The organism is Pseudomonas sp. MF6394 (assembly GCF_002018845.1).
Classification (GTDB): domain Bacteria; phylum Pseudomonadota; class Gammaproteobacteria; order Pseudomonadales; family Pseudomonadaceae; genus Aquipseudomonas; species Aquipseudomonas lactis.
This window is the reverse complement of the sequence record NZ_MVOJ01000027.1, coordinates 1-55,086: the sequence shown is the minus strand read 5'-3', so window position 1 is coordinate 55,086 and position 55,086 is coordinate 1. Positions and strand designations below refer to the sequence as shown.

Annotated in this window: 55 protein-coding genes and 3 pseudogenes (1 of these 58 only partly in view); 32 read left to right on the top strand and 26 right to left on the bottom strand. The window is 59.6% G+C overall.

Features of this window, described 5'->3' with window-relative positions; genetic code table 11:
• Window positions 1–284, top strand: partial view of an alpha/beta hydrolase family protein gene (locus MF6394_RS23700; protein WP_003194616.1) — the final stretch only. 472 nt of this gene lie to the left of the window's left edge; 284 of the gene's 756 nt are visible here — the last part of the coding sequence; its start codon lies off the left edge, out of view; it ends in the stop codon at window positions 282–284.
• A gap of 118 nt (window positions 285–402) precedes the next feature.
• Here the strand turns inward: MF6394_RS23700 and MF6394_RS23695 are convergent, their stop codons facing one another.
• Genes MF6394_RS23695 through MF6394_RS23680 form a run of 4 tightly spaced genes read right to left on the bottom strand, consistent with a single transcriptional unit; the run spans window position 403 to window position 4,316 of the window.
• A complete protein-coding gene (locus tag MF6394_RS23695; protein WP_078467696.1) occupies window positions 403–1,368 on the bottom strand; it encodes a lysylphosphatidylglycerol synthase domain-containing protein in 966 nt (321 codons plus the stop codon).
• Window positions 1,358–2,620 carry a cardiolipin synthase ClsB gene (clsB, locus tag MF6394_RS23690; protein WP_047711886.1) on the bottom strand — a complete coding sequence of 421 codons (1,263 nt, stop codon included), beginning with the start codon at window positions 2,618–2,620 and terminating at the stop codon, window positions 1,358–1,360. Before clsB ends, MF6394_RS23695 begins: the two co-directional genes overlap by 11 nt.
• Complete coding sequence (locus MF6394_RS23685; RefSeq protein WP_044269375.1) at window positions 2,617–3,393, bottom strand: endonuclease/exonuclease/phosphatase family protein; 777 nt, start codon at window positions 3,391–3,393, stop codon at window positions 2,617–2,619. Before MF6394_RS23685 ends, clsB begins: the two co-directional genes overlap by 4 nt.
• Window positions 3,390–4,316: a DUF72 domain-containing protein gene (locus tag MF6394_RS23680; protein WP_078467695.1), complete on the bottom strand. Its 927-nt coding sequence runs from the start codon at window positions 4,314–4,316 to the stop codon at window positions 3,390–3,392. Before MF6394_RS23680 ends, MF6394_RS23685 begins: the two co-directional genes overlap by 4 nt.
• 188 nt (window positions 4,317–4,504) lie before the next feature.
• On the opposite strand from MF6394_RS23680, the gene MF6394_RS23675 reads away from it, so the two are divergent.
• Both MF6394_RS23675 and MF6394_RS23670 read left to right on the top strand, forming a co-directional pair.
• Complete coding sequence (locus MF6394_RS23675) at window positions 4,505–6,589, top strand: mechanosensitive ion channel family protein (RefSeq protein WP_047711884.1); 2,085 nt, start codon at window positions 4,505–4,507, stop codon at window positions 6,587–6,589.
• Window positions 6,590–6,701: 112 nt separating this feature from the next.
• Complete coding sequence (locus tag MF6394_RS23670; protein WP_032897752.1) at window positions 6,702–7,586, top strand: sugar nucleotide-binding protein; 885 nt, start codon at window positions 6,702–6,704, stop codon at window positions 7,584–7,586.
• Between the two features lie 164 nt (window positions 7,587–7,750).
• Here MF6394_RS23670 and MF6394_RS23665 read toward each other — a convergent pair whose 3' ends face one another.
• The 5 genes from MF6394_RS23665 to MF6394_RS23645 form a co-directional block, all read right to left on the bottom strand.
• Window positions 7,751–8,449, bottom strand: a complete 699-nt coding sequence (locus MF6394_RS23665; RefSeq protein WP_078467694.1) for an OmpW/AlkL family protein — start codon at window positions 8,447–8,449, stop codon at window positions 7,751–7,753.
• A gap of 147 nt (window positions 8,450–8,596) precedes the next feature.
• On the bottom strand, window positions 8,597–9,118 hold the full coding sequence (locus MF6394_RS23660) for a DUF3299 domain-containing protein (protein WP_032895087.1): 522 nt from the start codon (window positions 9,116–9,118) through the stop codon (window positions 8,597–8,599).
• 11 nt (window positions 9,119–9,129) lie between these two features.
• On the bottom strand, window positions 9,130–10,395 hold the full coding sequence (locus tag MF6394_RS23655) for an ABC transporter permease (protein WP_078467693.1): 1,266 nt from the start codon (window positions 10,393–10,395) through the stop codon (window positions 9,130–9,132).
• A 1-nt stretch (window position 10,396) separates the two neighbouring features.
• Window positions 10,397–11,107, bottom strand: coding sequence for an ABC transporter ATP-binding protein (locus tag MF6394_RS23650; RefSeq protein ID WP_044269070.1), 711 nt, complete (start codon window positions 11,105–11,107; stop codon window positions 10,397–10,399).
• Window positions 11,108–11,253: 146 nt separating this feature from the next.
• Entirely contained in the window at window positions 11,254–11,853 is a 600-nt protein-coding gene (locus tag MF6394_RS23645) for a DUF2796 domain-containing protein (protein ID WP_078467692.1), read from the bottom strand.
• Between the two features lie 129 nt (window positions 11,854–11,982).
• Between MF6394_RS23645 and MF6394_RS23640 the strand changes: the two genes are divergently transcribed.
• Window positions 11,983–12,327: a hypothetical protein gene (locus MF6394_RS23640; protein ID WP_044269065.1), complete on the top strand. Its 345-nt coding sequence runs from the start codon at window positions 11,983–11,985 to the stop codon at window positions 12,325–12,327.
• A gap of 89 nt (window positions 12,328–12,416) precedes the next feature.
• Here the strand turns inward: MF6394_RS23640 and trxA are convergent, their stop codons facing one another.
• From trxA to MF6394_RS23610, 3 genes are all read right to left on the bottom strand, one after another.
• A complete protein-coding gene (gene trxA, locus MF6394_RS23635; RefSeq protein WP_047711881.1) occupies window positions 12,417–13,289 on the bottom strand; it encodes a thioredoxin in 873 nt (290 codons plus the stop codon).
• A gap of 705 nt (window positions 13,290–13,994) precedes the next feature.
• Window positions 13,995–14,651 (bottom strand): class I SAM-dependent methyltransferase, encoded by a 657-nt coding sequence (locus MF6394_RS23615; RefSeq protein ID WP_044269058.1) that lies wholly within the window; start codon window positions 14,649–14,651, stop codon window positions 13,995–13,997.
• Complete coding sequence (locus MF6394_RS23610; protein WP_003194586.1) at window positions 14,648–15,103, bottom strand: YbaY family lipoprotein; 456 nt, start codon at window positions 15,101–15,103, stop codon at window positions 14,648–14,650. The genes MF6394_RS23615 and MF6394_RS23610 overlap by 4 nt, the downstream gene beginning before the upstream one ends.
• Before the next feature lie 139 nt (window positions 15,104–15,242).
• On the opposite strand from MF6394_RS23610, the gene nrdR reads away from it, so the two are divergent.
• The 11 genes from nrdR to MF6394_RS23555 all read left to right on the top strand — a co-directional run bounded on the left by nrdR (window position 15,243) and on the right by MF6394_RS23555 (window position 23,505).
• Window positions 15,243–15,707, top strand: coding sequence for a transcriptional regulator NrdR (gene nrdR / locus MF6394_RS23605; protein WP_019818855.1), 465 nt, complete (start codon window positions 15,243–15,245; stop codon window positions 15,705–15,707).
• Complete coding sequence (gene ribD, locus MF6394_RS23600; RefSeq protein WP_044269056.1) at window positions 15,704–16,831, top strand: bifunctional diaminohydroxyphosphoribosylaminopyrimidine deaminase/5-amino-6-(5-phosphoribosylamino)uracil reductase RibD; 1,128 nt, start codon at window positions 15,704–15,706, stop codon at window positions 16,829–16,831. Before nrdR ends, ribD begins: the two co-directional genes overlap by 4 nt.
• 48 nt (window positions 16,832–16,879) lie before the next feature.
• Window positions 16,880–17,542 (top strand): riboflavin synthase, encoded by a 663-nt coding sequence (locus tag MF6394_RS23595; protein WP_044269053.1) that lies wholly within the window; start codon window positions 16,880–16,882, stop codon window positions 17,540–17,542.
• 15 nt (window positions 17,543–17,557) lie between these two features.
• The gene (gene ribBA / locus MF6394_RS23590; RefSeq protein ID WP_003194579.1) at window positions 17,558–18,649 is read left to right on the top strand and encodes a bifunctional 3,4-dihydroxy-2-butanone-4-phosphate synthase/GTP cyclohydrolase II; all 1,092 of its coding nucleotides are present in this window, start codon (window positions 17,558–17,560) and stop codon (window positions 18,647–18,649) included.
• An 88-nt stretch (window positions 18,650–18,737) separates the two neighbouring features.
• The gene (gene ribH, locus MF6394_RS23585) at window positions 18,738–19,214 is read left to right on the top strand and encodes a 6,7-dimethyl-8-ribityllumazine synthase (RefSeq protein WP_003194576.1); all 477 of its coding nucleotides are present in this window, start codon (window positions 18,738–18,740) and stop codon (window positions 19,212–19,214) included.
• Window positions 19,211–19,711 (top strand): transcription antitermination factor NusB, encoded by a 501-nt coding sequence (nusB, locus tag MF6394_RS23580; RefSeq protein WP_044269051.1) that lies wholly within the window; start codon window positions 19,211–19,213, stop codon window positions 19,709–19,711. Before ribH ends, nusB begins: the two co-directional genes overlap by 4 nt.
• Window positions 19,712–19,729: 18 nt before the next feature.
• Window positions 19,730–20,695 (top strand): thiamine-phosphate kinase, encoded by a 966-nt coding sequence (thiL, locus tag MF6394_RS23575; RefSeq protein WP_044269050.1) that lies wholly within the window; start codon window positions 19,730–19,732, stop codon window positions 20,693–20,695.
• A 54-nt stretch (window positions 20,696–20,749) separates the two neighbouring features.
• Window positions 20,750–21,472, top strand: coding sequence for a substrate-binding periplasmic protein (locus MF6394_RS23570; protein WP_047711878.1), 723 nt, complete (start codon window positions 20,750–20,752; stop codon window positions 21,470–21,472).
• Window positions 21,473–21,689: 217 nt separating this feature from the next.
• Complete coding sequence (gene ribA, locus MF6394_RS23565) at window positions 21,690–22,307, top strand: GTP cyclohydrolase II (RefSeq protein WP_003194569.1); 618 nt, start codon at window positions 21,690–21,692, stop codon at window positions 22,305–22,307.
• A complete protein-coding gene (locus tag MF6394_RS23560) occupies window positions 22,304–22,723 on the top strand; it encodes a hypothetical protein (RefSeq protein ID WP_044269046.1) in 420 nt (139 codons plus the stop codon). Before ribA ends, MF6394_RS23560 begins: the two co-directional genes overlap by 4 nt.
• A complete protein-coding gene (locus MF6394_RS23555) occupies window positions 22,720–23,505 on the top strand; it encodes a cobalamin-binding protein (RefSeq protein WP_047711877.1) in 786 nt (261 codons plus the stop codon). The genes MF6394_RS23560 and MF6394_RS23555 overlap by 4 nt, the downstream gene beginning before the upstream one ends.
• Window positions 23,506–23,595: 90 nt before the next feature.
• Here MF6394_RS23555 and MF6394_RS23550 read toward each other — a convergent pair whose 3' ends face one another.
• The 6 genes from MF6394_RS23550 to MF6394_RS23525 all read right to left on the bottom strand — a co-directional run bounded on the left by MF6394_RS23550 (window position 23,596) and on the right by MF6394_RS23525 (window position 29,860).
• Window positions 23,596–25,470 carry a TonB-dependent receptor domain-containing protein gene (locus MF6394_RS23550; protein WP_078467690.1) on the bottom strand — a complete coding sequence of 625 codons (1,875 nt, stop codon included), beginning with the start codon at window positions 25,468–25,470 and terminating at the stop codon, window positions 23,596–23,598.
• A gap of 137 nt (window positions 25,471–25,607) precedes the next feature.
• The gene (dxs, locus tag MF6394_RS23545) at window positions 25,608–27,506 is read right to left on the bottom strand and encodes a 1-deoxy-D-xylulose-5-phosphate synthase (RefSeq protein WP_003194559.1); all 1,899 of its coding nucleotides are present in this window, start codon (window positions 27,504–27,506) and stop codon (window positions 25,608–25,610) included.
• A 110-nt stretch (window positions 27,507–27,616) separates the two neighbouring features.
• Window positions 27,617–28,504: a (2E,6E)-farnesyl diphosphate synthase gene (ispA, locus tag MF6394_RS23540; protein ID WP_057711947.1), complete on the bottom strand. Its 888-nt coding sequence runs from the start codon at window positions 28,502–28,504 to the stop codon at window positions 27,617–27,619.
• Window positions 28,501–28,743, bottom strand: a complete 243-nt coding sequence (locus tag MF6394_RS23535; RefSeq protein WP_003194556.1) for an exodeoxyribonuclease VII small subunit — start codon at window positions 28,741–28,743, stop codon at window positions 28,501–28,503. Before MF6394_RS23535 ends, ispA begins: the two co-directional genes overlap by 4 nt.
• Before the next feature lie 156 nt (window positions 28,744–28,899).
• Window positions 28,900–29,277, bottom strand: a complete 378-nt coding sequence (locus tag MF6394_RS23530; protein ID WP_078467689.1) for a MerR family transcriptional regulator — start codon at window positions 29,275–29,277, stop codon at window positions 28,900–28,902.
• Window positions 29,216–29,860, bottom strand: a complete 645-nt coding sequence (locus MF6394_RS23525) for an NAD(P)H-dependent oxidoreductase (protein ID WP_078467688.1) — start codon at window positions 29,858–29,860, stop codon at window positions 29,216–29,218. The genes MF6394_RS23530 and MF6394_RS23525 overlap by 62 nt, the downstream gene beginning before the upstream one ends.
• 172 nt (window positions 29,861–30,032) lie before the next feature.
• Here MF6394_RS23525 and MF6394_RS23520 point away from each other — a divergent pair, with 172 nt between their 5' ends.
• From MF6394_RS23520 to MF6394_RS23480, 9 genes are all read left to right on the top strand, one after another.
• Window positions 30,033–31,064, top strand: a complete 1,032-nt coding sequence (locus tag MF6394_RS23520; RefSeq protein ID WP_078467687.1) for a PDDEXK nuclease domain-containing protein — start codon at window positions 30,033–30,035, stop codon at window positions 31,062–31,064.
• A 228-nt stretch (window positions 31,065–31,292) separates the two neighbouring features.
• A complete protein-coding gene (locus MF6394_RS23515; protein ID WP_032895109.1) occupies window positions 31,293–31,874 on the top strand; it encodes a YjfI family protein in 582 nt (193 codons plus the stop codon).
• 17 nt (window positions 31,875–31,891) lie between these two features.
• Window positions 31,892–32,590: a PspA/IM30 family protein gene (locus tag MF6394_RS23510; protein WP_047711872.1), complete on the top strand. Its 699-nt coding sequence runs from the start codon at window positions 31,892–31,894 to the stop codon at window positions 32,588–32,590.
• Between the two features lie 184 nt (window positions 32,591–32,774).
• Window positions 32,775–33,335 carry a rhomboid family intramembrane serine protease gene (locus MF6394_RS23505; protein ID WP_044269027.1) on the top strand — a complete coding sequence of 187 codons (561 nt, stop codon included), beginning with the start codon at window positions 32,775–32,777 and terminating at the stop codon, window positions 33,333–33,335.
• A 72-nt stretch (window positions 33,336–33,407) separates the two neighbouring features.
• Window positions 33,408–34,442 (top strand): ion channel, encoded by a 1,035-nt coding sequence (locus MF6394_RS23500; protein WP_056785215.1) that lies wholly within the window; start codon window positions 33,408–33,410, stop codon window positions 34,440–34,442.
• A complete protein-coding gene (locus MF6394_RS23495; RefSeq protein WP_060764033.1) occupies window positions 34,429–35,103 on the top strand; it encodes a DUF2491 family protein in 675 nt (224 codons plus the stop codon). Before MF6394_RS23500 ends, MF6394_RS23495 begins: the two co-directional genes overlap by 14 nt.
• A 15-nt stretch (window positions 35,104–35,118) precedes the next feature.
• Window positions 35,119–35,547 carry a DUF350 domain-containing protein gene (locus MF6394_RS23490; protein ID WP_003194539.1) on the top strand — a complete coding sequence of 143 codons (429 nt, stop codon included), beginning with the start codon at window positions 35,119–35,121 and terminating at the stop codon, window positions 35,545–35,547.
• A gap of 18 nt (window positions 35,548–35,565) precedes the next feature.
• Window positions 35,566–36,276: a DUF1190 domain-containing protein gene (locus tag MF6394_RS23485; protein WP_034126869.1), complete on the top strand. Its 711-nt coding sequence runs from the start codon at window positions 35,566–35,568 to the stop codon at window positions 36,274–36,276.
• 11 nt (window positions 36,277–36,287) lie between these two features.
• Window positions 36,288–37,445 carry a glutathionylspermidine synthase family protein gene (locus MF6394_RS23480; RefSeq protein ID WP_078467686.1) on the top strand — a complete coding sequence of 386 codons (1,158 nt, stop codon included), beginning with the start codon at window positions 36,288–36,290 and terminating at the stop codon, window positions 37,443–37,445.
• Between the two features lie 95 nt (window positions 37,446–37,540).
• Here MF6394_RS23480 and ycaC read toward each other — a convergent pair whose 3' ends face one another.
• Complete coding sequence (gene ycaC / locus MF6394_RS23475; protein WP_003194533.1) at window positions 37,541–38,173, bottom strand: isochorismate family cysteine hydrolase YcaC; 633 nt, start codon at window positions 38,171–38,173, stop codon at window positions 37,541–37,543.
• 510 nt (window positions 38,174–38,683) lie between these two features.
• Here ycaC and MF6394_RS23470 point away from each other — a divergent pair.
• Window positions 38,684–38,920: a hypothetical protein gene (locus tag MF6394_RS23470; RefSeq protein ID WP_057711958.1), complete on the top strand. Its 237-nt coding sequence runs from the start codon at window positions 38,684–38,686 to the stop codon at window positions 38,918–38,920.
• A gap of 319 nt (window positions 38,921–39,239) precedes the next feature.
• Here the strand turns inward: MF6394_RS23470 and MF6394_RS23465 are convergent, their stop codons facing one another.
• Genes MF6394_RS23465 through MF6394_RS23455 form a run of 3 tightly spaced genes read right to left on the bottom strand, consistent with a single transcriptional unit; the run spans window position 39,240 to window position 42,906 of the window.
• Window positions 39,240–41,201, bottom strand: coding sequence for a DUF3732 domain-containing protein (locus MF6394_RS23465; protein ID WP_078467685.1), 1,962 nt, complete (start codon window positions 41,199–41,201; stop codon window positions 39,240–39,242).
• A complete protein-coding gene (locus MF6394_RS23460) occupies window positions 41,198–41,686 on the bottom strand; it encodes a three component ABC system middle component (RefSeq protein ID WP_078467684.1) in 489 nt (162 codons plus the stop codon). The genes MF6394_RS23465 and MF6394_RS23460 overlap by 4 nt, the downstream gene beginning before the upstream one ends.
• A complete protein-coding gene (locus tag MF6394_RS23455) occupies window positions 41,683–42,906 on the bottom strand; it encodes an ABC-three component system protein (RefSeq protein WP_078467683.1) in 1,224 nt (407 codons plus the stop codon). Before MF6394_RS23455 ends, MF6394_RS23460 begins: the two co-directional genes overlap by 4 nt.
• Window positions 42,907–43,321: 415 nt before the next feature.
• Between MF6394_RS23455 and MF6394_RS23450 the strand changes: the two genes are divergently transcribed.
• From MF6394_RS23450 to MF6394_RS23440, 3 genes are all read left to right on the top strand, one after another.
• Window positions 43,322–44,614: an SIR2 family anti-phage-associated protein gene (locus tag MF6394_RS23450; protein ID WP_078467682.1), complete on the top strand. Its 1,293-nt coding sequence runs from the start codon at window positions 43,322–43,324 to the stop codon at window positions 44,612–44,614.
• On the top strand, window positions 44,611–46,506 hold the full coding sequence (herA, locus tag MF6394_RS23445) for an anti-phage-associated helicase HerA (RefSeq protein WP_078467681.1): 1,896 nt from the start codon (window positions 44,611–44,613) through the stop codon (window positions 46,504–46,506). The genes MF6394_RS23450 and herA overlap by 4 nt, the downstream gene beginning before the upstream one ends.
• A gap of 547 nt (window positions 46,507–47,053) precedes the next feature.
• On the top strand, window positions 47,054–47,752 hold the full coding sequence (locus MF6394_RS23440) for an inovirus Gp2 family protein (protein ID WP_078467680.1): 699 nt from the start codon (window positions 47,054–47,056) through the stop codon (window positions 47,750–47,752).
• A 659-nt stretch (window positions 47,753–48,411) separates the two neighbouring features.
• On the opposite strand, the pseudogene MF6394_RS23430 reads toward MF6394_RS23440, so the two are convergent.
• Both MF6394_RS23430 and MF6394_RS34710 read right to left on the bottom strand, forming a co-directional pair.
• Window positions 48,412–49,380, bottom strand: a pseudogene (locus MF6394_RS23430) (DUF4113 domain-containing protein); the annotation flags it as partial.
• A gap of 154 nt (window positions 49,381–49,534) precedes the next feature.
• Window positions 49,535–49,669: pseudogene (locus tag MF6394_RS34710) on the bottom strand (DUF4113 domain-containing protein); the annotation flags it as partial.
• 429 nt (window positions 49,670–50,098) lie between these two features.
• On the opposite strand from MF6394_RS34710, the pseudogene MF6394_RS35235 reads away from it, so the two are divergent.
• From MF6394_RS35235 to MF6394_RS23405, 4 genes and pseudogenes are all read left to right on the top strand, one after another.
• A pseudogene (locus MF6394_RS35235) lies at window positions 50,099–50,395 on the top strand (transposase); the annotation flags it as partial.
• The gene (gene tnpB / locus MF6394_RS23415) at window positions 50,392–50,736 is read left to right on the top strand and encodes an IS66 family insertion sequence element accessory protein TnpB (RefSeq protein WP_003425037.1); all 345 of its coding nucleotides are present in this window, start codon (window positions 50,392–50,394) and stop codon (window positions 50,734–50,736) included. The pseudogene MF6394_RS35235 and the gene tnpB, both read left to right, overlap by 4 nt.
• Before the next feature lie 37 nt (window positions 50,737–50,773).
• On the top strand, window positions 50,774–52,279 hold the full coding sequence (tnpC, locus tag MF6394_RS23410) for an IS66 family transposase (RefSeq protein WP_078467675.1): 1,506 nt from the start codon (window positions 50,774–50,776) through the stop codon (window positions 52,277–52,279).
• Window positions 52,280–52,282: 3 nt separating this feature from the next.
• Entirely contained in the window at window positions 52,283–52,582 is a 300-nt protein-coding gene (locus MF6394_RS23405; RefSeq protein WP_003425039.1) for a plasmid pRiA4b ORF-3 family protein, read from the top strand.
• Between the two features lie 92 nt (window positions 52,583–52,674).
• Here the strand turns inward: MF6394_RS23405 and merB are convergent, their stop codons facing one another.
• Window positions 52,675–53,313, bottom strand: coding sequence for an organomercurial lyase MerB (merB, locus tag MF6394_RS23400; protein ID WP_003425042.1), 639 nt, complete (start codon window positions 53,311–53,313; stop codon window positions 52,675–52,677).
• A gap of 12 nt (window positions 53,314–53,325) precedes the next feature.
• The gene (gene merA, locus MF6394_RS23395; protein ID WP_003425044.1) at window positions 53,326–55,008 is read right to left on the bottom strand and encodes a mercury(II) reductase; all 1,683 of its coding nucleotides are present in this window, start codon (window positions 55,006–55,008) and stop codon (window positions 53,326–53,328) included.
• Window positions 55,009–55,086: the final 78 nt, after the last annotated feature.

Below are 55,086 nucleotides of genomic sequence, written 5' to 3'. Positions count from 1 at the left end.
CCCTGGTGCACGCCGAAACCAATCGGGCCCTGCATGCCTGTGCGCAATTTACCGGCGATGTGCTGATTGTCGAGTCGGAAACCGACGACCATGTGCCCCACGCGACCATCATGAGTTATCGTGCGGCGTGCCAGCAGACCCACTCCCTGACCCACCGCATCATCGACGGTGCCGACCATTCCCTGAGCGACCCGGTGTCGCAACAGGCGTACACCTCGATACTGGTGGACTGGATTACCGAGATGGTGGTGGGGGAGCGGTTGAGCATCATTCAGGCCCGTTGATTCATCTGTGTCTGGGCTGGCGCCTTCGCGAGCAAGCCCGCTCCCACATTTGGAACGCTATCCAACCTGTGGGCGCGGGCTTGCTCGCGAAGGCGATGTAACTATCACCTCAGTTCTCTCAGGCTGTTTTCTTCACCCGCAACGCCTTGGCCTTGGCCTCCACCCCCAAATACATCACCAGTGCAATCAACAACGGGCAAATAAAATAAATGGCCCGGTACGCGATCAGCCCCGCCAGCAAACTCCCCCGCGACGCCTCATGTTGCAATAGCGCAATGAACACCGCCTCCAACACCCCCAACCCGGCCGGGATATGGGTGACCACTCCGGCAATCGCACTGATCAACAGCACCCCCAGCACCAACGGGTAATCCAGTTTGGCCGGCAGCAAGGTGAATATCACTGCGGCCATCAACGACCAGTTCAACGCACCCAGAGCCAGCTGCAAACAGGCCATGCGCAGCGACGGCAAGTTGATCTCGATACCGCGAATCGACCACGCGCGCTTTTTAGAAAACCGGCACGCCGCCAGGTAGCCCAGGCTCGCGAGCACCAATAACACCCCGACCCCTTGCAAGGCGCCGCTGCTGAGCTTCCAGCCCGGCGGCAGGTTCACCAACCCGCTGCTGAACACCACCCCGGCCAACGCCATATAGCCGAACCAATTGGTGGCCAGGCTCAGGCCGAGGATCTTGGCGATATTGCTGGTGCTCACGCCCAGGCGCGAATACAGCCGGTACCGCATGGCAATGCCGCCGACCCAAGCGCTGAGGTTGAGGTTGAACGCGTAGCTGATGATGCCCACCGGCAATATCTGCTTCCAGCGCAGCGGCTGGCGAATGTAGGTGCGGCCGATCAGGTCAAAACAGGCGTAGACAATGAAACTGCACAGCGTCAGCGCGCCGGCGATGAACAATGTGCGCAGCTTGAACTCGCTCAGGGTCTGGAACACTTCGCTCCAGTCGATGCGCCGGGCGAGCAGGGTAAACAACACGATCAGCAACACGAAGAACGCAATCGTCAGCGGTTTCTTCCAGCGCTTGAACCCAGAGGCTTGCGCTTGGGGGCGGGCTTCAGACGTCATGGGGCGTGGCCTCAAAAGGTTTCAAGCGCGGTTTGTGGGCCGGCAACCAACTGGCCAGTACCGGGAAATGGCGCATCACATGAAACACCAGGAAACCCACGGTCAGGCGCCAGAGCCACAGGCGTGGCTTGCGCTTTTCCGGCATGGTCTGGCAATGATTGTGGGCGAGTGCTTCCAGGCGTTCGTAGAGCTGTTGATTGAAAGCCCGGTCGCGAATCAGCACGTTGGCTTCCAGGTTCAATGCCAGGCTCAGGGGGTCCAGGTTGCTGGAGCCGACGGTGCTCCATTCGTCATCCACCAACGCCACCTTGCCGTGCAGCGGGCGTTGGCAGTATTCGTGAATCACCACGCCATCTTTGAGCAAGTAGTCATAGAGCATGCGCGCGGCCAGTTTCGCCAACAGCACGTCCGGCTGGCCCTGCATGATCAACTGCACGTGCACGCCACGGCGCGCCGCGTTACGGATCTCGCGAAGCAGGCGGTAGCCGGGGAAGAAGTACGCGTTGGCGATCACCACCCGCTGCCGGGCCTGGCTCAAGGCGTGGATATACGCGTCTTCGATGTCATCACGATGCTGGATGTTGTCGCGATAGATCAGGCGCACCAGGCCGTCGCCTGGCTCGTTTGTCCAGGGCGAAGGCCGTTGTTGGCGCCGTCGCCAACCGCGACGGCTGCGCACCTGGCGGCCACTTTGGGCGAGGGCGAAATGGTGCAGGTCTGCCACAGCCGGGCCGATCACCTGTACTGAGTAATCCTGCTTGGCTTCGGGGCCGAAATCCGCCAGGTGGTCGGCGGAAAAATTGATCCCGCCGATAAACGCCACGCGGGCGTCCACCACGACGATCTTGCGGTGCAGGCGGCGAAACCAGTTAGTGCGTATGCCGAGCGTCTTGGGCGCCGGGTCGAACATCTGCACCATCACCCCGGCCTCGGCCAACTCCCGCAGGAAGCCCGGGCTCAGTTCGCCGCAGCCAAAACCGTCGAGGCTGACCACCACCTTCACCCCGCGCTTGGCCGCCTCGATGAGGATGCTGTGCAGCTCAAAGCCGACCTTGTCTTCAAAGAGGATAAAGGTCTCCAGCAGGATCTCGCGCTCGGCGCCGCGCAACGCCTCGAATACGGCAGGAAAGTATGCCTCGCCGTTCTCCAGCAACTCCACGCGGTTGCCGCTTTGCCAGCCGTAATCCAGATCCCGCGCCTTGCTGTCGTCTGGCGGTTGGTCTGTGGCGATATGGTCTACCGCAACGTTCATAGCTCAACCTCCACCGACAGCGGCACATGGTCTGAAAGATGGGACCAGGGGCGAGTGGTGAGCACGCGCGGGTTGTGCACCTTCAAATTGCGCACATAAATGCGGTCCAGCGGCAGTAGTGGCAGGCGCGCCGGGAAGGTGCGCGCCGGCTTGCCGAGGGTGTGCATGAACACTTCCTGCAAACCGCTTTGACTCAGGTCGGCTTTTTGCCGCCAGTCGTTGAAGTCGCCGGCGACCACCAACGGCGCATCGGCCGGAATCTCGCGGATACGTTGTTCCAGCAACCGCAATTGTTGTTGGCGATGCACCTCGCGCAAGCCCAGGTGGATGCAGATCGCGTGCACCTGCTGACCGCTGCCCGGCAGGCGCAGCACGCAATGCAGCAGGCCGCGGTTTTCATGGCCGCTTTGCGATATGTCGAGGTTGTCGTAGCGGATGATCTGGAATTTGGACAGCAGTGCATTGCCATGGTCGCCATGGGGGTACACCGCATTGCGCCCATAGGCAAACTGCGGCCAGATGCTGTCGGCGAGGAACTCATACTGCGGCATTTTTGGCCAGTCGCTGTAACGCTGCGGGTGGCGTTCGTGGGTGCCATGGATCTCCTGCAAGAACACCATGTCTGCGCCCACGCTGCGCACCGCTTCACGCAGCTCGGGCAAGATGAAGCGGCGATTCAGTGCGGTGAAACCCTTGTGGATATTGACCGTCAGCACTGTAAAGCGAGTGATGGCGGTGGTCGGCGGGGTGGGGATCAGCTCTGGATGTGTCATGGCAATACTCCTGGTTCCGGCAGCCGGCCAGGTTCGGTGAGCAGGTGTTGGTCCAGCCCGAAACGTTGCAGCAATTGGCGTGCATCGAAGGGCGCGCGAACTTTGATGTCGTTGTCGAAAAAGCAGAACACATCGCGCTGTTTACGCCTGCGGGGCGTGTGGTGCGGGTCGACCAGGTGTGCATCGGCAGGCTGCTTGCCGTGGGCCCAGCGCTCGATGCGGTCACCCCAGCGCTGGAGCGCTTCGGCGCTATAACCGCTGGCGTATAACTGCTTGTCGCCGTGCAAGCGCAGGTACATGAAGTTGGAGGTCACGTCTTCCATGTACGGCCACTTGCCTGCGGTGTCCGCGACCACCAGGGCCACCCCGTGCTTATCCAGCATCTGGATGAACTCCGGCACGGCAAAACTCGTATTGCGAATCTCCACGGCATGGCGCAACGGCTTCTTGGCATAGGCCTTCATGCTCGCCTTGCCGTTAAGACGCGGCTCATGCTGGCGCGCGAGGGCGGCGGCCTGTTGGGTGTCGGTGGGTAATTCAGCCAAAAAGGTTTCAAACAGCGTGGCGTCGAATTTGAAGCTGGGCGGAAACTGCCAGAGGATTGGGCCGAGTTTTTCTTTGAGTTCCAGCACCCCGGAAGCGAAGAAATTCGCCATCGGCTTGTGTACATCGCGCAGGCGCAGGATATGCGTGATGAAACGGGGCGCCTTGACACTGAACATGAAACCTTCAGGCGTATCGGCATACCACTCGGCATAGCGCTTAGGGGTTTGCAGCGCGTAGAACGAGCCGTTGATTTCGATGCTGTTGACGGCGCGTGACGCAAACTGCAACTCGCGTTTCTGGGTCAGCCCTTCGGGGTAGAAATCCCCGCGCCAGGGCGTGTAGCGCCAGCCGGAAATGCCGATGTGAATCGCCGCCATGTGTGCTCCCGTGGTTGGTGGGTGAGGTGACCTCCGTTATGGGATGACTGCGCTATTTGGCTGAAAGTTTCCACATTCCTACAGGCGGTACAGGGTAGGAAAAGATGGGAGGGCATCGCCCATGCGGGGAACGATCAAGGCCTAAACCCGTCAGTTCCTTACAGACCCTGCTGAAGGAGCTCGCTGTTTTGCTGAATCTAAAGACTGCATTACTGCTCGGTGCGTTGCTGCTTTGCGGTAACGGCGCACTGCAAGCCGCAGCGACGGCACCCGCTGCCGAGACGCCGGCCAAGCCGGAATTGCTGGTGCAAGGCGGGCTACTCGGGGCCATCAGTTCCAGCATTGATGACGTGCAAGACAAGCTCGACCTCAACCAGAACCTCATTGATGCCTGGCGCCTGCGGGCCGACCGCGCCGCAGACGAAGTAGGGCGCCTGGTGGACCAGACCACCGCACGCTCGCCGTGGAGCGTGGCCGGCGATTTCCTGCTGTTGTCTGGCGTGTGGGCCGGTGCCTTTGCTGTGCTGACGATGCTGGGGCGCCTGGTTGTGAAACGCGCGAGCCGTCGCCCATTCCTTGCGCGGCGTCAACGGCTGCAAGGCTTGCTGGGCTATGTGGTGCCCTACACGATTCCAGCGCTGATCTGCTTGCCGTTGACCCTTTATGTCAGTCACTTTTTAGCCGCGTCTGTCGGCCGAGCCCTGGCGCTGTGTTTTGCCTACGCCACCAGCAGTGGCATCTTTTCCACCTCGCTGTTGCTGTGCGTCATTGTGATGTTCAACGTCGGGCACAAGCGGCCTGCGGTGCGGATCATTCGTGACTATTGCCCCAAGCCTCTATTCCTGATCGGCTTTCTCGCGGCCCTCAGCGATGCGCTGACCAGCCCGCAAATCGCTCGGCAACTGGGCGGCAATATCACCAGCAGCATCGCTGTGTTTACCGGCCTGTTTGCCGCGGTCATCTTTGGCGTGCTGGTGGTACGCCTGCGTCGCCCGGTGGCCCATTTGATCCGCAACCGGCCGTTGGCCCAGCGCCTCAAGCATCCAGCATTGCAACAGTCGCTGCGGGTGTTTTCCGGGCTCTGGTACTGGCCGATTCTGTTGATGGTGCTGGTCTCGGCGGTCAACCTGATTGGCGCCGGTGACGACAACCAAGAGGCCCTGCGCTGCGCGCTGCTCACCACCTTGTTACTGATCGGTACGGTGTTTCTCAGCACTGTGCTGCAACACCTGTTCAAGTCCCGCAGTCAGGTATCGATCCAACGCAGCAGCGCCTACAAGGAACGCTTCCTGAGTTTGCTGCACGCGATTTTGCGTATCGTCATGGCCATCGCGTTTATCGAGATACTCGGGCGTATCTGGGGTGTCTCGTTGTTCGAATTCGCCCAGCGCAACTCCGTGGGCCGGGCCATCAGTGACTCCCTCAGCAGCATCGGCCTGATCCTGTTGGTGACCTGGCTGTTCTGGGTGGTGCTCGACACCGCGATCCAGGAAGCCCTCAAACCACCGGTGAATAAACGCTCCAGCCGCCAGCCCAGTACCCGGGTCAAAACCATCCTGCCGCTGCTGCGCAATGCGGTGAAGATCATCCTGGTGGTGATCTGCGCGATCACCACCATGGCCAACCTGGGCATCAATGTCGCGCCGTTGCTGGCGGGCGCTGGGGTGGTGGGCTTGGCCATCGGTTTCGGTTCCCAGCAACTGGTGCAGGACGTGATCACCGGCCTGTTCATCATTATCGAAGACACCCTGTCCATCGGCGATTGGGTGGTGCTCGACTCCGGCCACGCCGGCACCGTCGAAGGCCTGACCATCCGCACCCTGCGCCTGCGCGACGGCAAGGGCTTTGTGCATTCTGTGCCGTTCGGGCAGATCAAGGCGGTCACCAACCAGTCCCGTCAGTTCGCCTATGCGTTCTTCTCGGTGCAGTTCACCTACGACACCGACGTGGACAAGGCCGTGGAGCTGATCCGCGAGGCCGGCCAGTCGATCCGCGACGATGTGTTCCTCAAGTACAACCTGCAAGGGCCGTTGGAGGTGTTCGGGGTAGACAAGATGGACCTCAATGGCGTGGTGCTCACCGCGCAGTTCCGCACGGTTTCGGGTGGCCAGTACGCGGTCAGCCGTGCGTTTAACCAGCGTCTGAAAAAGCTTGTGGATAACTGTGAGGCGGTGCACTTTGCCCAGACTTATCCACAGCAGCTCTTGCTCGCACCGCGTACGGCGCTGAAACAGGAGGCCGCCGAACCCGACGTCAAGACACTTAATCCGTGACGGTTGCGCTACAAGCCCGCAAAATGCAACGATTCTGGCAATGACCTACGACAGCGCACACACGCCTGTCGATAATAACCATCGTTCCAAACAGACCGGGCCTGCTCAATCTATGCGAATGCGCCTTATGTTACTGGGCGGCGGGAATGCCCTCGGGCAGGCGCTGATTCGCCTCGGTGCGGAGGAAGACATCGGTTTCCTCGCCCCCAAACCGCCCCAAGACGGCTGGGATGCCGCAAGTCTCACCCAATTGCTCGACGACACCCGTCCCGATGCCTTGATCAACCTCGCCTACTATTTCGACTGGTTCCAGGCCGAAGCCGTGAGCGAGTCCCGCTTGGCCGCCCAGGAATTCGCCATCGAACGCCTGGCCGAGCTGTGCCAGCACCACAGCATCACCCTGCTGCAACCGTCCAGCTACCGCGTGTTCGATGGCTCCCGCGCCACCGCCTACAGCGAGAAAGACGAGCCGGTGCCCCTGGGCCTGCGCGGCCAGGCGTTGTGGCGCATCGAACAAAGCGTGCGCGCCACGTGCCCGCAGCATGTGCTGCTGCGGTTTGGCTGGCTACTGGATGACAGCGTCGACGGCACGCTCGGGCGCTTCCTGGCCCGGGCTGAAAAACCGGATGAGCTGTTGATGGCCGACGACCGTCGTGGCAACCCGACGCCGGTTGACGACGCCGCACGGGTAATTATCTCGGTGCTCAAGCAACTCGATTGCGCCGCGCCACTGTGGGGCACTTACCACTACGCCGGCCACGAGGCGACCACGCCGTTGGCGCTGGGCCAGGCGATTCTCACTGAAGCGCGCAACTTCCATCCGTTGGCCATCGAGTCCCCCACCGCCCAGGCTCACGCAGCGCGGCCGGATGCGGCGGATGAACCGCAGCATGCGGTGCTGGCCTGCAAGAAAATCCTGCATACCTTCGGCATCAAGCCACGGGCATGGCGGGCAGGCTTGCCGGCGCTACTGGATCGCTTCTACCGCCATAGCTGACACCCCCAAAACCAAAAGTGGGAGGGGACTTATGTGGGAGCTGGCTTGCCTGCGATAGCATCACCTGGGTATCACTGATACACCGAGGTGTCTGCATCGCGGGCAAGCCCGGCTCCCACATAAGCCCCCTCCCACATGGGTTATGCGGTGTGGCTTAACCGGACTTAGAACTTGTAGCCGATACCCACCATGTAAACCATCGGGTCTACATCCACATTGACCTTGGCCCGAGTGCCCTGGCCCAGCGCGTTGTTATCCACAGTCGCTTTGGTGCTGATGTCGATGTAGCGCGCCTGGGCGTTGATCATCCACTTGTCGTTGATCATGTAGTCGGCGCCGATCTGCGCGGCCCAGCCCCAGGAGTTTTCGGCCTTGAAGTTGCTGAAACCGGCCTGTTCGGCACGGCTGCCCACGTGTTCGTCGTAGATCCAGGTGTAGTTGATACCGGCGCCCACATACGGCTGGAACGCAGACTTATGATCCAGCGGGTAGTACACGACGCTCAAGGTCGGCGGCAGGTGTTTCAGGGTGCCGAGCTTGCCGTTGGCGGCGCCCAGGGCGGTGTTCTTGATCTTCACGTCATGCTCGAACGGCGTGGCCGCGAGCAGTTCGATGCCGACGTGGTCGGTGATCATGTAGGCGAAGTTCAAGCCCAATTGGGTGTCGCTGCTCATGGTCGCCTTGCCGCCCAGGTTGGTGCCGGCCAGCGGACCCTGGTCAACCTTGACTTTGCCGCTGTCGGCCTTCGGGTTCACGGTGATTGCACCGGCACGCACCAGAATATCGCCCGCCTGGTGAGCGTGTGCGACCGGGGCGACGAGGGCGAGCGCGAAGAGGGACGCGCCGAGCAGAGACTTGTTCATGGGAGCTCCAAAGGACGTTTAAAAGTTGTACGTCCAATGGTAAAGATCGTTCCGTTCGGTCTTTTGACTCAGCTCAATGAAAGGGTGATCAGTCACTTTCGGCACTGATCAAAACCTGTGGGAGCTTCAGTGTGTTGCTGGTGGGGGTTATTCCTCCAGCTCGTACATATAAATCTTCTGGGCATCCATCTGGTAACCGGCATCGGCCAATTCGCTGGACGATGGCTTGACCTGCATCGCGCCTTCGATCCAGTACGGTTGATACAGCTCATCGAGCTTCACCCCCACCTCGCTTTTCACATGCACAATCTGGTTCGACGGCGGTGGCGGCACATGGATGCAGGCGCCGAAATATGGCACCAGCAGAAACTCCGTGGTGCGGCCTTCTTCGCTGACTTCCAACGGCACGATATACCCCGGCAGGCGAATGTGCTGGCCATCCAGGCTCTGTACCACCGGCGCGTTGGGCATGTCCTGCTTGGCCGCCGGCGCGGCTTCGGCGGACAAGGCATCCGCCATGTTCGACAGGTCGTGCAGCGGCTTCATATTGGGCACTTCTGGTGGCGCATCCGGCGGGATCATCTCCTGCCAGGACAAATCCTTGGGCTGCTCCTGCGCCCAGGCAGGCACGGCCATCAACAACAACAGGGCAAACAGGGCACGACGCATCGAAGCCTTCCTCATAAACGGATGGACAGGCCATCGGCCAAAGATTGGCGGTAGGCGCGCCACGCGGGCACGCTGCCCATCAACAGGGCGGCTGCCAGGATACCGGCGAGCAACGTCCATTCATATTCGCTCGGCCACGACATCGGCAGGTCCAGGCCGTAATTGGCCTGCAAATAACCCCGCGAGGCGGCAATGCACAGGTACAGCAACCCCAGGCCCGCCACCACGCCGGACAAGGCCAGGGCGAAGGCTTCGAAGATCAGCAGCGTTGCGATGTGCCAAGGCCGCGCACCCACCGAGCGCAGGATCGCCATCTCGCGGCGGCGCTCGTTAAGGCTGGTGAGGATCGCCGTGAGCATGCCGATCAAACCGGTCAGCACCACGAACAGCGAGATCACAAACAAGGCTTTTTCGGCAGTGCCCATCATGCTCCACAACTCTTGCAGCGCGACGCCGGGCAGGATCGCCAGCATGGGCTCGCCACGGAATTCATTGATCTGCCGTTGCAAGGCGAAGGTGGAAATCTTGTTGTTCAGGCCGAGCATGAACGCGGTAATGGCTTGCGGCGTGAGGTCCATATTGCGCGCCTGGTCGGCACTGATGCGGCCTTTGCCCTGGGCCGGCACGCCGTTGTGCCAGTCGATATGAATCGCTTCCATGCCGCCGAGGCTGATATGCAGCGTGCGGTCCACTGGCGTGCCGGTGCGCTTGAGAATGCCGACCACCGTGAACGGTTTGTCGTCATGCTTGACCAGGCTGACCACCGCCACGCCATGGGCCAGCACCAGCTTGTCGCCGAGTTTGTAATGCAGGGCCTCGGCCACTTCAGCGCCGAGCACTACCTCGAACGGGTCGGTGGCGAAGGCACGGCCGCTGGCCAGCTCGAGATTTTGCTTGCGCCCGTACTGGTAGTGCTCGAAGTAGGATTCGTTGGTGCCCATCACCCGGTAGCCGCGATGGGAATCGCCAAGGGAAATCGGGATCGCCCATTTCACTTGAGGGCTCGCGGCGAAGTGCTCGTAGCTGTCCCAACGGATGTTGTTGGTGGCGTTGCCGATGCGGAACACCGAGTACAGCAGCAGGTTGACCGAGCCGGAACGGGCGCCGACGATCAGGTCGGTGCCGCTGAGGGTGCTGGCGAAACTGTTGCGCGCCTCGACGCGCACACGCTCCACCGCGAGCAGCAAGCAGACGGAAAGCGCGATGGCAAACGCGGTGAGGATCGCGGTAAAGCGGCGGTTAGCCAGGCTGGCCATGGCTAGACGGAACAGATACATCTCAAACCTCTGCGGGCATGGCGGCGCGATTGAGTTCGGCCAGCGACAGGTTGCGGTCGAACAGCGACGCCAGGCTCTGGTCATGGCTGACAAACAACAGGCTGGCGCCCGCTTCGCGGCATTCGGCGAACAGCAACTGCAGGAAGGCTTCGCGGGCGTCGTAGTCCAGGGCCGAGGTGGGCTCGTCGGCGATCACCAGCTCCGGCTGGCCGATCAGCGCTCGGGCAGCGGCCACCCGTTGTTGTTGGCCGATGGACAGCGAATCGGCACGGCGTTCCAGCAGGCTCGGGTCCTTCAAACCCAGGTGTGCGAGCAAGGTCGCAGCGGCCTGGTCGACGCTGCCGTGACGCTGCTTGGCCCGTTGCGCGCGCAGCTTGGAAAAGTGGCAGGGCAACTCGACGTTCTCGCGTACCGACAGAAACGGCAGCAGGTTGAACTGCTGGAAGATATAGCCGGTGTGGTCCACACGGAAACGGTCACGGGCGCCGGCCGAGAGTTCGGTCAACTCTTGGCCGAGCAGGCGAATGCTGCCCTGGCTGGGCTTCTGCACGCCGCCCAGCAGCCCCAGCAAAGTGGTCTTGCCACTGCCGCTCGGGCCCTTGAGGAACAAGGTTTCCCCGGGTTCCAGGCGGAACGCGGGAATGTCCAGCAACTGCGGGTGACCGGGCCAGTTGAAGCCCAGGTCGGACAGTTCGATTAACGCTTGAGTCATGGGAAGTCAGTGTCGCCTGGTAGTCGAAAATGGCGCCGATCCACTGTGGGAGCTGGCTTGCCTGCGATGGCATCCGGCAGTGTGCCTGCTGCACCGCCTCGCCTGTATCGCAGGCAAGCCAGCTCTCACATGGACCTTGTTTCAAATCAGAACTTCAGCGTGGCTGCGGTTGCCGTTGCGTCAACACCTTGCTGACCGCTCGGGCCGATCAGTTGTACCTGAATTTTCTGGGTGGCGGGGAAGGTCTTGAACACCTGGCTCAAGTCCAGGTTGCCCAGGGCTGTCGGTGTGGCGCAGGTGAACTGGTAATGGGCGTGGATTTCACTGTGGTCGTGATCATGCTTGTGGGCGGCGGCGCCTTTGCCGTCGGAGGCGTGGTCATCGTCGTCATGCTCGGCTTCCGGTTTGTCACCGAACAACGGGCTGTTGAGTTCCTGGCTGCTGACCACACAACCTGCGGCCTTGGGCAGGTTGAACAGGGCCGATGGATTTTCCAGCTGTTTGCGCACGGCGGCGACCTTGGCTTTGTCGGCGGCGCTGGTGGCTACATGCTCGAAACCCACCAGGTTCATGGCCGGGCTGTCCAGTTCCAGCTCCAGGGCCTGGCCGTCCAGCACGGCATTCAGGCGCCCGACGCCATGTTCATGGGCGCCGAGGCTGCCGTGCTCGTGGTCATGGTCTTCGTGAGCATGAGCGACAGCCAGTGGCAGCAGGGCAAACGGCAAAGCGAGCAGCAAACGGCGCATGAGAGAGCTCCAGGATGAAAGTTTTGTTATGTGATCTTATAACAATTGAGCCGAGAGTTTGACCGCCCGCTTGGTGTTGCGCAAGCTGCGTGGGAGCATGCCCGTCAGAAAAATGCAGGAGTAAGGACGATGTTGCGAATTCGTGGAACTATCGGCGACCTGCCGGTGGACTTGACCTTGGAGCTGGACGACGGCGATTGGGCGCGATTGGGCGCCCAACTGCAGGCCGCGCCAACGCCCAGCGCGCCTACTGCGGCACCGGTCAAACAGAACGAAGACCTGTGGCAGAACGCCCAGGATTTACTGCGCAAGGCCGGGCAACTCAATGGCCTGGAATTGCTCGACCAACTCGAAGGCCTGGCCGGCGATGCCGGGGCGGGCAAGCGCCTGCTGGTGCGCCTGCGCCACAGCGCCAACGTGAAGGTGGCCAGCGGCGGCGACACCCCGCTCTACACCTGGGTCGGCGCTTTGTAGGAGCGAGCTCGCTCGCGAAAAACGTCAACGGTAACGCGGTCACCCTGAATGAACGCGGCGCCTATGGGTTTTTCGCGAGCAAGGTTGGGTTAGTACAGCGCGGCAAACAACTTGCGGCGGTACACCGTGACCAGCGGGTGATCATTGCCCAGCAATTCGAACACCTGCAGCAAGGTTTTGTGGGGTAGGCCTTCGCTGTAGCCGCGGTTGCGGATAAACAACTTGAGCAGCCCTTCCAGCGCCGCGTCGTATTGCTGGCGCGCCAGTTGCTGGATCGCCAACTGATAGGCCGCTTCGTCATCCTGCGGGTTTTGCGCCAGGCGGCTTTTCAGCTCGGCGGCGTCCGGCAAGTCCGCAGCCTGGCGCAGGAAGGTGATTTGCGCCTTGGCCCCGGCCAGGGCGGCCTTGTGGTCGTCGCTCTTGACCGCGTCGAGCACGGCCTGGGCTTCACCCAATTCACCGCGCTCAGCCAGGCAACGTGCATACAGGATCAGCGCGGCGGCGTTGGTGTTGTCTTCGCCCAACAACTGCACCAGCAGCGCTTCGGCCTCGCTGATGCGCCCTTCGCTGAACAGCGCCTGAGCCTGCTCCAGCGGGTCCGCCGCAGCCGGTGGCGGCATCTGCACATGGGGCTCCAGCATCGCCCGCACTGCCGACTCTGGCTGTGCACCGGCAAAACCGTCCACCGGTTGGCCATCCTTGAACAGCACCACCGTCGGCAGGCTTTGAATGCCAAAACGCGCCACGATGTCCTGTTCGGCTTCGCAGTCGACTTTTGCCAGCAGCAACTCGCCCTGATAACTCTCGGCAATCTTCGCCAGCATCGGCATCAGCGCTTTGCAGGGAGCGCACCACTCGGCCCAGAAATCGACCAGTACGGGCTTTTCGAAGGAGTTCTGAATAACGGCCTGGTCGAAGTTGGCGGTGGTGACGTCGAAGATGTACGGCGTGGGCTCACTCATGGGGCATCTCGAATAAAGCGGGAATGGGGGCAACTATAAGGGCTGGCGAGGTTGGCTGAAAGCATCCTGGTAGCTCCCACCTTCAAATGCATTCCCCTGTGCGGGCTTGCCCGCGATGGCCATAGGTATCTACACAACTTCGGTACGACGCTAAGCCTGTGGTGAGGGAGCTTGCTCCCGTGACGACCAGACAGCCGGCGCATATCCATCTGACGCCCCGCGATCCAAATGTGGGAGCTGGCTTGCCTGCGATGACGGCCTGACAGCCGGCCCCTGTCTATCTGACGCCCCGCGATCAAATTGTGGGAGCGGGCTTGCTCGCGAAGGCGGCCTGGCAGTCAACGCAGTTGGATTGTATATATCCATTGCTGCGGTAACGGCCACCTAGGGTTCCGCTCTGACAGCGGCTCACTTTTGAAAAGCGCAAAAGTAAGCAAAACGCTCTTGCCCCACCACTCGGCACCTCGCTCACGCTCGGTGTGCCCGAACACAGGCTTGAATCCGTGGGCCGCCGCCACGCGCCATCCATGGCGCGGGGCGGCTAACCCGGCGTCCTGCCGGGTTACCCACGAATTCAAGCCTGCGTTCGGCCAGCGTGGTTTAACGGGGCGCCTAAGATCAAAAGCAGATCAAGAGCAGCTCGCTTCGCATCGTGGTTGCCGTCGACTGCTACAGAGTTGTGTAGATACCTATGCCGCGATGGCCTCAAGCGCGCCGCGAATGGTACAGGCTCACCTTACGAAACTCCCAAGGCTCGGCCAGGTCTGGCAGGGTCAAGGCCTCGAGGATCTCCAGCCGCCGGTAATCCGGATGCTGGAAATCCCGTACCCGCGAATCCGCCACCAGCGCTTCGCGGCCACGAGTGAGGAACTGATCCAGCAACGGCAAGTTGGCGCGGTCGTAGAGCACGTCGGCCACCAGGATCAGGTCGAAGCGGTCGGCTTCGGCAAAAAAGTCTGCCGAATAACTCAGCGCCACCTGGTTGAGTTCGGCATTCGCACGGCAAGCGGCCAAGGCCAGTGGGTCCAGGTCGCAGGCCACCACCTCCAGGGCGCCAGCCTTGACGGCGGCGATCCCGGCCACGCCCGAACCTGCGCCGAAATCCAGCACGCGTTTGCCGGCGACCCACTCGGGATGCGCCGCCAGGTAACGCGCCAATGCCAGGCCGCTGGCCCAGCAAAAGCTCCAGTAGGGCGGCTCATGCAGGATGCGCCGGGTTTCTTCCTGGCTGAAGGCGCGGTCCATGTTGTCGGCGTCCAGCAGCCACAACGACAACGCGGTGCCCGGCAATGGGCAGGGCACCAATTGCGCATCGCCAATCAACGCGCTCAAGGCGTGTTGCAGGCCCAGCGGTGGCGTCATGGCGCCTTGACGAGTTGCAGGGGGCCGGTGCTCTGGGTGATCGCCTGGGTGACGCGCACGGCAGGCAGATGCAGGATCAACTGGCCGGACTGGCTGGCGCGGCCGCGCAATTCCACGCGCGCACCGGCCGGGAAGGCTTCAGGGTTAAAGCGCAGGCGGAAGGCCAGGGGCTTGCCGTTGCCGCTCAGTACGCTGCTGGCGAGCAGTTGCTGCGGGCGCGAACGGTCGTCGATCACCAGGAGCGCCATCTCGACTTCGGCACCGGCAGGCACGTTGGTCAGGCTGCCGCTGATTTCGCGCTGATAGGCGGGCAGGGGGCCGAGGTCTTCAATGCCTGGGACTTTTTTCTCTTGCGCCGGGGTGGGTTGAGGCGCGGCCGGCTTGGGGGCTTCGCTGCTGCAGGCGACCAGAAAACTGAACAGGCTGAGTAGAACGAGTGGTCGTAACTGCATGTACGGCTCCAGAAAGGACAAAATCCGTGGCTTAAAAATATGAAACATATAAGCCTGCCTATATACCGTAAAGGCTATGGCTTGTCTTGCCACAGGGATGCGCTACCATGGCCCTCCCATTTTTTGTTGCCTGCCAACCATGCACTGTCCCTTCTGCGGTGCCAACGACACCAAGGTCATCGACTCGCGTCTGGTCGCCGAGGGCGACCAAGTGCGTCGCCGGCGCGAATGCCTGGCCTGTGGTGAACGTTTCACCACCTTCGAAACCGCCGAACTGGTGTTGCCGCGTCTGATCAAGTCCGACGGCAGCCGCCAGCCTTTCGACGAAGAAAAACTGCGCGCCGGTATGCAGCGCGCCCTGGAAAAACGCCCGGTGAGTGTCGAGCGCCTGGAAGCGGCGCTGGTGCATATCAAGCACAAGCTGCGGGCGACCGGCGAGCGCGAGGTCAAGAGCCTGGTGGTCGGTGAGCTGGTGATGGGCGAGCTGCAAAAGCTCGACGAAGTCGCCTATATCCGTTTTGCCTCGGTGTATCGACGCTTCCAGGACCTCAATGAGTTCCGCGAAGAGATCGACCGCCTGGCCCGTGAGCCCTCCAAACAATGACCTCTGAACAGGCTGTGCTCGACGCCCACTACATGGCCCGCGCCCTCGAATTGGCGCGCAAGGGCCTGTACACCACCCACCCCAACCCCCGTGTTGGCTGCGTGATCGTGCGTGACGGGCAGATTGTCGGCGAAGGCTGGCATGAGCGCACCGGCGAACCCCATGCCGAGCCCAATGCCCTGCGCGCCGCTGGCGACAAGGCCCGTGGCGCGACGGTGTACGTGACCCTTGAACCGTGCAGCCATCATGGCCGTACGCCGCCCTGCGCCGATGCGCTGGTGACCGCCGGCGTAGCGCGGGTAGTGGCCGGCATGCAGGACCCGAACCCGGAAGTGGCCGGGCGAGGCATGCAGCGCCTGGCCCAGGCGGGTATCGAGGTGCGCAGTGGTGTGTTGGAAACCCAAGCGCGGGCGCTTAACCCCGGCTTCCTCAAACGCATGGAGCAGGGCCTGCCGTTTGTGCGGGTCAAGCTGGCGATGAGCCTGGACGGCCGCACGGCGATGGCCAGCGGCGAAAGCCAGTGGATCACCGGCCCCGCCGCCCGTGCTGCGGTGCAACGCCTGCGCGCCGAAGCCAGTGTGGTGCTGACCGGTGCCGACACGGTACTGGCCGACGGTGCCCGCTTGACCGTACGCGCCGCCGAACTGGGCCTGGATGAAGCAACCACCGCCCTGGCCATGTCGCGCCCGCCGTTGCGCGTGCTGATCGATGGCCGCCTGCGGGTGCCGCTCAACGCGCCGTTCTTCAAGGCCGGCCCGGCATTGGTCATCACCTGCGTCACCCCAGAGAACCAGTTTCCCCGTGGCCCTGAGTGCCTGGTGGTGCCTGGCGTGGAAGGCCAGGTGGACCTGCGCTCGGCATTGGTCGCCCTGGCTGCCCGTGGCGTCAACGACGTGTTGGTGGAAGCTGGGCCAAGCCTGGCCGGTGCGTTTGCCCAACAAGGCCTGGTGGATGAGTACGTGATATTCATCGCCGGCAAGTTCTTAGGCTCTGCTGCCCGCCCGTTGCTGGACTGGCCGCTTGAGAAGTTGGCCGATGCCCCCCAACTCAAGATCACCGACATGCGCGCTGTGGGCGACGACTGGCGAGTCACTGCCATCCCCGTCCCAGCAGTGAGCGTATAATTCCCGGCCTGCGCTTAAGCGTCAGCCCCTCGTTTTAAGGAGAACGAAATGTTCACCGGCATTATCGAATCCATCGGCAGCATCCGTGCAATGACCCCCAAAGGCGGGGATGTCCGCCTGCTGGTTGAAACCGGCAAGCTGGACCTGGGCGACGTCAAGCTGGGCGACAGCATCGCCGTCAGCGGCGTGTGCCTGACCGTCATCGAGCTGCCGGGCAACGGCTTTGCTGCCGATGTCAGCCGGGAAACCCTGGACTGCACCGCGATGAACGACCTCAAGGCCGGCAGCCCGGTCAACCTGGAAAAAGCCCTGACGCCCACCACGCGCCTGGGCGGTCACCTGGTCAGCGGCCATGTCGACGGTGTCGGCGAAGTGGTCGCGCGCAGCGAAAACGCCCGCGCCGTGGAATTCCGTATCCGCGCGCCCAAAGAGCTGGCCAAGTACATCGCTCACAAAGGCTCGATCACCGTCGATGGCACCAGCCTGACCGTGAACGCCGTGAATGGCGCCGAATTTGAACTGACCATCATTCCCCACACCCTCAGCGAAACCATCATGGCCTCGTACCAGCCGGGCCGCCGGGTGAACCTGGAAGTGGACTTGCTTGCCCGTTACCTGGAGCGCCTGTTGCTGGGCGAAAAGGCCGCAGAGCCTGCAGCCGGTAACATCACCGAAAGTTTTCTGGCCGCTAACGGCTACCTGAAATCCTGACCAAGGGGGTGCCGCGTGGCGCTCAATAGCATCGAAGAACTGGTTGAAGACATCCGCCAAGGCAAGATGGTCATCCTCATGGATGACGAAGATCGCGAGAACGAAGGCGATATCATCATGGCCGCCGAGGCGTGCAAGCCCGAGCACATCAACTTCATGGCCAAGCACGCCCGTGGGCTGATCTGCATGCCCATGAGCCGCGAACGCTGCGAATTGCTCAAGCTGCCCCTGATGGCGCCGCGCAATGGCTCGGGTTTTGGCACCAAGTTCACCGTATCCATTGAAGCCACCACGGGCGTCACCACCGGCATTTCCGCCGCTGACCGCGCCCGCACCGTGCAAGCCGCCGCTGCGAAAGACGCCAAGGCCGAAGATATCGTCAGCCCGGGTCACATCTTCCCGCTGATGGCCCAGCCGGGCGGTACCCTGGCCCGTGCCGGCCACACCGAAGCCGCCTGCGATTTGGCGCGCATGGCCGGTTTCGAGCCAAGCGGGGTGATCTGCGAAGTGATGAACGATGATGGCACCATGGCCCGTCGGACTGAACTCGAAGCCTTTGCCGCCGAACACAACCTCAAGATCGGTACCATCGCCGACCTGATTCACTACCGCATGATCCACGAACGTACCGTTCAGCGGATTGCCGAGCAGCCACTGGACAGCGAACTGGGCCAATTCAATTTGGTGACCTACCGTGATTCAGTGGAAGGCGACGTGCACATGGCCCTGACCCTGGGCAACATTTGCGCCGAAGAACCGACCCTGGTACGCGTGCACAACATGGACCCCCTGCGTGACCTGTTGATGGTCAAGCAGCCGGGCCGCTGGAGCCTGCGCGCCGCCATGGCTGCGGTTTCCGAGGCGGGCAGCGGTGTAGTGCTGTTGCTCGGTCACCCGCTGGACGGCGATGTATTGCTGGCACATATCCGCGAAACTGCTGATGCCGTGCCGGTAAAAAAGCCGACCACCTACAGCATCGTCGGTGCCGGTTCGCAGATCCTGCGCGACCTGGGTGTGCGCAAAATGCGCCTGATGAGCGCACCGATGAAATTTAATGCGATATCCGGATTCGACCTGGAAGTTGTAGAATACGTGCCCTCCGAATAAAGGCCGGCGATTCTTGCCCCTTGTTCGCGGTTAAATCATCACTGAGGGACGCACTTTTCGCGTCCCGGCTCTTTAAGAGATTTGTCGAATGACCCTGAAGACCATCGAAGGTACCTTCATCGCCCCCAAAGGCCGCTATGCCCTGGTGGTTGGCCGCTTCAACAGCTTCGTGGTTGAAAGCCTGGTAAGCGGTGCGGTTGACGCCCTGGTTCGCCACGGTGTGAGCGAGAGCGATATCACCCTTATCCGCGCGCCTGGCGCCTTCGAAATTCCACTGGTTGCGCAAAAAGTTGCTCAGCAGGGTGAATACGCGGCGATCATCGCCCTGGGCGCGGTGATTCGTGGCGGTACCCCGCACTTCGAATACGTGGCCGGCGAATGCACCAAGGGCCTGGCCCAGGTGTCCATGGAGTTCGGCGTGCCAGTCGCTTTCGGCGTACTGACCGTGGATTCCATCGAGCAAGCCATCGAGCGTTCCGGCACCAAGGCCGGTAACAAAGGCGCCGAAGCTGCCTTGTCCGCCCTGGAAATGGTCAGCCTGCTGTCGCAGTTGGAGGCCAAGTGATTTCCGACGAAAGCGATCAGTTCAACCCTCAGGAGCCGCGTCCTGCCGATGCTGGCAAGCCGTCCAAGAGCGAGAAGCGTCGCAAGGCGCGTCAACTTGCGACCCAGGCGCTGTACCAGCGACACCTGGCGGGCGCTTCGCTGAACGAAATCGAGGCACAGTTTCGCGTCGATAACGATTTCACCTTCGCCGACCAGAGCTACTTCCACGACATCCTTCATGGTGTGCACGCCAACCTGACCGAGATCGACACAGCCCTGGCGCCTTGCCTGGACCTGACCATCGAAGAACTCGACCCGGTTGAACTGTGCGTGATGCGTCTGTCCACCTGGGAGCTGCTCAAGCGCGTCGACGTGCCGTACCGCGTCGTGATCAACGAAGGCATCGAACTGGCGAAAGTCTACGGTTCGACCGACGGCCACAAATTCGTCAACGGCGTGCTCGACAAGCTGGCCCCGCGCCTGCGTGAAGCCGAAGTGAAGGAACACAAGCGCTAATCTGCGCTTGAATCTTCAATGGGTGAGTTTGAGCTGATCCGCACCTACTTCGCCGCTGCGCCTTGTGCGCAAGGCGGCGAAGGCATTGCCCTGGGGATCGGCGACGACTGCGCCTTGCTGGCGCTTCCCGCTGGGGAGCAACTGGCAGTCTCTACCGATACGCTGGTAGCAGGGGTGCATTTTGCCGACCCCTGTGACCCGTTCCTGCTCGGCCAGCGCTCGCTGGCCGTGGCGGTGAGCGACCTGGCCGCCATGGGCGCCCACCCCCTCGCCTTTACCCTTGCCCTGACCACGCCGAGCGTCGAAGCCGATTGGCTGCAACGCTATGCCCAAGGCTTGAACGCCATGGCGCAAAGCTGCGGCGTAGGCTTGGTGGGCGGCGATACCACCCGTGGGCCGCTGAGCCTCACCCTGACCGTGTTCGGCCGTGTGCCGGCTGGCCAGGCCTTGACGCGCAGCGGTGCTCAGCCGGGTGATTTGCTGTGTGTCGGCGGCGAGCTGGGCAATGCCGCGGGCGCCTTGCCGCTGGTAGTGGGGCAGCGCACGGCTGACGCAGCAATCGCCGAGCCGCTGCTGGCTCATTACTGGTCGCCGCAACCGCAGTTGGCCCTGGGGCTGGCGTTGCGGGGCAAGGCGACTGCGGCCATGGATATCTCCGATGGGCTGCTGGCCGATTGTGGGCATATCGCCAAGGCGTCAGCGGTGCGCCTGGTGATTGAGCGCCAGCGGTTGCCGTTGTCTGCGGCCTTGCAGGCGTTTGTCGGTGAAGACCAGGCTCACGTGGCGGCGTTGAGCGGGGGCGACGACTATGTACTGGCGTTCACCTTGCCACCGTCCCAGTTGGCACCGTTGCAGGCCGATGGCTGGCCAGTGCATGTGATCGGCCGAGTCGAAGCGGGGCAGGGCGTGACGCTGCTCGACGGCAACGGCCAGGACATCACCCCGGCCGTGCGCGGCTACCAGCATTTTCGCCAGACGCCCTGAGCCGGCGCTCTGCGCTACCCTTTAGACGATTATCCCGAGTAAGAGGCCGTGACCATGGCTGCATGCCGCTGGCTGCTGATCGTGCTGTGTACCTTCGCTTCCCTGGCCCAGGCGAGCACTCCCGTGCCCGGCAAAATCGTGCTGGCCAGTGAGGAATGGAACGACTACACCAACAAAGATGGCAGCGGCCTGGCCTGGGACGTGTTGCGCCAAGTCTTTGAACCGGCTGGCATCACCGTGCACACCCGCAGCGTGCCCTACACCCGCTCGATTGGCCTGGCCCAGCGTGGTGAAGTGGATGGGTGTGTCGGCACCTATCGCGAGGAGGCCAGTGGTGTGCTGTACCCGCGCTGGAACTTCGACGCCGATCACGTCTACGCCCTCGGGCTGGCCACTGCACCCACGCCGACCCTGGCGACCCTAGGCGAGTACCGCCTGGCCTGGGTGCGTGGCTATAAATACGAGGGTTACCTGCCCAATGTGCAGCGCTTCAACCAGATCGAGCGACGCAGCGGCATTCTGCCGATGCTGCAACACGGCCGCGCCGATTTTTATATCGATGCCCTTACCGAAGCCAAATACGTGCTCAGCCAGGCGCAAGACCCGGCGCTATTCAAACTCACCCATATCGCTGAACTACCGCTCTACGTAGCCTTCGCCGACACCGAGCGCGGCAGGGCATTGATGGCCGTGTATGACCAGCGCTTGGCCAGCCTGGTCAAGACCGGAGAGCTGAAAGCGATTTTCGACCGCTGGAAACAACCCTACCCCCTGTAGGAGCGAGCTTGCTCGCGAAAAACTCATAAACGCCGCGCTCACCCAGGATACCGCGTCATCGTTGACCACTTTCGCGAGCAAGCTCGCGCCTACATAGAATCAATCCAAAGGCCAATCGAACCTATTGATCTTTATCAGCGATAATTCAGCTTAAGCGTCTGTAGGAACGTGCTGTTACAATGCCCGCCTCTGTGAAATCTGAAATCAGGAGCACACGGTGCCCGTCGTTTTCGTCGCCGCTTCCAAGCTGCCTACCCCTTTTGCCACGTTCACCATGAACGGCTTTCTTGAAGAGGCCACCGGGCGCGAGCACGTTGTGCTCAGCCTCGGTGACATCACCGATGGTGAGCCGGTGCTGGGGCGTGTGCATTCCGAGTGCCTGACCGGCGATGCGCTGTTCAGCCAGCGCTGTGACTGCGGCTCGCAACTGGAGGCCGCACTGCAGGCCATCGCCCGTGAAGGCCGTGGCGTGTTGCTGTACTTGCGTCAGGAAGGCCGCGGCATTGGCCTGTTGAACAAGATCCGCGCCTACGAACTGCAAGACGGCGGCGCCGATACCGTGGAGGCCAACGAGCGTCTGGGCTTTGCTGCCGACCAGCGCGACTACGCCATCTGCCTGCCGATGCTCGAGCACCTGGGGGTCAAATCCCTGCGCCTGATGACCAACAACCCCCGCAAGGTCAAAGCCTTGACCGAGATGGGCATCACCGTGGCCGAGCGCGTGCCGCTGCACACCGGGCACAACCCGCACAACAAACTCTACCTGGCCACCAAAGCCAGCAAGCTCGACCACATGATGGGCAACGAGCACCAGGGCGAGGTCGACCGCGCGTGACCCGTGGCCAGGTGAAACGGCGACTGTCCTTCAATTGGTGGCAGTACCTGGCCCTGGCATTGCTGCCTTTGTTTGTGATCAACCTGCTGTTTGGTCGTGCTGAATCCTTGTTGCCCGTCTTGGCCATGCCGTTTTTCATCGCCGGCGTGGCCTCGATGTTTCTCAGCCTGCGTTATTTTCATGCTTATAAACACGCACTGATCGCCACCTCCAAAGCCCTTGATACTGCTGAAGAGCCCGCAGCCTGGATCACCCTGGCGGCGCGACGGCGCACGGCCTTGCTGGTGGCCGCGCTGCCTGCCTGGATCGGTGCGCTGGCGGTATTCGTCGGTCTGGAGGCGGTGCCGCTGTTTCTGTTGGCGTTGTCGACGCTGGTGCTGTTCTACCTCTATCGCATACCGCGTCAGTTGGGATGAAGCGCTACTGGCTGGCGCTGCTGCTGGTATTCAGTGCCCAGGGCTGGGCGGTCGAGCGAGTTGTCAGCCTGGCGCCGTCACTGTCTGAAATCGTGCTTGAACTGGGCGCCGACGACTTGCTGGTTGGCGTACTTGATGGTGGTGAGCGCCCGGTGGCGTTGGCGAAGGTGCCCTCGGTCGGGCATTACGGCCAGTTGGACATGGAGCGCCTGCTCAGCCTCAAACCCGACCTGATCCTGCTGTGGCCTGGCAGTGTTGGCCCGGCCCAGCGCGAGCAGCTCCAGCGGTTGAATATCCCGGTGTACGTCGCCGAACCCCACAGCCTTGAACAACTGACCACTCAGGTGCAAGCCATTGCCGAGCAATTGGGCCGCGCTGAGGCAGGGCGAGAGCGTGCTGCACAATTGCGCCAGCGCTTGGCCGAATTACGCCAGCGCTACCAACGGGCTGAGCCGCTGCGGGTGTTCTACCAAGTGTGGAACCAGCCGCTGTACACCGTGGGCGGTGGGCAGATCATCAGCGATGCCCTCAGTGTGTGCGGGGCGCGCAATGTGTTTGATGACCTGAAGTTGCCGGCGCCGCAGGTGAATATCGAGTCGGTGCTGGCGCGTGATCCGGAGGTGATCCTGGTGGGGGATCAGGCTCAGAAGGACGCTTGGAAGGCATGGCCAATGATGGCTGCTCGGGTACGGTTAGTGCCGGACAAGGGCCTGGAGCGGCCGAGTGGGCAGATGTTGGAGGCGGTGGGGCGGTTGTGTCAGGTTTTATCACCTAACCTGTGAAACCGCTATCGCAGGCAAGCCAGCTCCCACAGGGGAATGCATTTCAATTGTGGGAGCTGGCTTGCCTGCGATGACATCGGTGCAGGCCCCTCAGAACTCAGGTGTCCATGTCAGCCCAACCATCCACACCCGACCTTCTTCACGATAATTCTGAGCCTCGCCGAGGTAGCTGTATTTCGCCCGTGCATAAGCCTTGTCCAGCACGTTATCCACCTTCAGCGACAACGACACCTCCCGGTTCAACGCCCAACTACTGCGCAGCCCCAACAAGGCATAACCGCCCAGACGGTTGCGGTTGGCTTCATCGTCGTAGCTGCTGCTGATCGCCTGCCAACTCGCGCCGAGACCGAGCTGATCAAATTGTCGGTCCAGATCCAGGTTCACCGTGCGCCGTGCGCGACGTGCCAGGGTGTGGCCGCTGTCACGGTCACGCGGGTCGATAAGCGACAGGCCCAGGTTGCCCTGCCAGCCAAACAGTTCCTGCTTGAGCGCCGCTTCAAAGCCGTTGATCCGCGCCGCCGCCACGTTTTGCGGCTTGCCAGCGTCAAGGATGATCGCGTCGCTCAGATCAGTGCGATACAGCGAGGCTTCCAGGCGTGCGCTGTCGGTCAGTTGGCTGCGCCATTGTAGTTCGTAGCTCTTTGAGGTCTCAGGCTGCAGATTGGGGTTGCTGTACTGCGTGTCGGGGTAATAGAGGTCATTGAAGGTCGGCGCGCGGAAGCCTTCGCTGTAGCTCAGGAGCAGGTCATTGTCAGGGTTGACCGGCACGGTCAGGGTGCCGCTCCAACTGTTTTGGCCGCCGAACTGCTGGTTCTGGTCGCGGCGCAGGCCCAGCTCGGTGGAAAACCACTGGCTCTTGAAACGGTGCTGCACAAAGGCCGCCCGGTTCCAGCGGCTGTTCTCGGTAAAGGTGGTGGAACCGTGGAAACGGTCTTCGTACCAATCGCCGCCGACGATCAGGCTGTTTTGCTCATCCAGGGTCAGGTCGTTCTGCCAATTGACCGAGTCGCGGTAGGTGTTGAATGCACTGTAATCATCGCTGAGGGTATCGCGCTTGGTGTCGCGGTTTTCACTGTGGCCCAGCTCCAGGCGCGACTGCCAGCTGTCATTGAGCTTGGCATCGACATAGCCGCTGGCGCTGCTCACGGTGTAGTCGGTGTAGGGTTTCTGGCCGAGGCTCTGCCCGGTGGCACCGTCGTAGCGGCCATAACTGTTGTCATACTCCGACTTGCCACGGTTATCCAACAGGTTGAAGCCCGCCTCCAGCTCATCGCTGAACGAATGGCTGAGGTTCAGGCTGATCGACTGATTGCGGTAGGCATCATGGTCGCCATCACTGGGAAACGACGCGTGGCTCGCGTTGATACCGGCAGTTTCATCCAGGCTCGCGCCCAGGTTGAAACGCGTGTGTTCATCGCCGCCCGACAGGCCCAGGCTGCGCTCCCAGGTCTGGTTGCTGCCAAACCCCAGTTTCAAGCGCGGCTGCAAGCCTTGCTCGGCATTGCGCCGGGTGAACACCTGAATCACCCCACCAATCGCATCGCTGCCGTAAATCACCGAACGCGAACCGCGCAGCACTTCCACCCGTTCAATCTGATCGACGTTGAGGTATTGCAAGCCGCTGTCGCCGGAGGTGGTGTTGGCGATGCGTTGGCCGTCCACCAGCACCAGGCTCTGCGCCGACTTGGTGCCACGAATAAAAATCCCCGGCAAACTGCCACGCCCACCGGTTGGCGCAACTTGCACGCCCGGCACGCGGCTGAGCAGGTCGGTGACGCTGGTGGGTTGCAGGCGGTCGATGTCGGCGCGGGTGAAGACGGTGTTGGCGGCGCTGCTGTCGTTACGCGCCTGGACTTGGCGGTTGGCGCTGATAACCACGTCGGAGAGCTTCAGGGCCTGGTCGCGGGTGTCGGCGAGTAGGTCGGCGCAGGGGAGCAGTAGCAGGGCAAGGCACAGGCGTTTCATGGGCTGTCCATAGCATTCGAATGTCATGCAAAACCACGGTAAGAGCTGGCTTGCCTGCGATAGCGGTGTATCTGACACATTGTTAGCGAATGTGCCGCCGTCATCGCAGGCAAGCCAGCTCCCACAGTTTGGGCTGATTACAGATTTAGTAGCGCCAAACGCTCGCGGACAGACGCCTCGATACCCGCCTCATCCAGCCCGCACTCAGCCAGCATCTGCGCCGGCTTGGCGTGTTCGACGTACACATCCGGCAAGCCCAGATGCAGCACCGACTTGAGGATATTCTCCCGCGCCAGGAACTCGCTGACCGCCGCACCGGCGCCGCCCATGATGGCGTTTTCTTCGACGGTCACCAGCAGCTCATGGCCAGCGGCGATCTCGCGTACCAACGCTTCATCCAGTGGCTTGACGAACCGCATGTCGACCACGGTGGCGTCGATCTTCTCGGCGACTTTCAAGGCTTCGGCCAGTTGCACGCCAAACACCAGGAACGCAGTTTTGCTGCCTTGGCGACGCACAATGCCTTTACCGATTTCAATCGGCTCCAGGTCTTTTTCGATCACGGCGTTGGGGCCAGTGCCGCGCGGGTACCGCACAGCGGCCGGGCCGTTGTACAGGTGGCCGGTGCTGAGCATCTTGCGCAGTTCGTTCTCGTCGCTCGGCGTCATTACCAGCATGCCGGGGATGCAACGCAGGTACGACAGGTCGAAGCTGCCCGCGTGTGTCGGGCCGTCTTCGCCCACCAGGCCGGCACGGTCGATGGCGAACAGCACGTCGAGGTTCTGTACCGCTACATCGTGAACCAGCTGGTCATAACCGCGTTGCAGGAAGGTGGAGTAGATCGCCACCACCGGCTTGGCGCCTTCGCAGGCCATGCCGGCCGCGAAGGTCACGGCGTGTTGCTCGGCAATCGCCACATCGAAGTAACGCAGCGGGAAACGCTCGCTGAACGCCACCAGGTCGGAGCCTTCCTTCATCGCCGGGGTCACACCCACCAGGCGCGGGTCGGCGGCGGCCATGTCGCACAGCCATTCGCCAAACACCCCGGAATACTTCGGCCCGCTGGCCTTTTTCGGCGCGGCGGCGGGGGCATCGAGGGGTTCGAGTTTGGTGATCGCGTGGTAACCAATCGGGTCGACTTCCGCCGGAGCGAAACCTTTGCCTTTCTTGGTGACGATATGCAGGAACTGCGGGCCCTTGAGGTCGCGCATGTTGCGCAACGTGGCGATCAGGGTGGGCAGGTCGTGGCCGTCGATAGGGCCGATGTAGTTCCAGCCCAGCTCTTCGAACAGCGTGCCGGGGACCAGCATGCCCTTGGCATATTCTTCGGTGCGACGCGCGATTTCCCACGCGCCAGGCAGACGCGACAGCACTTTCTTGCTGCCTTCGCGCATGCTGGCATAGGTGCGGCTGGAGAGGATCTTCGCCAGGTAATTGGACAGGCCACCCACGTTGCGCGAAATCGACATGTCGTTGTCGTTGAGGATCACCAACATGTTGGCGTCCACTTCCGGCGCATGGTTCAGCGCTTCGAAGGCCATGCCGGCAGTCAGCGCGCCATCACCAATCACCGCAATCGCCTTGCGCTCACTGCCTTGCAGGCGGGCGGCAATCGCCATGCCCAGCGCTGCGCTGATGGAGGTGCTGGAGTGGCCGACGCCAAAGGTGTCGTACTCGCTCTCGGCACGGCGCGGGAAGGCGGCCAGGCCGTCCTTCTGGCGCAGGCTGGCCATGCGCTCGCGACGGCCGGTGAGGATTTTATGCGGATACGCCTGGTGGCCCACGTCCCACACCAGCCGGTCGTCCGGGGTGTCGAACACGTAATGCAAGGCGATGGTCAGCTCGATCACGCCCAGCCCGGCGCCAAAATGCCCACCGGTCTGGCCGACCGTGTAGAGCAATTCCAGGCGCAGCTCATCGGCCAGGGTTTCCAGCTCGGCTTCACCCAGTCGACGCAGGCCGTCCGGCGTGGCAGCACGGTCGAGCAGGGGCGTGGACGGGCGTTTGCGGGGAATCTCTTGAAACGTCGTGGGCATCAGGCGAATCGTTATAGGTATAGAAGAGGCGGCAGTTTACCTCAAGCCGTGCAAACTGCCCACGCAGAGCGCCGAACTTGGCCGATATGCGGCGCAAATGGCCGCGGCTGTCAGTGGCGACGTTCGACGATATACCGCGCCAGGTCACGCAGTGGCTCGGCCGCCGCGTCGAAAGGTCGCAGGGCGTCCAGGGCCTGGTCGCGCAGCTCGATGGCATACGCCTTTGCGGCTTGCAGCCCGAGCAACGCAGGATAAGTCGGCTTGTCCCGTGCGATATCGGCGCCTTGGCGTTTACCGAGGGTGGCGGTGTCACTTTCCACGTCGAGAATATCGTCCTGCACCTGGAAGGCCAGGCCGATCGCGCGGGAATAGGTGTGCAGGGCCGCCAAGTGCTCGGCGTCGGCGCGGCCACTGGCCAAGGCGCCTAGATGCACGGCCGCTTCAATCAGCGCTCCGGTTTTGTGGCGGTGCATGTGCTCGAGGGCTTTTTGATCCAGCTTGAGGCTGACCGAGCCCATGTCGATGGCTTGCCCGCCAACCATGCCCGCCGGGCCTGCGGCGTGGGCCAAGGCGGTGACCATGCGCAGGCGGATCTCGGCGTTGACGCTGCTCAAGCGCGGGTCCAGCAATGCGCTGAACGCCAGGCTCTGCAAGCCGTCACCGGCCAGGATCGCATAGGCTTCATCAAAGGCTTTGTGGGTCGTGGGCTGGCCGCGACGCAAATCGTCGTCGTCCATTGCCGGTAAGTCGTCATGCACCAGGGAATAGGCGTGGATCAGCTCCACCGCGCAGGCGGCACCATTGGCTTCTTCGGCAGGCGCGCCCAGGGCTTCACACGCCGCATAGGCCAGCAACGGCCGCACACGCTTGCCACCATTCATGACGCTGTAGCGCATGGCTTCATAGAGGCGAGTCATTTCCGGGCTTGGCGCAACAAACAAGGGCTCCAGCGCCGCATTCACCCGGGCTTGGCTACTGGCCTGATACGCGCTGATCATTCCGGCTGTTCCGCATCGAAAGGTTCTTCGGCCAACTCGCCGTCACGCTCGAGCAACACCTGGACCTTCTGCTCTGCCTGCGCCAGCGCGCTCTGACAGTCGCGGGTCAGGCCGATGCCTTGCTCAAACGCCGTCAACGAGTCTTCCAGCGACAACTCGCCGTTCTCCAGACGCTCGACCAAAGCTTGCAGGTCGGCGAGGGATTGTTCGAAATCGAGTGCAACTTTTTTGCGGGCCATGGCGGCAATTCCGGTAGACGGTAAACCGGCGCGACACTAGCAGACATGGGGGATTGGGGCAAATGAGTGGCGCACACACGGGGATGTGAGCCGATTGATGGGTTTATTCGGCTCACCCAATGAGCCGATTAGCGACCTTATTCGGCTCACCGAGTCTCAGCTTGCTTTCATGGCGACCGAGCACTCCCCCTGCGCCGCTTTCAATTGGGCCTCGAAGGCCAACAAACCCCGATGCATATTCTGCAATGCCACAATTTGCATGGCTAACGCTTGCTTCTTATTGGCGATGGCTTGATCAGCCTTGTCCCAAGGAAGCGCATTACCCTCGTACCCCAGCAAAATCTCCTGCAACTCCTTGAGCTTGAACCCCAGCTGTTGCGCGCACTTTATAAACATCAGCCGCTCGACACTCTGCTCGGTATAAACGCGATAACCGCCCTGACGCGCAGGCGCTGGCATCAGCCCGATCGCCTCATAGTGACGAATTGCCTTGATGGTCGTGCCGGACAACTGCGCGGCTTTGCCGATGTACATGAAAACTCCCTTTTTCAAATAGTGCGCCGGTCTGTTTCAGCCACTTGGCCCGCTGCGTCAGCGTAGAGCCCAGCACCGGCCCCAACAGCAGCGTCTTGCTCGTCGTGATGCCACAAAGCGTCAGCGTGGTACGACGCATCTGGTGGATGGCCGGCATGCGATAAACCCAGCGGTAATACCACGGCGGCGTGTCGAGGGTCACTAACAAGTGCGCGGTTCGGCCCTTTAACAGCTTGTCTGGGAATGCCTTGCCTGCGCGATATTTGAAGGCAAAGCCGGGGAGGAAAACGCGGTCGATAAAGCCCTTCATCAGAGCCGGGACCCCGCCCCACCAAACAGGGAAAACCCACGCCAGGTGCTCGGCCCAAAGGATGTCGGCTTGGGCGTTGAGCAAGTCGGGTTCCAGCGCTTGAACCTGGGTGTAAGCATGATGAAGGATCGGGTCGAAGCTGAGATCACCCAGGCGCAGGACGCGGACTTCGTGGCCGGCCGTTTTAGCGGCGTGGATATAAGTGTGCGCGAGAGCGGAACAAAAACTATCGGCGGACGGGTGGCCGAGAATGACCAGGATGCGCTGACTCATGGTGATAGGTCCTGAAAAGGGCATTCAGGCTAGGGGTTGCCGTATAGGGGAGAGTCAAGGGCCAGCAGGACCTTTCTGTGAGGTGCGCAGGACCCTTCCTGAAGTGCTCATGAACGCTTGTGACAGTAGTGTGGGCTGGCTAGCCTGCCGAAAACACCAGAGTAAAAAAGGCATGAGCGAAACTTCTATCGGGTTGATCGCGCCTCCTGAGGGCTACGGCGATTGGCTGACAGACCTCAAGGGCCGTATCCATCAGGCGCAACAGCGTGCGTCAATTGCCGTTAATCGTGAGCTGGTGCTGCTCTACTGGCAGATCGGGCACGATATTTTGATGCGTCAGCACGCTCAAGGTTGGGGTAGCAAAGTGATCGACCGCCTTGCGCAAGATCTGCGGGCGGCCTTTCCTGACATCAAGGGCTTTTCGCCGCGCAATTTGAAGTACATGCGTGCTTTTGCTGAGGCCTGGCCGGATTCGGAATTTGTGCAACAGGCTGCTGCACAATTGCCTTGGGGCCACAACGTGGTGCTGCTCGATAAGCTTCCCGGCCCCGAAACTCGTCGTTGGTACATCATTCAGGCCGTTAAACATAACTGGTCGCGCAACACACTGGTGATGCACATTGAAAACCGCCTGCTGGAGCGCATTGGCAAGGCCGTCAGCAACTTCGAAAGCCATCTGCCCAAAGCGCAATCCGACCTGGCGTGCGAATCCCTCAAAGACCCGTACCGCTTTGATTTCCTCAGCCTGGGGCTGAATGCGCAAGAGCGCGAGATCGAAAAAGCCCTGATCAAGCACGTCACTGACTTCTTGTTGGAGTTGGGCGCAGGTTTTGCCTTCGTTGGCCGGCAAGTGCTGCTGAATGTAGGTGGCGATGAGTTCTTCATCGACCTGTTGTTCTATCACCTCAAGCTACGTTGCTATGTGGTGATAGAACTCAAGGCGGGCAAATTCAAACCCGAGCACCTGGGCAAACTGAGCTTCTATCTCGCGGCGGTGGATGCCGAGATAAAGCACCCACAGGATGGCCCGACTATCGGCCTCTTGTTGTGCAAGGGTAAAAATGAAGTGGTGGCTGAATATGCACTGCGCGATAACAACCGACCTATTGGTGTGGCGCAATATCAACTGATGGAGTCTTTGCCAGCCGAACTGCAATCGAGCTTGCCTAGCATCGAGCAAATCGAGCGAGAGTTGGCGGGGTAGGCTGGCCCTTTTCGGTGGCTGAAAAATGTAAGGAAAAATCTCACGCGTGAGCTATTGAGTCCCTTGCCGATTGCCTGTAGATTTTCTCACGCGTGAGTTTTTCACAGCGAGGTCATTACCATGAACAGCAGCTCTCCATCGAGCCCATCAGCAGGGCCCGATACCGATTCAGCAAGCCTCAAGGGAGAGCGCTTGAAGCCGTCCGCAAAAAAGCCGTCGAGCTTTTACATGAAGCAGATGCGCGCGGGGCTGGCGGCGGCCGGTTATGTGAAACACGAGACTTGGGTGCTTCCCGAAAACCGAAGCCTGCTCAAGCAAATGGAGAAACAGCTACGCCAACCGATCCTGGCTGGCTCATTCATGTCGGAGAATTTCATGAGCGCAGGTACCAACTGGAATATCGATCGCCTCTTCAGTGCTCTTCAGGCCCTGGATGATGTGACGTCCAATGACATTACGCTTTCTCTCGTCCAAGGCTCCGAGTCCAGCATCAAGCTGGAGATGAACGACTTTGGTGGCTTGCCGATTTATATCGCGGTGGTGGGCGAGCAAATCATCGTGGATACCGTCCTGGTCGACGCTGAGTCCATCAACGACGTGCCGGCCTTCAACGACGCGGTGCTGCGCAGCCGGGAGATGTTCCCGTTGTCGTCCATCGGCATCGAGTCCATGCCGAACGGGCAGGTGGTTTACAACATGTTCGGTGCGCTCAGCTCCGACTCCAGCCTGACCAACATCGTGACCGAGGTGAAAACCCTGGTTGATAACGTGCAGCGCGCCAGCGAAGCCTTCGAACGTTTCTTCATTTAATTATTCGGGAAAATCCAATGACTCAGTCCATCTGGAGCAAATTGTTCACCGCGTTGCGTGGCGGTGCCAGCGAAGTCGGCGAATCGATCGTCGACCAACAGGCCCTGCGCATCCTTGACCAGGAAATTCGCGATGCCGACAGCGCCTTGGCCAGCGCCAAGCGTGAATTGGTAAGCATCATGGCCAAGCACAAACTGGCGGCTGATCGCGTTGGCGAGTACGACGCCAAGATCAAAGACCTGGAATCCAAGGCGATGGCCGCTATCCAGGCCAACCGTGAAGACCTCGCCCTGGAAGTGGCCGAAGCCATTTCGACCCTGACCAACGAGCGGGACGTGGAGCAAAAGCAGACCACCGAGTTCGGTGGGTACGCTGAAAGCATGCGCAAAGACATCACCAAAGCCGAGAGCCGCATCAAAAGCCTGCGCCAGCAAGTGGACATGGCCAAGGCTCGCGACAGCGTGCAAAAGGCCCAGGTCAGTGCCTCCATTGCCAGCGGCGGTGCTAACGGCAAGCTGGAAACCGCGGTCGGTACGCTCAACCGCTTGCAGGCCAAGCAGCAGCAACGTGCCGCTGAGCTGCAAGCCCAGGATGAGCTGGCTGATGCGTCAACGGGCACGGACCTGGAGCGCAAACTGCGCGATGCCGGCATCACGCCGAACGAAGGCAGCGCCAATGCGATTCTGGAGCGTCTGAAGCAAAAGTCGGCTGAGTAATAAAGGCAAGTCCAAGCAGCGCAGACCAAAGTGGGGCTTGCTCGCGAAAGCGGTGGGGCAGTCACTGTCAATGTTGACTGAGCTGGCGCCTTCGCGAGCAAGTCGAATCGTCGCACCGCCGCTCCCACAAGGGGCGGTGTTTCACTGAGCGGCATTGGGCACTTCTTTTCATGTTGAGGTCAGGATGAACGCCTTGAACGGTTTCAAGACAATCGCAGGCCTGGCCCTCTTCATGGTCGCGCTGCAACTGCTCAATGTGGCGACCGGTTACAGCCTCATGGCGTTCGGGCTGATCCCGAGAACGGTGCAGGGCCTGTTCGGTATCCTCACTTCACCGTTTTTGCATGCCTCCTTCGCCCACCTGAGCGCCAACCTGATTGCTTTTTTGGTCTTGGGCTCTTTGGTCATGATCGAAGGGGTCAGCCGGTTCATTGCCGTCAGTGCCATCGTCATTCTGCTGGGCGGCTTGTTGGTCTGGCTGTTTGGTTTTTCAGGCGTACACGTCGGCGCCAGCGGTTGGGTGTTCGGGCTATGGGCCTACCTGCTCTCTCGCGCCTGGTTCCACAGAAGCTGGGGCAATCTGCTAACAGCCGCTGTCGTCGCTTTGCTATATGGCGGCCTGATCGTGGGCTTCCTCCCCCGGCAGGGCATTTCCTTCGAAGGGCATCTGTTTGGCGCGCTCGCTGGATTTATTGCAGCCAAGGTACTTCTATCCAGGCCGCGCAGCGGGTTTAATGCCGGGTGAACGCACTTGAGCATCCAGAAGCCGAGGCGATGCTGTCGTCAGGATTCAAGTACCCAGGGAGCCAGGGGCCAAATGTCGATTTTCCTACTGTTACGCATGTACGCCTCGTCCCTCTTTCACCGCTTCGGTTGGGCAGGGCTGATCGTTGCCTTGGGTGTCCACCTGAGCACGGCTTACCTGGGCCTTGTGTTGCTGGGCGAACAACACCTCACCGCTCCCGCCACGTTTATCTACTTCTATCTCACCACCACACTTACCGTCGGCTATGGCGACCTCGCACCGCAGACCTCGGCGGGACGAATTTTCGTGGCGGCCTGGGTCATGCTCGGGGGCATTGCGCTGCTCACGGCAGCCATCGGCAAAACCACCAGCAGTGTTATCGATGCATGGAGAAAAGGCATGAAGGGCAAAGGTGATTTCACCGGCAAGGTCGGCCATACCGTGCTGATCGGCTGGGAGGGCGCGTCCAGCGAGCGGGTGATTGAGTTGTTGCTGCAAGACGAAACCTCCAACGACAACTTGATCGTGATCTGCGATTGCAGCCTTGAAGAAAACCCGATGCCGGGCAAAGCAGCGTTCATCCGCGGCGAGAGCCTGTCTTCCACCGCGCTGTTGCTGCGTGCCGGTGTGCCCGGTGCCGAGCGTGTGCTGGTGCGAACCCCGTCTGATGACCTGACGCTGGCCACCGTGCTGGCGGTGAACCAACTAAGCCCCGTCGGGCATGTGGTCGCCCACTTCAACGAAAGTGAAATCGCCGCACTCGCCAGCTCCTACGCCCCGCGGCTGGAATGCACGTCCAGCATGGCAATCGAAATGCTGGTGCGCGCCTCTCAGGATCCGGGCTCGTCGGTGGTGATCAATGAATTGCTGTGCGTGGGGCAGGGCGCCACCCAGTACCTGATGAAATTGCCCGATGCCTTTGAGGCAACCTTCGGCGAGCTGTACACGCAGATGAAGGAACGCCACAACGCCACCCTCATCGGCTATCGCGCCCAAGGTGTTCAGCAGGCGTCGATCAACCCGCCCAATGCCACACAGGTCAAAGGCGGCGAACTCTTCTACATCGCTTCCACCCGACTTAAGGAAATCTCCCATGGGATGGCTTAAACAGTTGATGGGGCTTGAGGCCCCAAAAGCCACTACCGACTCGAGCCGAACCGCCAGCCCAAGCCTGCCTGCTACCGGCCCTTTGGGCCTGGCGCCGGGTAAGGGCGTGATGTTCGACACCACCCTGAAATTGCTGCTCGATGAAAAAACCAACGTGGTGATCCCCGGCTCCCAGGAAATCTGGAGCAATGGCACCATCGATCTTGGCCAGTCCACCTGGCTGTCGCGCTATTACATGAACGACGAAGATTATTGGTTGCAGGTGCACACCACCGGCCAGATCGCAGGCCAGGTCGAGTCAGTGATTCTGTTCAACTACCTCAGCTACGTCACCATCAGCAGTGAAGCGGAACTGCGCAGGCTGGCGGGCCCACAGAGCCTGATCGGGCTGCCGACCTACATCCACGACGGCGTCGAGTACTTCCGGGAGTGGGGCAGCGAGGACGGCCAGACCGAATTGGTGGCGATGAGCGAACAGGTCACCAGCCCAGAAGCCACCTACAGCGTCGAGCACCGTTCGATGCTATACGCCCGCGACACCGGCCTCACCGACCGTCGAGAGTTCCTGCTGTTCTCCGTCGAAGAAGATGCCGAAGGCACCATCAGCCTGAGCACATCCCTGGGCATTTCGCTGTACACCACCGACCTGACTACGCTCTAAAAAAGGAAGCCGTCCATGCTAGAAGCACTCTCCATCTCCCTCAACAAAGCTGCGGTGCTCGGCTTTGTCCTCTACATCCTGGGGGCTGCGGTACTGTTCGCGCTGTTCCAGTTCATCTACACCCGCATCACCCCGCACAAGGAGTTCGAACTGATCCGTGCGGGCAACACCTCCGCAGCGGTCGCCCTGGGCGGTGCCATCGTCGGTTTCGCCATTCCGGCCAGCAACGTGATTGCCTACTCGATCAACGTTCTCGACTTCATCGTCTGGGCCGTGATCGCCGCCGTCGTCCAGCTGCTGGCGTTCCTGCTGACCAGCCTGGTGCTCAAAGGCACGTCCGAGCGCATCAAGAAGGGTGAACTGGCGGCCGGTATATACGTGGCCGCGGTGGCCATCAGCGTCGGCATGCTGAATGCCGCGTGCATGACGCCCACCTCGAACTGATTGCCCACGGAGCTCCCGATGAAACGAAGCAAGTACGTCCAGCTGTCGCTGGCAGCGTCGGTCGCCATGGCGATATCCGGCTGCGGCCCAACGGAAAAAACCTACGACCTGCAAAAGAAGTACAACTTCCAGTCGGTACAGCAATGCGCCGATGAAAAGCTTCCGGTGGACGTCTGCTCGGACGCCTACATGACGGCCATGGCCGAGCATCGCCGTATAGCGCCGGTGTACGACAGCCAGGCCGACTGCGACGCCGACTTTGTTGCCGACTGGTGCCAGCAAGACTCCACCGGCAAATTCATCCCGCGCTTGGGCGGTTTCGAACTGACCGCCGAAGGCCAGGTGACCCAATCCCAGGTCGACGCTGCCAATGCGCAAGCGGCCAACGCTCAGGCCAGCGGCGGCGGCTCAGGCTTCTCTACCAGCAGCCTGCTGACCGGCCTGCTGATCGGCAACATGCTGAGCAACAACCGCAACAGCTACCGCTCGGAGCCGGTGTACCGCTATCGCGATGATCGCGGCAATTACGGCAACTCGACGCTCAACCAACGCGTGTCAAATGGCGCGACCTTTGGCCGTTCCAACCAAGCCCGGTACGGCAGCAGCAATTACACCAACACGCTGCGCTCTTCCCCTAAGTCGAGCTCGGTTTCATCGGCCACCTCCCGGGGCGGCTTCGGCAGCAAAGCCAGCGCACGCAGCGGCTGGGGCGGCGGGTCGAGCAGCTAAGGACACCGGCCATGAAGAAGATCCAATGCGCAGAGCGTCATGACTGGAAACATACAGCCGAGAGTCTCGGCTTCCTGTTCCATACCATCGACGGCGAACCCTACTGGGACGAAAGCGCGTACTACCAGTTCACGCTCAAGCAAATCGAGCGCGACCTCGAAGACCCGACCACCGAGCTCCATGACATGTGCATGGACCTCGTCGCCCGCGTGGTCCACAGCGAAGAACTGCTTGAACGCCTGAGCATCCCCGCGCCCTTCTACGACATGATCCGCACCTCATGGCTCGAAGGCCACCCGCACCTGTACGGGCGCATGGACTTCTCCTACAACGGCAGCGGGCCCGCCAAGCTGCTGGAGCTCAACTACGACACCCCCACCAGCCTCTACGAGGCCGCGGCATTCCAGTGGGGCTGGCTGGAACAATGCATCGAACGCGGCCTGCTGCCCAAGCACGCCGACCAGTTCAATAGCATCGACACCAAACTGCACCAGGCCTTCGCGCAGTTGCAGGTCAACCAGCCGTTCTACTTCGCCTCGATGAAAGACTCGATCGAAGACAAAGGCACCACCGACTACCTGCGTCTGGTCGCCGAAAAGGTCGGCATCGAATCCCGCCACATCGACATCGAAGACATCGGCCTGACCAGCGAAGGCCGCTTCGTCGATCTTGAAGATCGCTGGATCCCCCACCTGTTCAAACTGCATGCCTGGGAGTTCATCTTCCACGAACCCTTTGGTGCGGCGATTGCCCAGAGCGACACACAGTTCTTCGAGCCCGCGTGGAAATCCATTATTTCCAACAAAGGCATCCTGCCGCTGCTGTGGGAATTCAACAAAGGCCACCCCAACCTGCTCGCGTCCCACCTGGACACCGATCCAAGTAAAGCCGTGCCAAAAGGCTGGGTGCGCAAACCTTTCTTCTCACGGGAAGGCGCCAACATCGAACTGCAAACCGCCGACGGCCTGACTGTAAAAGAAGACGGCCCCTACACGGATGCGCCCTTCATCCTTCAAGAGTTCGCACCGCTGCCAAAATTTGGTGACAGCTACACGCTGATCGGCTCTTGGGTAATTGGCGACCAGGCCGCCGGCATCGGTGTGCGCGAGGACAATAGCTTGATCACCAAGGACTCAAGCCGGTTTCTGCCGCACTTGATCCTGGATTAGGGACGTCTGACGGGGTCCTGATTCAGGCTGAACAGAACCATTCGCCTATGAAAAAGCCTGCGCTTAAAGGCAGGCTTTTGTGATGCTCGGCTGGTTTACTTCTGATGAGCTGTCAGCGCCGCGTACCCATTCATCAAATTGCGATAGTTAGGAATCCGCTGGGACAACAGATTCCCCAGCCCTTCGATGTCGTTGCGCCAGTCGCGGTGCAACTCACACGCCACCGAGAACCAGTTCATCAACTGTGCACCGGCCTGCGTCATCCGGCTCCACGCCGCTTGCTGCACGGTGGTATTGAACGTGCCCGACGCATCCGTTACCACAAACACCTCAAAGCCTTCTGCCAGCGCCGACAAGGTCGGGAACGCCACACAAACATCCGTTACTACACCGGCAATGATGATCTGCTTACGCCCGGTGGCCTTGATCGCTTTGACGAAATCCTCGTTGTCCCAGGCATTGATCTGACCGGGGCGAGCGATATACGGCGCGTCCGGGAACATCTCCTTCAGCTCCGGCACCAGCGGGCCGTTAGGGCCTTGCTCGAAACTGGTGGTGAGGATGGTCGGCAAGTTGAAGAACTTGGCCAGGTCAGCCAGGGCCAGCACGTTGTTCTTGAACTCGTTGGGGGAGAAGTCCTGCACCAGGGAGATCAGGCCGGTCTGGTGGTCGACCAGCAGAACAATGGCGTCGTCTTTGTTCAAGCGGTTGTAGGTTGGAGCGCTCATGGTTGAATCCTTTTTTGTTTAGGTTGGTTGGGCGTTGCGTTCAACATGAGCACAGATTAATGGGTGGGTGACGAGGGATAAATCGGGTGGGAGGCGTCTTACTGTCAACTTAAAGTGGACAATGGTTGGCGCCCGATTTCAGGCCTCCGGCTTGCTGTGCAGAACAGGAATGAATTGCCTGATTTTGAGTAGCCAGCAGGTCCGATCCCTTTCATTTGCAGGACGTTTCCGAGAGAATCCCAACCGCTTGCGCCAGTGGAATTGGGTGACTAGGCTGCTGACCGTCACTGCTAATTCAGTGATCGGGTTTAGTCGCCCGGACCTCGCTAGGCGCACGCGCCATCCCAAAGAAAGGTGTCTTCTCGCCTGCACTTTATGGTGGCTGTGCGCAGGGCACCCTCGGGTGCGCCGGTGCCTAGCGGCCGGTCGACTAACCTGCGTACAGCCGCCACCTCTGCTCGTTTAGTCGCGAAAGGACGGTGGTAGTCACTTACTGCTAGGAGTTTTGCTATGGATAACGTTCGTTCAGATACGTTGTCGTCACACCCGACCAACCCATTTACGGTCAATGAAGAACTGAGCTTCGAGGATGCCTGGGTGCAGGTGGCTGAGCTGCTGCATTGTGCGCTGGCTACATCGCAGGTGATCGGCGAGTCAGTGGCTGCGCCACAGAGGGCGGTAATGCATTTGGTGGAGATGGCGAAGATGGTGGCGGATAGGGCTGTGGAGTGTTTGCAGCCTAAATGACGCGTATTAAAGGGTGGGTAGGATACCTGCCCGCTTTTGTTGACGATTCAATTGTCCAGCAGCTGTTGGGCAATTGAACTGCATTCTTACAGGCATTAAAAAGCCGGCTTGTGGGCGGCTTTTTATTATCATTAATATATTGATTTATAAGTATTTATTTTTAAATGAAATTAATGTCCCCCCACTTGTCCCCCCAGGCTGGTTTCGCGTGACATGATTTCGCTATGCAGAGGTTAAGGCTCGAGCTTACGGATATCCCTAGCCCTTGGCTCTTCCTGGCGAGAACCTCGGTGGGTATCAAGGGGCTTTGTACTTTGGTTCATGACGACGACCGAGATTGCACGGGCCAGCTCTCCGGCACCAGGGCCGGTGGCTTGGTCCATGGCTGCTCAACCAAAGCGTCTTGGAACCATTGATCGCGAAGATTAGCGTGCTCGGTCACGATGAGCTGAAAGCCAGGGACGTCTTCTTGAGTAAATTTCAGCAATAGCTCGAACAGTCGGCGAACTGCAACTAGATCAGCATCTGCCTCCGTTTTCTGAACTGAACCGTCGGCCTCCTGATAAACCTTCTCCGAGGGGAAATAGACCTGGGTGGGCTGATCAATCAGCAGGAACTGAGGAATCGGACGGTTGTTCTTAGCTGCAAAGAGATGCAACGCGAGTAGGGCTGAGAGGTGATAGGCAAGATGATTTTCACCCCCACCAGTTCGACTCATTGGTACTGGGCGATCTGGACGGTCAAAAATGATTGTGAGCTGGTTGACATCTAACCGAGCAGGAAACGCGCTGAACTCGGCCTGGAATGTCCGAATGTACAGCGATACCTGCGCGGAGATGTTGTTCAAAATCGAAGCAAGCCGCTCATTGCTGTCATCAGCGCCAACCTTCTTCTCCAGCTCTTCAACCTTGAACTTGAGGCGACGATGTTCCGCCTCGCGTGAAGCAAGTTCCTCATTGGGAACCAGGTTTTCCAGAAACAGGCTGATACGGCCAACCACTCGAGCCGCCGCATTATTGCGCGTTCCCAGTTGCGCGATTACTTCGTTGGCCGCGATCGCGGCAGAAAGCTCCACCTCCTTGTTTTTGATCGCACCTACGACTTCCTGCACCTTGGCATCCTGTTCAGCTAAATACGCCTCCAGCTTGGGGCGCTGACCCACAACGATGCTCATCTCCGTATCCAGAGCCGCTAGCTCGTTGAGTAGCACCTTCGCAACAGGAGACTCCAAAGCCAGGTTTTCCTCACAGAACGGCCATTGCCACTCACCCGTCTGAGGGTTTCTGGGAAGGGCCTTAATTGACGCCAGCCGATCCTTCTGTTCGGCTGCCTCGCTTTCGAAACCACTGGCCTTCTTCGAGAACTGACGAGCTGCGTCGATCTTGGTTTGCGCCCCCCGTCGATCCTTGCGTAGCTGACTGAGTTCCTCTTCGAGCCTCGATATACGGTGCCCATCATCATCTGGAATCGCCGCAGGCTGCCATTGCAACGCAACCCGTAAGGCACCGACTACTCCATCTGCATTGACCTGTTGGCTGGCCGTATCAATGATGCCAACCGCCATGGCCTCTGAGAAAAGGCTGATGCCTTTTTGCTGGGACGTATCAATGGCATCCCGCGCTTGCTCAAGAAGCTTCGCGTTGAGCTTTAACTCTCGCTGAGCTGCACGGAGTTTGGCTTCGAGTTCATATCGATCACTGGAAGATACGCCGAGGAGGATCGGCAGCGTGTCGCGGATTGCTTGCGGTTGGAAGGCTTCATTCTGACGATAAAAAAGCTGATCCTTGTTGGCGATCAGGCCTTGCTTCTGGAACAGATAGTAGAACGTGTGCTTGACGTTCGCGTCATAACTCGCCCTGCTGTGTTCGATCGCGACATCGGTGCGATTCTCTGGAATTCCCAGTAGTCGTGACAGGAGGACAACAACCGCTTCATCGTCGCTATTGGCCAGTAGTTCTTCAAAGTCAGGAATCGTCAGATTATTTCCCCGACGCTGCATCACGGTGCTGCAACTCGTGGCACCGGCACTCGGGGTAGGTTTGGCGATCAGCACTTGTTCCTGCTGAAACTGATAAATCACGGCAAACCATGCCACTTTGTCGCGGATGATCCCTTCCGGGACGTTGAAGGTCGAACGCCCCATGCAGTATTCGATGATCTCTGAAAGTGCGGACTTCCCGGTTGATGATCGGCCGGTAATTACGTTAAGCCCGGATACCTTGAATTCCAGGTCTCGACGCTGACCATCATGACTGTAGATATGAATGGACTTGATTTTCATGGCCGTATTCCGAAAGTCGTGTACACCGTCGCGCGATCCGCAATGCGAGCGAACTCTTTTCCAATGATGCGTGCGACGCGCTGGCAGGAGATGGATTCGTTTGTGCCGGTGACTGATTTGCGCACCTTGTCAGGTATGGTTTTCAATCGGCCATCCGGGGAGACGAAAAAGCAACCTCGCTCCATCAGAAAGCCTAACGATTCGAGTGCATAAGGCATCAGATCACTTGTGCGACCAGCAAAACCAACCAACAGCTGAGGGTTCTTTTCGACAGTTTTCAGGAGATAGCTACGAGAGCTGCCTGCAATCACTTCACGAGAGTCTTTGTGCAGGCATAGAGGCAGTACGAGCAGCAAGAGTGAGAATGGCATGCCATCGGTGTTCTCTTCTTCATAGCCCTGCATTGCCCTGAAGAGAGTCAGGCCACAGAAAGCCGGGTTGAATAGATTTCGCACTTCAAAAGGTCGTTGATCCCACCGTTTCATTCAGTCGCTCCTAACAAGGAGCCGACGCGGCTCATGAAGCGGGGATGCCAGTAAACTCGTGGAAACGGACGGGTATTCGCGAGAATATGGAAGCCACCACGAACAACATAGGGTTCTGTAACACGCTCTCGGATGCGAAGTGAACCGATGTTGCCGCTTTCGATGTCAGCCCACTGGTACAGCGCCCTGCCAGCGCTTAAGAGAACTGCGTCGGCGCTTTCCTCATTGAGGTCTTCAAAGACAACGTCCCTGTAACGGCTCCACTCATCAACTAGCCGGTCTTCGTACTCTTCCATTTCGTCCAAGACTAGAAGGTTTTCGCGCGCCCACGCTGAGCGCTGTTCGAAGGCTCTGTAGTAGTCCAGGATGGCATTGCGGATTCTGTTCGAAGCAATGCCGATTTCGCGTAACTGCACAACGAAAAGTCGAGGATCGTTCTCCGCATCGATTTCACCTGCAGGTGCCTTTCCTCGAAAGGTGATGGGCAGATTGTCAGACTTGTATTCTTCAGCGAACGCAGACAGCTTGTCCGAAATTTCGTAGCCGTAGATCGCTTCTGCACGCTTGCCAGTCAAAAGATTCACAACAACGTCATTCCACCACCCCTCAAGTCGCTCGAAAAGAGCATCCCTGAACTCGCGCCGAATGCTACGCATGTGCTGATCTTTAATGATCGTTGGCACATCAGCGATTCGAGGGCTTTTGTCGAATATGACAATACGAGAAAGAAAGTCCTCCTTTTCATCATCACTGAGCGCATTGAATTCTGCGGCTATTGGGACAATGAGTTTCGACTTTGTCGCCGCAAGAGCGTCGTCCGCGAGTTTTGCTAACGAAGCAGTGCCATCTTCGTTGGGCGGTGGGTTGAGAAGAAAATTCTGCAGGAACGAATGCTCTGAGACAGCACCCGTCGTAAACAGAAAGAAACGAATATTAGCTTCGCTGCGCCCATCGCGGTTGTAGCGTGCCAGCCAGATACGGACCGACTTCCAGAAGTCAGTGGATAGGTCGCTCAAGCGATCACCAACCGCCTTATGCTTGAGAGAAGCGAGTGTCTTGACGCCGTCTTGATCAATAAAGTCGAGGTCATCGTCCTTCTCAATAAGGACCGATGTGTTCTCTGGTAGCTGCAAGAGTTTGAGCAAGGCGAAACGTGGCTGATAGATATACCCCAGCCCCTGCTCACCAGCGGAATACTCATCGGTGGAAGCCTCTGCCATACCCATGTCCTTATGTCAGTTTTTTCGGCAGGACTTCGAGTGCTCATAGCCCAAGCTAGCACTACCAGCAGGGGTCTCAGCATCGAGACTCGATGCTTCCGCTCCTCCGTGGTCTTAGCCGAGTTCCCAGTACAGAGCAGCCTACTTTTAGACGATAGTAACAAAACGCCACTATCAATCTAGTCGTAAATCCCTTTCCACCTTACCTAATTCAGCACACCAGCAATTACGTCATCGACGCTAACTGAAAAGTCAGTGAAAGGTTGCCCGGATGCGGCTGTTCCCCCCCAGCCGGCCGCGTGGACAGCTTGGTGGCTATTTAGTAGCGTCGGTCTAGTTTCGATGGCCAAGGTGGCTGGCAAAGGATCGCTTTGGATCAATGTGCCAATGAATGGTGATTTTCTAGGGGGTCAGGATGCCTTTTGTAGCAATGCGTGGAGCTGCACTCTTAAACGATGAAGTTGAGCTTCAGGCTCATCTAGCATCCCTTCTCCGTTTGGAAAATGTGGGCCTATTGCTTGGGGCGGGGGCGTCTGTGGCTGCTGGCGGACAGACGATGGCAGCGTTGTGGCGGACATTTGTAGAACAGTGCCCCAATGACGCTGCGTGGATGGTTGAGCATGGCTTCCTTGACGCGGCGGCTGCTCGCCAAGAGGAACCTGAGCTACCGAACATTGAGCGCCTCATAGACAGCCTAGAAGTGGCGCTCTCTGATCTGACCAGAAAAACAGGCGGACTTAGTGATGTCGAGGAATTGGTTGGGCTTGATAAATGGCAGGAAGAAGACCTGGAGACACTTGAAGACTTGAGGACTGCTCGCGCCGCTTTAGATAGAAAAGTCGTGGAAGCTGCGCTCCTGCAGGGCGGGTGGTGGACTTCATCCAGTGGCGTGGAGGTGGACGATGCTGGGCTCGCGAGTCAGAGAACGATTTTGCAAAAGCTGGTTTCTGCGAGACAGCCAGGACAATCTTCGCCTTGGGTATTCACCACCAACTATGACCTCGCGATTGAATGGGCGGCCGAGTCAATTGACTTACAGGTATCAAACGGTTTTCTAGGCGTCCATACCCGACGATTTTCACCGCAGAGCTTTGACCTGGGATTTCGGAACACACAGGCACGTGGGGAGGCAAGGTTTGGGGTCTACAACATCTACCTGGCGAAGTTGCATGGCTCTCTAACTTGGAGAGAAGAGCGGGGAGAAGTTTTTGAGATTCCCGCATCGTTGGCCCACCAGCGGATTAAGGCCTTTCTAGAGGCGCGCGATGGTGCTGAGCTTGGGCTTATGGTGATGCCAAGAGCAGCCAAGTACATGGATACCGTTGGCTACGTTCTAGGGGAGTTATTTCGCAGATTTGCCGAGTTCATGTCCAAGCCTCAGACATGTTTAATCCTCTGTGGGTATGGGTTTGGCGATGAACATATCAATCGGCTTATTCGATCTGCGCTCCTGAATCCGACCCTGCAGTTGGTCATATACTCATCAGGTTTCAATGGTGACCCCGCTGCTGCTGATTTGCCGCCTGCACTTCGCAAGTTGCTATCGCTGAACAACCCAAGGGTAACAGTAGTAGGAGGCGGCGGAGCGCACGCATATATCGATTCCCTGGCCCGGCATTTACCTGATCCATTGCTCTATGATGATGAAATGCGCCGTTTTGCGGAAACGTTAAAGCGCTTACAGCATGACGATGAGGGTGGCATATGAGAAGTCGTCTCCCCGTTGGGTATGTAGTCAAGATCGAAGGCTCAGACGTCACTCTAAACTTGCTGGATATGCATCGTGGGCAGCTTGCATCGCATGCCCAAGGACTATCAACTGTTACTGAGGTTGGTAGTCTGCTAGTGCTCGACTCAGGCAGTCGGGCACTTGTGATGAAAGTAGTTTCATTGAGCTTTGATGAGCCGCGAGAGGCGCACCGCCTTGGCGTCGGGTCCAGTACCCACCAAAGCGAACCTCTGCGCAATATTTCAGGAATAGTGGTCGGCAGGTTGACCAGGGAGGCCGGGAAGGCCTGCTTCATAAGTGACTCGCTGGCCACGCCGCCACTTGGCGCAGAGGCCTTCCCGCTGACTACTGAGGAGCTGACGGCCATCCTTGGGAGCGATCTCCAAGGCGGCGTGCCGATCAAGCTTGGGGATGATCTTCGCGGCGGCGGTAGTCTCTATGTCGATTTGGAAAGTCTTATTTCTAGGCACGTGGCAGTGCTGGGTAGCTCCGGACAGGGTAAGAGCTGCTTTACTGCGGCAGTCCTTCAGCAAATTGTTCGCTTGCCGGGTGCGCGTGTAGTCATTTTTGACATCAACGGTGAGTACGAGGATGCGTTGAACCTTCCAGACTTGCCTGCGGATGCAGTTAAGTGCACCACCATAGGCGGGGGGGAGAACGGGTTCAAGATTCCCTACTATGCGCTTGGCCGGTACGGGCTCCACCGGTTGCTGATCCCTAGCGAGAAAACTCAACGGCCGGCATTAACCTTTGCGCTTGAGCACCTTCATCAAGTTCGATGGTTTCCGCAGCAAAGAGGCGCGGGCCTTGCGACCGACCAGGCGGCTTACCTGTTCGACGATTGTCGTCAGCACGGTGCGGATGCAGCGGAAGAGCGAATCCAAAGCATACGCAATGGCCTAGCTGTCAGTGCAATGCATTGGCCCAATATGGCTGCGCTAGCTGCGCTTGTTGCAGAAAGTCATAGCTTGCAGCCTGCACGGCAAAATGGCGTAGAACGGAACGCCTTCAGCTATTCCAATGTGTCGCCACTGGTTACGCGGATTCATAGGTTTGCAGAAGACCCAATGTTTCGGGACGCTGTGAATGTCGAGGGCGGACCAGGTGTCGATGGGCAAGGACTTAGTTGGACTAGGGAGTCCACTAACCTTGTCGAGCAAATATTTGGAGGCCAGGAGGAGCCTTGGCGGGTACACATAATTAACCTCCGGCACCTGTCTCATGACCTCACGCCATTTATATTGGGGTCCCTGCTGGAGCTCTATGCGTACGAACTTTTTCGGCGCGGACAAGACAACAAAGTCCCGACTTTGCTGGTCTTGGAAGAGGCTCACCATTATTTGCGGCCCATAGGGTCCGGTGAGGAAGCCGGGGATAACTCACTGGCGTATGAGCGCCTTGCCAAAGAGGGCCGTAAATTTGGACTCGCTCTATGGCTTAGCACGCAAAGGCCTTCAGAGATTTCTCCGACGGTGCTTTCACAGTGCAATAACTGGGTGTCTTTTCGGTTGACCTCAGAGAAAGACTTGGCTGCAATCCAGTCTGCGAGTGAATGGGCCGATCGACGTGAAATCAGGCGGATTGCTGGGTTGCCCCGCCAAACAGCCATCGTTTTTGGCGGCAGCATCTCAATGCCTACACTCCTTCGAGCCCCTGATGCGTCACCTAAGCCTCGTTCAGGTGACGCTGAGTTTGGCGCATGGGCAGAGGTTAGGGTGCCTGGGCGGATGATTTTCGATGCTGACCGACAAGAAGCAGAGGCCCCCCCTGTACCACCGCTTCCGGTTGGCGCGGGGCAGGATGTCATGCAAATGCCCCTGCCGGGTCAGCCGGGCCACCTGGATGCATTTGATGACGATGTGCCCTTTTAAGTCGTTGCAACTTAGGCGGGGACTACATGGTTTCGGTGTTCTCTGCTGGCTTTAAAGTGAGGTGCACGACTGGCTGATACAGGCTGCTAGGCGCTCTCCAGAAAGCTGGAACGGCGTTGTTCCCCATTGCTTAGGCTGATTCGGAATAGGCTCCTAGTCATGGACTCACGCTCTGGTTTTTTTCCGGAATAAGGTTCCAGCGGAAAATGACACTCTTGCTTGGTGGTAGGGATGACTTTCCCTGATCCTGTCGGGCTAGTCATTTGCGGTGCGGGTATTATGCTTTTATAGCCCTACCACCCAAAGGGTTTCTATCCAGTTGGTCTGTAGCAAGCATCGCCCGATGAGGCCTACCCACTTCATCCATCGGTACTGCCACCACGGTTAGTAGGTGCCTAGCACGCCATGGAAGATCAGCTACCTGTTCAACTCACATGGACTACACCAACATGCACCCGGTCCAGGGTGGCTGGGTCGGCAAGCGGTAACGGTTAAAAAAATACACATCGACATAGCTTATGAAACTCACCACTAAGAGATCATAGCCATGTCCAACAACACTGCTTCCACCAACCGCAACCCACTCCGTCACCCCGACAACAACAACCTCAGCCTGCACTACGGAGATAGCTTCGAAGGTCTACCTCTGCAGATCGACAAGGGGCCGTTCATCCGGGAGTACCTGTCTGCTCTGATGCACACCATCGAGTTGGCCATGGTTGAGTACCCGAGAATGTTGGCGTTTAGGGTGGATCTCCGCTTGCCACAGGGTCTCGAACTGCAGGACTACGCCTATACCAACCAGGTCATCAGCAAGTTCTTTGAGTCCTTCACGAAGAAGATTCAGTATCACCAGGAGAGGGTGGGTGAACGTGGCTACGCTCGTGGCTGTAAGGTCAGGTACGTCTGGTCGAGGGAGACCGGTCAGGGCGGTAAGCAGCATTACCATCTGCTCATCCTCTTGAACCGGGACGCCTATTACACGGTAGGACGGTTGGGGTCAGAGAGGGTCAACATGATCAGCCGCATAGAAGAATCCTGGGCTGGTGCATTGGGGGTAGCAGTCGGCCAGGTGGAGGGGTTGGTACACATTCCGAAGAATGCTGAATACCGAGTCGACCGGCACGTCCGTCGTGGTGAGATAGATGAGCTACCAGTGCTGTTCCATCGAGCCAGCTACCTGTGCAAGGTCGCTACGAAGTCCTTCGGTGATCGTCAGCGTGGATTTGATACCAGTCGGGGGTAATTCCTTTTGATACTGCTAGTGCGAGCCAGTGATGCTTTGCCATCATTGGTTCGACGTTCTAGGATCGGGGATGCTCACCTATCGAGCTGGGAGACTTATGGATCAGCAGTGGAACATCAATGGCGCACCGGACTCCATCCGGGGGCTTGTGCGAACTATTGTCGGCGATAGTAAGCCCAGTTACTTAGTCGCGCTCATAGTGGCGGTACTGACGCCGCACTGGCCTCATCCAAGCCAGGTGGTTTCTACTCGTGTTTTCCAGATCCAGTAGCTTGGAATCAGCTTTACATGCAGGGCTTGGGTTCATGCCCATACATCGACGTTTTCTGGAAAGCCTGCAGCGATGCCGGCGTTGAGTTCAGTCCATTGGGTGTGGCTGGCTATGACGAGGATCTTGATCGTTGTCTTTCCACTAGACAGACTTTTGATGAGCTGGCCCGGAGAATTCACTTCCACTGGTTCTATACGAACTCTTCAGGGTATGACGTTGCAACGCTGGCAGATGAGTGGACTATCCAGTTACGCGTACCCACAGGACTAACCCTTTCGAATAATCCTCCGGGTCCGCGCTCGTTTGGTCAGCGTAGAAATCTCCGGCAGCCAATCTGTGGCGTTGGTCGCTGGTCTTAGGGCAGGAGGTAGCTGCTAAGGAAGCTGGTTTATCGAGCCTTCACTACCAATAACGACTTCCACTGAGTGGTGTACGCAGGTGAAAGCATTTCCCTGCGCATGCTCCACTCTGTTGGTTTGGCTATACGGCCAGGCTGCAGTGTTCCGCGTCCCCATCGCCTGTTGATAGCGTCTAGCGCGCTCATTAACCGTTCAGCCTTTACTGGTTGCTCAGGTGCAAATAGATCCTGCGTGTACTCATTTCGTCGGCACAAATCTAGAAGCAGTACCTGGGCTTTGGCGTAGCTAAATCCATCCCGGTACAGCCGGCTTATGCCTTCTCTGGCTGCTGCAATGATTAGGCGCGTGTCGTCGGTCGGGTAGGGCAGTTGGCAAAGTAGGCCATTGGCATATTTGGCCTCAGTGGGGTTGAACATGCCGGTGCGCAGGCTGACGCGAATCTGCCGGCACAGTGAGCCCTGCTGGCGCAGTTTCTCAGCTGCTCGGGTGGCGTATGCGGTTACGGCTTCCTGAATTGGCTCGATGGTCTTCAAGCGTTTTCCAAACGATCTACTGCAGCAGATTTCCTGCTTGGCCGGCGCGGCCTCTTCAAGTTCTAAGCAGGCAGTACCGCGCAGCTCGCGTGCAGTTTTCTCGACGATCACATTGAAGCGCTTGCGCAGTTCCCAGGCGTCACTACTGGCTAGATCCCAGGCGGTTTTAATGCCCAGTGCGTTGAGGTGTACCTGCATGCGCCTGCCGATGCCCCAGACATCCTCTACTGGTATGACCTTGAGCAGTTTGTCGCGGCGCAGAGGGTCTCGTAGATCAACCACACCGCCGGTTTGTCGTTGCCAGCGCTTGGCGGCATGGTTGGCTAACTTGGCCAAGGTTTTAGTGCCGGCGATACCGATGCCCACGGGTATGCCGGTTTTCTGTTTGATCTCGCTTTGCAGTGTTCTGGAAAGATGTTCCAGTGATTCCGGCATGCCGGTCAGATCGGCAAATGCCTCATCGATTTAAAGGAAAGATGTCAACCCATGGACATCGGTTTGGATGAATATTTGTCAGGGTTTAGATCAGGTGTCCGATGTCCATAGACCACACGCATTTTTCACAGAAATGGATCACGTGGTGTCCATGGCAAATACGCGAATTTTGTGGCGCCGGAAGCTAGCGTGACCAAGATGAGCCCGCTCCAATGGTCCAAAGCTCATCCAACCTGGTTGTATAACTGGGGCTCTTAAGCTCTCTCCTCATGCCCCATTCATGTACTACAGGGACGCTGGCAGTCCGCAATGTAGCTCGCCTGTTGGCGCTGACGCCGAATTGAACCAGTTGCCGATATGTCACTGACCCAGTCTGATTCCTCGAGAACCATTGCCAACGCTGGATTTCTGCTGCTTGGGGTGGGGCAGTCTTGCGCCAGCACGTGGGTCAGTTCTGTGTTGGCATCTACAGTCAGCCCGACAGTCTATTAACAATTGTCAAGGATGTGCGGCACCTGTGCGCCCGCGCAAGGGAGATCCCCTTATAGGGAGTTCAAGCTAATTAGCTTTTACCGTTGCTCTTAAGTAACCGTCCGGCCAGCACCCTCTCCTGACAGCCCTCCAAATTGGCCAAGATAGTGGACACCATTTTTTAGTGGACACTATCTTGGATACAGTTGCCCCAGCCCGTCGAGCCGGTCGCCGCCCCAACTTTCCGCTGGACTTTAAACGCCAAGTCGTCGAGGCCACCTTCCAGCCTGGCGCCTCCGTGTCATTGATCGCTCGCGAACATGACGTCAATGCCAATCTGGTCTTTCGCTGGCGGCAGCAATACCAAGAAGGGCTATTCGGCCCGGTCAGCCAGAGTGCTTCGTTTTTGCCAGTCCAGGTGATCGAGGCGCCAATGGATCTGCCGCCAGTCTTCCAGCCACAGGCAGAGTGTCATTCCGAGATCGCAGTTGAGGTAGGAAAAGCCAAGTTGCGTATCACCGGAGCACCAGACCCGCAGACGCTGCAACTCGTCTTGCAGCAGTTAGTGCGATGATTGCCCCTCCCGCTGGAACCCGTATCTGGATCGCCGCTGGCGTCACGGACATGCGTCGTGGCTTCGACGGTTTGGCGGCCATGGTGCAGACTCAACTGGAAGCCGATCCCTTCTCCGGTCAGATCTTCGCCTTTCGCGGACGGCGTGGTGACCGGATCAAACTGTTGTGGTGGGATGGCGACGGCTTGTGCCTGTTTTGCAAACGGTTGGAGCAAGGACGCTTTGTCTGGCCGCAAGCAACCAGCGGCAGCGTGTCGCTGACGACCGCGCAGTTGTCGATGCTGTTGGAGGGCATTGATTGGCGCCGGCCAATTCGTACAGCACCCGTCCTCGCGGTCTGACTTGCCGCGCTGAAAAAATCCCCAGTAATATTCGGGCATGACCCTCGTGACCGACTCCCTGCCGAATGATCTTCAAGCCTTGAAGGCGCTGATCGCTGCCCAGCACGCAGAGATTGAGCGCTTGAAGATGATGATCGCCAAGCTGCGTCGTACGCAGTTCGGTCGCAGCTCCGAGCAACTGGAAGCGATGATCGACCAGCTCCAGTTGAGCCTTGATGAGCTGCAAATCAGCCAAGCCGAAATGACACCTCCAGTCGAGCCGGCACCTCGCGCAGTTTCGCGCCGTAAACCATTGCCTGAACACCTACCTCGCGAAACCCACGTTCATCAGCCCGAGTCGCAATGCACTGGCTGCGGTGGGACGCTTCGCCATTTAGGTGAGGATGTGTCCGAAGTGCTGGAGTACGTTCCGGCACGTTTCAAAGTCATTCGCCATGTCCGTCCGAAGTGGGTTTGCCGCTGCTGCGAGCACTTCGCCCAGGTGCCGGCACCGAGTCGCCCGATCGCCCGAGGTCTTGCCGGCCCAGGGTTGTTGGCCCATGTGCTGGTCTCGAAGTTTGTCGATCATTTGCCGTTGTATCGGCAGTCCGAGATCTACGCCCGTGAGGGCGTGGAGCTGGAGCGCTCAACCCTGGCCGACTGGGTTGGCCAGAGCAGTCAGTTGCTGCGACCACTGATCAACGCCCTTGAGCACCACGTCATGAGCGGACACAAAGTCCATGCCGACGACACGCCGATTGGCGTGCTCGCGCCGGGCAACGGCAAGACCAAATCGGCGCGCCTGTGGACGTACGTGCGGGACGACCGACCTACGGGGGACGCGACACCGGCGGCGGTCTGGTTTGCCTACTCGCCGGATCGCAAGGGGCAACATCCCCGCGCGCATCTCAAGCGCTTCAGCGGGATCTTGCAGGCGGACGGCTATGCCGGTTTTGCTCAACTATATGCCACGGGCACCATTGAGGAAGCGGCGTGTTGGGCTCACGCCCGGCGCAAGTTTTACGAGGTCTACAAAGACCTGGCTTCACCACTTGCCGCCGAGGCGCTGCAACGGATTGCGGCCCTGTATGCCATCGAAAGCGAGATTCGAGGGCAACCGCCCAACCTGCGAAAAGTGGTTCGGCAAAGCCGAGCCAGTCCGCTGCTGGAACAACTCCACGCATGGCTCAACCAGACGCTGACTCAACTGTCGAAAACATCGGCATTGGGCGGTGCGATTCTCTATGCCCTCAATCGGTGGCAGGCCTTGGTGCGCTATTGCGATGACGGGCGAATTGAGATCGACAACAACGCTGCCGAACGCGCGCTACGTGCTGTCGCGCTAGGCAGAAAAAATTATCTGTTCGTCGGTTCCAACGCCGGCGGCGAACGAGCGGCTGCGATTTACAGCCTGGTGGGTTCAGCCAAACTCAACGACCTGAACCCGCAAGCCTATTTGACACACGTGCTGGAGCGCATCGCCGACCACCCGATCAATCGGGTCGACGAACTGCTGCCCTGGAACGTTTCTCTCGCCTCCACGGAACTCTGCGAGGCCGCCTGATCCATGGTCAAAACTGTTCGCTTGCCAAAACCCGAACCTGATTTGTTGCTACTGCACATTGAATTGAAGTGGATCGAACCTGCCATCTGGCGCCGTGTGGCGGTGCCCGAGAACATCACCTTAGGCAAATTGCACGCGGTGATCCAGATCGCAATGGGCTGGCACGATGACCATCTGCATGAGTTTGAAATAGCTGGTGAGAGTTACGGTATTCCCGACTCCGATGGATGGGGGCCTCCCGTGAACTCGGAGACCCGCAAGACTCTGATCAAAGCGTTGAACGGGAAAAGGACATTCCGCTAGGTCTATGACTTTGGCGATGGCTGGGATCACCGGATCAAAGTCGGAAAGAGAAATCCGATGCCCACTCCGTAGGACATTGAGTCGAAATCCAATCACGATGTTCTCATTGGAAGGGTCTGCAACAGATGTCGATTAAGCTCCTGGCCCACGCCGAACGCCTCTTGGACGCTTACGATAGTCAATCCTTGATGCTTGGAGGCCCAATCTTCTGCCGCTGGGATAGATGCGAAGAAATGCACATGGCAACAGAAGGACTGACGAACGTCGGCCGCCTCCTGCGGCAATACCAGTGACACTGCCACGTCGGCAGGTTCAACAGCCTGTATCTCGCTGGGTGAAACCGTAAGCGAAACGGGTGCTCCAGTTGCAGCGCAATGCGACGAGACGCGAGCTGTACGGCCGATTAACGCCGGGAGCATCAGGGTGTCCAGCGCGCACCAGGCATACAGCCGGCGGTTGTCAATTTCCAAGACATGCGACGTCTCGCGCAAGGTGAGGACATAGCCGATGATGTTCCCATCGTTGTCGTATTCGGTACTGGTGGCTTGTTCGAGCACAGCCGCCACTTGCTCAGCGGGCCAGCCAAGAGTCCTGGCAAGCGTAGTTCGCGAAATCGGGCGTCCCTTGGCAAGTTCACCCAGTAGCGCGACCAAGAACTCCGCAAAACCTTTGGGCCGGTTGGTCGGGGTGAGACGTTCGGCGATCTCGGTAATGTAGCGGGCAAATTTCATGGTGCTCTCCATTCATCCAGCGCAGCAGGACAATTGCTTTACGTCCTTGGTGAAAGTCTGCGCCGCGAGCTTCAGGCCCTCGACCATGGTTAGGTAGGGGAACAACTGGTCGGCCAGCTCCTGCACGGTCATGCGGTTGCGAATAGCCAGCACCGCCGTCTGAATCAGCTCGCCCGCTTCCGGGGCCACCGCCTGCACGCCGAGCAACCGACCAGAACCCGCTTCGGCGACCAGCTTGATGAACCCTCGCGTGTCGAAGTTGGCCAGCGCACGCGGCACGTTGTCCAGGCTCAGCGTGCGACTGTCGGTTTCGAGGCCTGCGCGCTGTGCTTCCGCTTCGCTGTAACCGACGGTGGCCACCTGCGGATCGGTGAACACCACCGCCGGCATGGCATCGAGATTAAGCGTAGCTTCGCCGCCGGTCATGTTGATCGCCGCACGGGTGCCAGCCGCCGCCGCGACGTAGACGAACTGCGGCTGGTTGGTGCAGTCGCCGGCTGCATAGATATCCACTGCGCTACTGCGCATGCCCTGATCGATCTGAATGGCGCCGCGTTCATCCAACAGTACACCCGCCGCTTCCAGGTTCAGGCTTTGGGTGTTGGGCGTGCGGCCGGTGGCGACGAACAGTTGGTCGGCGCGCAGTTCACCGTGGTTGGTGGTCAGTACGAATTCGCCGTTGGCGTGGGTCACCTGACTGGCTTGTGTCTGCTCAAGCACGTCGATGCCCTCCATGCGGAAGGCTGCGGTCAGCGCCTCGCCGATGGCCGGATCTTCGCGGAAGAACAGCGAGTTGCGCGCCAGGATGGTGACGCGGCTACCCAGCCGGGCAAAGGCTTGCGCCAGCTCCAAGGCCACCACGGATGAGCCGATCACGGCGAGCCGTTGCGGAATACTGGCGCTGGCCAGTGCCTCCTCCGAGGTCCAATAGGGGGTGTCTTGCAGCCCGCGAATCGGCGGCACGGCCGCACCGGCGCCGGTAGCGATCAGGCAGCGGTCGAACGCGACTTCGCGCCCGCCCCCCTCGACCAGTTCGACGCTGAGCGTGTGGCCGTCCTGGAAGCGAGCGGTGCCACGCAGCACGGTGATGGCTGGTGTGCTCTCCAGAATGCCTTCGTACTTGGCGTGACGCAGTTCGTCGACAAGGCCTTGCTGTTGCGCGAGCAGCCGCTCGCGCAGGACGGTCGGCGGCGTGGCGGGCATTCCGTCATCGAACGGACTCTCGCGGCGCAAATGAGCCACATGCGCGGCGCGAATCATGATTTTCGACGGCACGCAGCCGACGTTGACGCAAGTGCCGCCGATGGTGCCGCGCTCGATCAGAGTGACGCGGGCGCCGGCTTCCACCGCCTTCAAGGCGGCCGCCATTGCCGCACCGCCGCTGCCTATGACTGCAATGTGTAGCGCGTCGCCGTTTTTGCCGACCTCGGTGTCGCTGCGCAACCAGCCCAGCGCCTTATCGAGCTGGCCGGGGCGCGGTTGTAGCGAGGCGACTTCGAACGACGCTTGATACCCAAGGGCCTCGACGGCGGCTTGCATTTGTTCACGGCTGACAGCCGCGTCGGCCGTCATTTCGGCCTTCCCACCGGCGTAGGAGACGTCCGCCCGGTGCACGCCGGAGATTCCCTCCAGAGCATCTCTGACGCGGTCGGCACAGGAGGCGCAGGTCATACCGTGGATTCGCAGTGTGGTCATAGCGTTTACTTCCTCAAATGGGTCTCTTTGCGGCATTACTGTTTTGGCTGTGGTGGGCAGGCACCCGGGGCGCAACGG

What these genes read in the sequence shown, in the direction of transcription:
- MF6394_RS23465 (WP_078467685.1), bottom strand. Translation starts at nt 41,201, where the DNA reads ATGAAAATCAAGTCCATTCATATCTACAGTCATGATGGTCAGCGTCGA.
- thiL (WP_044269050.1), top strand. Translation starts at nt 19,730, where the DNA reads ATGGGTGAGTTTGAGCTGATCCGCACCTACTTCGCCGCTGCGCCTTGT.
- MF6394_RS23525 (WP_078467688.1), bottom strand. Translation starts at nt 29,860, where the DNA reads ATGAGTCAGCGCATCCTGGTCATTCTCGGCCACCCGTCCGCCGATAGT.
- MF6394_RS23615 (WP_044269058.1), bottom strand. Translation starts at nt 14,651, where the DNA reads ATGACGCCACCGCTGGGCCTGCAACACGCCTTGAGCGCGTTGATTGGC.
- MF6394_RS23570 (WP_047711878.1), top strand. Translation starts at nt 20,750, where the DNA reads ATGGCTGCATGCCGCTGGCTGCTGATCGTGCTGTGTACCTTCGCTTCC.
- ribH (WP_003194576.1), top strand. Translation starts at nt 18,738, where the DNA reads ATGACCCTGAAGACCATCGAAGGTACCTTCATCGCCCCCAAAGGCCGC.
- tnpB (WP_003425037.1), top strand. Translation starts at nt 50,392, where the DNA reads ATGATTGCCCCTCCCGCTGGAACCCGTATCTGGATCGCCGCTGGCGTC.
- MF6394_RS23595 (WP_044269053.1), top strand. Translation starts at nt 16,880, where the DNA reads ATGTTCACCGGCATTATCGAATCCATCGGCAGCATCCGTGCAATGACC.
- ribD (WP_044269056.1), top strand. Translation starts at nt 15,704, where the DNA reads ATGACCTCTGAACAGGCTGTGCTCGACGCCCACTACATGGCCCGCGCC.
- MF6394_RS23650 (WP_044269070.1), bottom strand. Translation starts at nt 11,107, where the DNA reads ATGACTCAAGCGTTAATCGAACTGTCCGACCTGGGCTTCAACTGGCCC.
- MF6394_RS23510 (WP_047711872.1), top strand. Translation starts at nt 31,892, where the DNA reads ATGACTCAGTCCATCTGGAGCAAATTGTTCACCGCGTTGCGTGGCGGT.
- nrdR (WP_019818855.1), top strand. Translation starts at nt 15,243, where the DNA reads ATGCACTGTCCCTTCTGCGGTGCCAACGACACCAAGGTCATCGACTCG.
- MF6394_RS23520 (WP_078467687.1), top strand. Translation starts at nt 30,033, where the DNA reads ATGAGCGAAACTTCTATCGGGTTGATCGCGCCTCCTGAGGGCTACGGC.
- MF6394_RS23640 (WP_044269065.1), top strand. Translation starts at nt 11,983, where the DNA reads ATGTTGCGAATTCGTGGAACTATCGGCGACCTGCCGGTGGACTTGACC.
- merB (WP_003425042.1), bottom strand. Translation starts at nt 53,313, where the DNA reads ATGAAATTTGCCCGCTACATTACCGAGATCGCCGAACGTCTCACCCCG.
- clsB (WP_047711886.1), bottom strand. Translation starts at nt 2,620, where the DNA reads ATGAACGTTGCGGTAGACCATATCGCCACAGACCAACCGCCAGACGAC.
- MF6394_RS23680 (WP_078467695.1), bottom strand. Translation starts at nt 4,316, where the DNA reads ATGGCGGCGATTCACATCGGCATTTCCGGCTGGCGCTACACGCCCTGG.
- MF6394_RS23655 (WP_078467693.1), bottom strand. Translation starts at nt 10,395, where the DNA reads ATGTATCTGTTCCGTCTAGCCATGGCCAGCCTGGCTAACCGCCGCTTT.
- ispA (WP_057711947.1), bottom strand. Translation starts at nt 28,504, where the DNA reads ATGATCAGCGCGTATCAGGCCAGTAGCCAAGCCCGGGTGAATGCGGCG.
- MF6394_RS23685 (WP_044269375.1), bottom strand. Translation starts at nt 3,393, where the DNA reads ATGACACATCCAGAGCTGATCCCCACCCCGCCGACCACCGCCATCACT.
- MF6394_RS23670 (WP_032897752.1), top strand. Translation starts at nt 6,702, where the DNA reads ATGCGAATGCGCCTTATGTTACTGGGCGGCGGGAATGCCCTCGGGCAG.
- MF6394_RS23660 (WP_032895087.1), bottom strand. Translation starts at nt 9,118, where the DNA reads ATGCGTCGTGCCCTGTTTGCCCTGTTGTTGTTGATGGCCGTGCCTGCC.
- MF6394_RS23440 (WP_078467680.1), top strand. Translation starts at nt 47,054, where the DNA reads ATGTCCAACAACACTGCTTCCACCAACCGCAACCCACTCCGTCACCCC.
- MF6394_RS23695 (WP_078467696.1), bottom strand. Translation starts at nt 1,368, where the DNA reads ATGACGTCTGAAGCCCGCCCCCAAGCGCAAGCCTCTGGGTTCAAGCGC.
- MF6394_RS23610 (WP_003194586.1), bottom strand. Translation starts at nt 15,103, where the DNA reads ATGCAGTTACGACCACTCGTTCTACTCAGCCTGTTCAGTTTTCTGGTC.
- MF6394_RS23515 (WP_032895109.1), top strand. Translation starts at nt 31,293, where the DNA reads ATGAAGCAGATGCGCGCGGGGCTGGCGGCGGCCGGTTATGTGAAACAC.
- MF6394_RS23500 (WP_056785215.1), top strand. Translation starts at nt 33,408, where the DNA reads ATGTCGATTTTCCTACTGTTACGCATGTACGCCTCGTCCCTCTTTCAC.
- tnpC (WP_078467675.1), top strand. Translation starts at nt 50,774, where the DNA reads ATGACCCTCGTGACCGACTCCCTGCCGAATGATCTTCAAGCCTTGAAG.
- MF6394_RS23535 (WP_003194556.1), bottom strand. Translation starts at nt 28,743, where the DNA reads ATGGCCCGCAAAAAAGTTGCACTCGATTTCGAACAATCCCTCGCCGAC.
- MF6394_RS23470 (WP_057711958.1), top strand. Translation starts at nt 38,684, where the DNA reads ATGGATAACGTTCGTTCAGATACGTTGTCGTCACACCCGACCAACCCA.
- MF6394_RS23665 (WP_078467694.1), bottom strand. Translation starts at nt 8,449, where the DNA reads ATGAACAAGTCTCTGCTCGGCGCGTCCCTCTTCGCGCTCGCCCTCGTC.
- trxA (WP_047711881.1), bottom strand. Translation starts at nt 13,289, where the DNA reads ATGAGTGAGCCCACGCCGTACATCTTCGACGTCACCACCGCCAACTTC.
- MF6394_RS23530 (WP_078467689.1), bottom strand. Translation starts at nt 29,277, where the DNA reads ATGTACATCGGCAAAGCCGCGCAGTTGTCCGGCACGACCATCAAGGCA.
- MF6394_RS23455 (WP_078467683.1), bottom strand. Translation starts at nt 42,906, where the DNA reads ATGGCAGAGGCTTCCACCGATGAGTATTCCGCTGGTGAGCAGGGGCTG.
- MF6394_RS23460 (WP_078467684.1), bottom strand. Translation starts at nt 41,686, where the DNA reads ATGAAACGGTGGGATCAACGACCTTTTGAAGTGCGAAATCTATTCAAC.
- MF6394_RS23450 (WP_078467682.1), top strand. Translation starts at nt 43,322, where the DNA reads ATGCCTTTTGTAGCAATGCGTGGAGCTGCACTCTTAAACGATGAAGTT.
- dxs (WP_003194559.1), bottom strand. Translation starts at nt 27,506, where the DNA reads ATGCCCACGACGTTTCAAGAGATTCCCCGCAAACGCCCGTCCACGCCC.
- MF6394_RS23555 (WP_047711877.1), top strand. Translation starts at nt 22,720, where the DNA reads ATGAAGCGCTACTGGCTGGCGCTGCTGCTGGTATTCAGTGCCCAGGGC.
- MF6394_RS23495 (WP_060764033.1), top strand. Translation starts at nt 34,429, where the DNA reads ATGGGATGGCTTAAACAGTTGATGGGGCTTGAGGCCCCAAAAGCCACT.
- merA (WP_003425044.1), bottom strand. Translation starts at nt 55,008, where the DNA reads ATGACCACACTGCGAATCCACGGTATGACCTGCGCCTCCTGTGCCGAC.
- ycaC (WP_003194533.1), bottom strand. Translation starts at nt 38,173, where the DNA reads ATGAGCGCTCCAACCTACAACCGCTTGAACAAAGACGACGCCATTGTT.
- MF6394_RS23505 (WP_044269027.1), top strand. Translation starts at nt 32,775, where the DNA reads ATGAACGCCTTGAACGGTTTCAAGACAATCGCAGGCCTGGCCCTCTTC.
- MF6394_RS23405 (WP_003425039.1), top strand. Translation starts at nt 52,283, where the DNA reads ATGGTCAAAACTGTTCGCTTGCCAAAACCCGAACCTGATTTGTTGCTA.
- MF6394_RS23645 (WP_078467692.1), bottom strand. Translation starts at nt 11,853, where the DNA reads ATGCGCCGTTTGCTGCTCGCTTTGCCGTTTGCCCTGCTGCCACTGGCT.
- MF6394_RS23480 (WP_078467686.1), top strand. Translation starts at nt 36,288, where the DNA reads ATGAAGAAGATCCAATGCGCAGAGCGTCATGACTGGAAACATACAGCC.
- MF6394_RS23550 (WP_078467690.1), bottom strand. Translation starts at nt 25,470, where the DNA reads ATGAAACGCCTGTGCCTTGCCCTGCTACTGCTCCCCTGCGCCGACCTA.
- herA (WP_078467681.1), top strand. Translation starts at nt 44,611, where the DNA reads ATGAGAAGTCGTCTCCCCGTTGGGTATGTAGTCAAGATCGAAGGCTCA.
- MF6394_RS23490 (WP_003194539.1), top strand. Translation starts at nt 35,119, where the DNA reads ATGCTAGAAGCACTCTCCATCTCCCTCAACAAAGCTGCGGTGCTCGGC.
- MF6394_RS23485 (WP_034126869.1), top strand. Translation starts at nt 35,566, where the DNA reads ATGAAACGAAGCAAGTACGTCCAGCTGTCGCTGGCAGCGTCGGTCGCC.